Below are 56577 nucleotides of genomic sequence, written 5' to 3'. Positions count from 1 at the left end.
AACATGTCTAAAGAACTCACTGACCGTAGTCGGCAAAGCGTCCAACAGGCCCGGCAAGTATTGATCCTCAATCTGCTGGTCTATACCGGAATTTCTGCGGCTGAGATATTCATTGGCCAGCGGGCTCATTCCACAGCGCTGTTGGCAGACGGCCAAAACAATGTCACCGGTATTATCTCGGTGACCGCGCTAATCGTTGGCTTGACCTTTTCCATCAGACCCTCCGATGCCTATCATCTCGAAGGTCACTGGCAGTTTGAGAATCTGGCCGTTTTTCTATCCGGCTTGATTATGTTTCTGGTGGGCGTGGCTTGTGCTTGGGACGGTGGGACAAAAGTAGTCGCTCTGATCACTAATCACTACACCGGCCAGGTCCAGGGTGCGGCTGCGGTGATGGCCGCTATCTCTGCCGGTACGATGCTCACCCTGAGTCTCGTCAACCGTACTTTAAGCGGTCGGACAAAAAGTGCCTCGTTGGCCGCATCCGCTCGGGACTTTCTCAACGATGCGTTAACTTCCACGGGCACCATGCTGGCAATTATTGTCGCCTCCGTCTGGCATATATATTGGATCGACCCGTTGGCTGCGATTATCCTAGGCGGCTTTATCATTTACAATGGCAGTCGAATTTTAAGTGATAGCGCAGCAAAACTATCCAACGGCTTTAGCCCAGCGATTCGCCAAGCCATCACCGCCACCATTGAATCCGCTAATGAAGTCCAGGCAGTGACGTTTGTGGATGGCCGCTATTCCGGCAGTAATATCATCGTAGCCGCAGAAATTGTCCTTGCTGCCCAGACCACGGTCCCGGAAGCCTACCGCATTTGCCAACATGTGCAATTGTTGCTGCAGATTCAATTTCCGATTTTGTACTGCTGCATCCAGGTCAAACCAGCATCACCGCAACATACATTGCATCCATGACCGGGTTGTTGTTCAATGAGATGGAAATACACACACTGTGCAATTGGGAGGATGGCCATCATCGAAACAAATACAAAAATGCTGGAAACAGAGATCAAGTTGCAGAAGGCCTTTATCGCACTGGTTCATCAACGCGGATTTGATCATCTCAGCGTCCAACAACTCACGCAAACGGCCGCAATCAGCCGGGGCACATTTTATCTACACTATTTGGATAAATACGACCTGCTGGCCCACTATGAGAATAGTATCGTGACGGATATCGCAGACATTTTTCGGCGCTATCCCAAACCTGCCCAACATGCTCCGAAAGCAGCCGATGCGGAGAACAATGCCTTCTATCAGCTATTCAAATATCTTTACCGTCAGCGCGATTTAGCGGCACTGCTGCTGAATGAACCGGCCTCGCAAATGGGCACGAAGGTCAAGGAATTGATTAGTTCGGTACTCATCTCCGCCACACCTCAGTCTGCGGAGACCGTTCACGACTTCCCACCGGCTTTCGCCCAAGAAATTGTCACCAAGGGCATTATCGACTTAATCATCTTCTGGCTGCACCAGGAACCAGTGCTGTCGCCTAAAGCAGCTTATCGGATTTTCCAAACCAGTCGGGACCTCACACCGGCGCAATTAACAAATATTGTGGTCCGTTCCCACCAATCCCGTGCTTAATTGCTTCCATACGCGTGTGACCCGACCAATGCTTTATAATAGAGTCATGGAAATGGAGGGAAAATCATGGCCGACGAAAAGAAGAACAATCTCAAAATGGCGATTCCGCATGAAATCGCCGATGAATTAGACATGCGGGCCGGTGATGCCGTGAAGATTCGGGTCACGGATAATAATGTGGTGATTGAAAGTACCGCCGACGCAGAGGAAAAGCAGGATATGCGTATTCGCTGGTTTACTATCCCTGCTGTGGTGGCCACAGTACTGTTTTGGGGGTTCTTTCTCATTCGCCAGGAGTACTTGGTCCCTTTGACTGGCCGCCTGTCCATTAGCGGTTTAACCATCATCTTAGGGGTGGTCAGCGGCGTCGCGTCCTTCAGCACCTTCTATGTCCGCAACCACAAGATTGACCGCAATCGGGCGCTGAAGGGTCTCTATTGGCGTAATTTTCCTGTGATCCTGCTCTCCTTTGGGATCATCTTGGCCCTGTCGTTGCTGGCAATCTTCTGGTTCATGGGCATTATTTTCAAAGGCGCGGCCTTTGATATTTACACTGCTAGTTTGCTCTTTTTACTCTTCAACTTAATCATCAACTATTTCATAATCTATGCCGCGCTGCACATTAATTCAGAAATGATGGTGCGGCTGTTGACGACAGTGATTATCAGTGGTGTCGTGGCGTCCATGATTACTAACAGCGACAATCATTGGTGGGAAACAAACCTGAGTTTCCTCGGGACGAAGCATGCCAATTACAGTTGGCAATTCAATCTGACGTTGATGGTGTCGGCATTGTTAATGACTGGCTTGATCGATTACTTGTTCGTTTGGCTGCACCGCCGCTACCCTGCGGATCGGGGCCTGAACATTTTACGGATTCTGTTGACGACCATGGCTATCTGCTTATTCGGGGTGGGTGGTTTCGCCAATAACGGCGACGGCCTGCTGCATTTACTCCACGATATTGCCGCCTGGGGATTAGTGGCCGTCTTTGGCCTGACGGTGATTTTGATCCGCTGGCTGCTGCCCAAGGGGTCCCGTCAATTCCGCATCATTTCGGACGCCATTGCGGTATTGCTGATTATCGATTTTGTCCTATTCAAATATGTGGGTTACTTCTCACTGACGGCTTTCCAACTCGTCGCCTTTGACCTGGCCTTCTCCTGGATTCTGTTACTGCTCGGAACATTACGGCGCCTATCCCATCGAGCCAACGTTGCCGTGACCGTCACATTGGAAAATGATGACGATGCAACTGACTGATTATCTAGCAGCCATTGACCGCTTGGATCGCCACGCCGACTTCAATGGGGCGATGGTGGTCACGGATGCCCACCGGACTTTGTATACGTATGCGGGGGGCTTAGCCGACATCGAGAAGGAGATTCCCTTTACTCTGGATACCGTTACCGGGATCGGTTCGCTCACCAAGCAATTCATCGCCGTGGCGGTCATGCAGCAAGTCTCTGCTGGCCGGCTGGCGTTGACCGACCGTCTGGATCAGTATGTGCCTGAATACCGGTACGCCGCTAAAGTGACGCTTGGCGATCTGTTGACTATGGCCAGCGGCATTCCAGATTATCCTTCACTAATTCAAAACCAGCACCCCACCACGACCGCTGCGGAATCTGATCCGCAAAGCGTACGCCGGTTGGGTGCTGATTTGTCGTTAGCTGAATTAGTCGCACTGATCAATCCAATCCCCTTAGATTTTCACCCTGGTTCACAGGGCGCGTACAGCAATACCAATTACAATTTGCTCGGTATCGTGGTGAGTCGCGTACTGGGGCAGCCACTTGATCAAATTCTGACTGCGTATATCTGGCAGCCCTTGGGAATGACTGTCACGGAGCTGGGAACTCAAAATGCCACGGCCGTCAGTTATCTGCCGTGGCATGATGAGCTGCGTTATATTGGCAAAGGCAGCCACACCACTGCCGATAGCGGGCTGGTGACTTCAGCCAAAGACTACACTCTTTGGTTACAGGCTGTTTTGCAGCAAAGCGAAACGCTGCTGCCCCGCTCTGCCTGGCAAACTATTTTCACGATCACCCATAATTTCTACGGCATGGGCTGGTTTCAGCATCGGCAGTGGTTTTGGCATAGCGGCCTGATTCTGGGTTATCAAGCGGATGTCTTTTTGTCCTTTGACCTGAATCTGGCTGTATTTTGGTTGACGAATGTCCGATTTTTGACCACATCCGCCAAAGACTGGAATCGGCAGCAGCGGATTTGGCTGGATGCGTTAGAGTAATTTCACCCAGAATGAATCCATGGCACTGTGTTCAGCGGTCCCCAGCGGCTGTAACAATGGGTGAAAGCCGAATTCTTGATACACATGCATCGCAGCGTGGAGTTTATGGTGGGTTTCCAAATAGACACTCTCGTATTTGGCTTGCCAGGCAAACGCCAAGGCATGTTCAATCAATTGTTTACTGAGTCCTTGTCCCCGGGCGGACTCCGCGACATACACTTTTTGCAACTCAGCCACCTGCTTGGTGCCTTCATATTCAGCGATTCCCGCACCACCCAGGACCAGGCCATTGCGGACAGCCACAAAATACTCCCGTCCTGGTTTGGCCGCGTAATAATGACTGAGGTGGGGCAATTCCGGATCGAAATAAGCGGTCCCCGGAATTGCCAAACCCACCGCACTGAGCGAGTCGCGGACAATGGCGGCCATTTGGGCGTCGTCTGCAGGTGTAATGGGGCGAATTTCAATTTGATTATTTTCTGCCATAGTATCGCCTCTAATTGTCCCCTGGCGTCATTTTACCGTGATGAATCGTGTCCGCATCCAGGAACCAGTGATCAGCTGGATCACCCTTTAACGCCGTGAATGGCACCGGCTTTTCGCCCGCCTCTTCGACCTTCGTCAGCAAGTAATTGCGCAAGATCCAGGCATCTTCTAACGACCGTTGATGCAGGTTCAAGATCCGTTCCAATTTTTCTTCAGAAACACCCAAATCAGCACTGATCTCTTGTCGGCTTAGCCCAGCCAACTTCATGTTCTGACGGTATTCTTGTTTGGTCGCTTCTATTTCAGTTGGTGTTAAACTCATTGATCGGCCTCTTTCCGTTCTTTTTCACCATCATACCAGCAAGGCGCCAAAGATGCCCGTGACAACCCTGCCCTAAGAAGCACGCCAAGCGGGCAAAAATAGTCCCATCGCTGGGACTATCCTGTGTTCAGTTGCGACCAACCAATGCTTTTTGCCAAGCCGTCAGTACGCCGTCTGGTCGGGTATAGAGTACCTTGCCATCCACTTCGATGCTGCGCACAAACGGGAAGTACAGATAGTCATGGTTGACATCGCTCTTCGGCACATAACGAATGCTGTCTTCGCCAAAAGTGGCATCACTCAAGTCTTCAATCAATGACTGATATTTAATATAGGCGTCATCATAGTCATTAGGACTCTCAATCATCGGGACAAATTGTTCCCCGTGAAACAATGCGGTACTGGGCACTTCGTCGTTAGGCGCCGTGACAATATGATTCAAAGGCAAGATCAAATTGCCGGTATCTTTGTCCTTGCCGAAGACGAACTTCAACTGGGTCTTCAAATCCATTTGCCCCGCTGTGGCCAATTGAATCAATGCCCGGGCCGCAGTGTTCAGCGGATCGTTGGGCAGTGCCATTTGCTTGAGCCGGTCTTGGGCCAGTGCGATTGCCTTATTGCGCTTGGCTGCCGTGGTGATTTGTTTGAAAATGTCAGTCAGCTCATCATCGGGTACGACCTTAGTCAAACCGGCGCCTAATTCAGCCAGCCAATCAGGTTGGCTAGTGACTTTCACGGCAAATTGTTGGAAAGCCCGCGCCACGGCTTCGTTCTTGGTCGTTGGCGTAAAAACGGCAATTTGACCATGGATCAACCAATATTCCCACTGCTGCTTAGCCAGTCGGGCAAACTCACCGGTGTGGTCTACCCGTTTCTTTTTGTCTGGATCAAAACCGATATGGTCGACATAAATATCACCGGCGGTCACACCGTCATCTTGCCAAGCGGCATCCACATCCGTGGCGTAACATTGGACGACTTGAGCCACCAGCGACGTGACCCGGACATCTTCAATCGCAGCCGTGGCAGGCACGCCCTTTTTCAATACCAACAACTTCTGGGCCGGATAATAATAAGCCACGGCATACCGTTCAAAGGATGTCCCCGCGGGGGCCAAAACCACCTGGCATTCCCCCAACTGCAGATCCTTAGCTATTCCCTGGGGCCGTTCTGGCAGATTCAATACCGGTACGGCGCTGTGAAAATCACCTGTGCCATTTTTCAACCATTCAACAAATGCTGCATCTTGTTCTGCTTCTGTACTCATCGATCGTCGCCTCTACTTCCAGTATACCGCTTGGAGTATAGAAATGGGGTTGGGATAAAAGCCGGTTTGACGGCCGTGCCAATGCTGCGCAATCTCCGGTGGGATGGGCTGGCACTAGTATCTGCCCTAGACTTTTATCCCAGCCCCAACCGAGGAATACATTTCAATATTATGCTGGTAGCGGCGTCTTCTTGGCAAAGAGATTTTCCAAGGGCTCACCGACGAACTGAACATTCGTCCCGATAATCACCTGCACGTTGTGTTGATCCAGTGTATTTACGGCAATGGCGCCCGCATCTTTCAACGCTTGGGCATCAATCTTACTGGTATCCTTTAATTGCAGACGTAAGCGGGTGGTGCAATAGTCGACGTTATCAATATTCGCAGCACCGCCAATTGCCGCATAAATTTGCTTGGCTTCGGCGGCATTTTGATCGCCACCCACAGTGGCCGTGGCCGCCGCCGATTCAGCGGTCGTGCTGGCCCCTTCTCGGCCGGGTGTCTTCAAATCAAAGGTTTGGATCGCCCAGTTGAAGCCGAAGTAATAGATGACCGCCATCACAGCCCCCTGCACGATCAGCATATAAGGCATGTTAGCAATCGGCATCCGGGCGCTGAGAACATAATCGACCAGCCCAGCGCTAAAGGTAAAACCAGCCGTCCAATGCATCATCGCGGCAAAGGCCACGGAAAGGCCGGTGAACAGTGCGTGCAATAAGTAAAGCGGCCAAGCCGAAAACATAAATGAGAACTCAATCGGTTCAGTGACCCCCGTAAAGAATGAGGAGAAGGCCCCGGCCATCATCAAGCCCGCGGTTTTCTTCTTGTTTTCTGGTCGAGCATTGCGATAAATTGCATAGGCGCCGGCCGGCAAACCAAACATCATGATCGGGAAGAAACCAGCCATATACATGCCGGTCACACCCCGGACACCTTGGTTCGCCCAGAATTTACCCAAATCGTTGATGCCTGCCACATTAAACAGAAAGACGGAATTGAGTGCCTGATGCAAACCGGTAGGGATCAACAGCCGGTTGCAAAGAGCGTACAGACCCGCACCGAATGCGCCAAACCCAACAATTGTTTTACCAAAAATAACTAGACCGGAATAAATCACTGGCCATACGAACAGTAAGACGACAGAAATACCAAGCATGACGATAGAGGACAGAATTGGCACCAACCGCTTGCCGCTGAAGAACGCCAGTGCAGAAGGCAGCTCAGTCTTATAGAAGCGGTTGTACAACGCCGCAGCCACCAAACCGGCCATGATGCCAAAAAAGACATTCCCCGAAATCGAGGCGAAGGCTGGATTGACCTGGCTCTTCTTGATTCCCTCAAATGTGGCGACCGCAGCCGGATCGAGCACCTTAATAGGGACAAAATAAGCTACGACCCCTGCTAATGCAGCCGCCCCGTCATGTTCTTTGGACATGCCCACGGCCAGGCCAATGGCAAAGAGTAACGCCAAGATCCCAAGGATCGCAGTCCCACCGACCTGTAAAAACTGCGCAACAACTAACTTTTGGGGCAGCCAGTGGCCGATCCCGACTAACAGCGCAGCAGCCGGCAATACGGAAATTGGCAGCTGAATTGATTTTCCCATCTTCTGCAAATATGCTTTCACGATGGTTTACCTCCCAATACATTTCCCCATTCCTGGGGGTTTAGTTAAGAAAGCCGCGTCCGGATAAGGCATTGGTATGTTTTGAAAAATGGCTGAATGCAGATATATGTTAACAAATATTACATCAATTATCTGTATAGACCATTTAATGAATAAATGACATTGCAAGTTACCAATTGGCTTTTCTTAACCAACATCGATGATACACCAATATCAGATCGTTGCGTTTATTATTTTCAGAAAAAATACGTTTTCAACACAAAAAATATTATCTAATGTCAGGAACTCTGACATTGGTATATCCCAATTAAGGGATTTTGCAACAAAAAAAGCCGCCATCGTGGGGAGGACGATGACGGACTCAGGGGAAAAAGAAAAAACATGAAGAAAAAGTTTGGTTGTTGGCGTCTTGCAGGAATTCTGTTGGCCTCGTTCCTGTTGACATCTTGTATACTACGGGATGAGTGTGAAAAAAATGTGAAGGCCATGTGGCGCTTTTGTCAAGAGTTCCCACGCCATGCCAACAAACCCACTAGCCTGCGTCAATTTGCTTGATTGACATACTCGACAAGCGCCGCTGCCACACGGATACGACATAATTCAAGAAATCCACCTCAGAGATTAGGGGGATATTCAACGTATTGGCGGTTTTGAGTTTCTCCGTTGTGGGCGGTGAGAACAAGTCCCCATACATCGCCCCCACCACCACGTAATCGGTAATGCCGGACACCGTCTCCCGCGGGATGACCCCCACAAATACGGCTAGTTTCGCCAATTGCTCTTGCGTCATTGTTTCAAAATGCCCCGAGAACACAATTGTTTTATTCAGCAAATCCATGAAGACCATCCCTTTCAGAGAGCGAAGCACCCACGGCCCGGGTGTGCAACTCATTTAGTCAGAGGGCAGCATGAAGTGCGTGGTACAGCTTGCAAAACACACATCGCCGAGACAACACTTCGAACCTGATGGATATAGTGCCAATGCGGAGCAATCGGAGGTGAAATGGGGTTCAGCTGTGGAAACCACACCGCGCGCTCTTTGCGCGGATGTGGTTAGGCGTGTTTGAGACCGCGGTCTTTGCGGGCTCAAACCGCCGTCACAGCGTTCCAGCCCCATTTCACCGGAGATTACGCAGCTTTGGCACGGGCCATTAGGTAAAGATTTTATCCTACCCCGCCTTGATTGATCTACCTCAATTGTACCCCATAATACTTGTACCCGCCGGTGGGTATTTGTGTGTATTTCCCAGCATTGCCGTTAAAGACGCGTTTCGCTACACTAAAGGAAGAAAAGAGGTATGCCCATGTACCAGCAACAGCGTGTTCAAGCCATCATCGAATGGCTGCGAGAAGTCGGTCAATTGACCACCAAAGAAATCATGGCCAAATTCAACACATCCCGAGAAACCGCCCGGCGAGACATGATGGCCGTAGTCCAATTGGGCCAGGCCCAACGTACCCATGGCGGCATTGTGCAAACACAAAAAGTCTTGCCAGTCCTAGACTATCTGGAACGGCAGCACCAATTCCCTGTTGCCAAGAAATCCATGGCCGCCGCCGTATTGCCGTTAATTCAGCCAGGAATGACTGTATTCTTGGATACCAGCACCTCTGTCCGCGCAGTCGCCCAGCAGCTCCACCAGGCGGTCACCGTTTTCACGACCTCGCTGGACAATGCCTTCACCCTATCGACTAAACCCGATGTGGATTTGCATTTGTTAGGCGGTCGTTTTGAACAAAAGAATCGGGTCTTCTTTGCCCCAGCCAATTTACAGGCACTCCAATATTTAGAATTCGACTTGGCCATTATGGGGGCTGCCAGTTTAGAGGAAAAAGGCGCCTATGTGAAAGATGAAAACGATGCAGCATTAAAGCGTGCCGCCGTGGCTCATGCCCGACAAGTGGTCATCTTGGCCGAAAATCAAAAGTTCCAAAAGAAAACACCCTACCTGGTCGCCGCGTGGCCGGATGTGGATGTGTTGATCACCGACCAGACCCCTGCCAAAGAAGAACAGTTGCCCGACAATGTCGAAGTGATGGTGGCACCGCCGAAAGACTAACGCTTAGTCAATTTTCATCAGCTGGCACCTGGAGGCGTACAAATGCAGGAAGATAATGATGCTCGCTTTTTCCTATCCAACACCCAACAATTTTCTGTCCGTTCTTCTATTCTCTTAATTCACCGCCAATCACTTCTATTAGAAAATGATGCCCCCGAAGTTTATGTTCCCGGCGGTGCCATTCATTTCAACGAAACAGCCGAGCAAGCGATTCTGCGTGAGGCTCAAGAAGAACTGGGAATCGCACTGAGCGGTCCCGAATTCGCCGGCGTATTGGAATCTTTTTGGGACCGGGACACCATGCAGTTTCACCAGCTAACAATGGTATTCCGCCAGCGCGTTGACGACGTATTATTCAATCATTTACAACATTTGAATTATGACCACTTGGATGTTTCTGCTCAAGCCAAAATGGTGTGGTACCCATTAACAGAAGCCGCTCGAATTATTCAGCCAAGAAAAATGATTACTTTTACGGCGTTGGGGACACCCCTGCGTCACGAAGTAGAGCGAGATTAGACCATACCACACGATGAGCGGCCGTCGCCGCTTTTTATTGACAACTAAATACACATATTTACTTGCAATTACCCTCAAATACACATATACTATCCTTGAAAGCCGAAAGGGGCTTTCGTCAAACAAGCTGATCGATGCTTGCTTGCCTTCTTGCTTGAAAGGAGCGGTCCATGATGATGATGCAGTATCCGTTAGTACTTAGCGACATTGATGGCACCTTGGTGAACAATGAGGGGACCATCCCCGATAAAGTCGTTTCCGCTATTCAAGAATACAGTCAGGCAGGCGGCCATTTTGTACTGGCCTCTGCCCGGCCGCCGCTGGCAATGCTCGACTTGGCCCAATCACTGGGTCTCGCCGTCCCCATGGTCGCCCTTAATGGCAGTCTCATCGTTGAATACGTTCCTGAAGCAGGCGGGTATACCTGGCAAATCGTGTCCGAACAGCCACTGTATGCGCGCGTACCCATTCAGCTCTGGCAAATGATCGTCGAACATCAGCTGCCCGTGAGTATTAATGTGTATTCCGGTTTAGCCTGGTTGGCGAATCAGCACGATCAATGGAACGCGCAAGAGGCTGCGATTACCGGCACAAATCCGATTATCGTCCCCCTGGCGCAGCGCCTAGCTGCTGGTCTCACGACGCACAAGATTCTGTGCATGGCCGATCCTGCCGTCATCGATCAACTAAGCGCACTATTGGCCCAGCGCCCGGATTGGCATCTCAATGCATCACGGTCTAAACCCACTTATCTGGAAGTCAGCGACGCCAGCGTTTCTAAACAAAGCGCTCTGCACACTTTGGCCCGTCACTTTGACATTCCTGTCACCCAAACGATGGCCATTGGCGATGGCGAGAATGATCTGCCCATGCTCACCGCCGCCGGTTTAAGTATCGCCATGGGGAATTCCTTTACCAGTGTCAAAGAAAAAGCGACCCACATCGTGGCCACAAATGACCAGGGTGGTGTCGCCGAAGCGTTGCAAGATTATGCGATGACTGAAGAGGCCGTGACCATGTCCTGATTAGTTCCCTGAATTCGCAAGATCCCCCTAACTTTCCAGCAGATGTTCCGGTCTGCTGGAATTTTTTTGTCTCAAACTATATACTACCTTTTACGATTTTGATAGTATATAATATTAAATTAGGAGGTGGCAGGTAGTGAAGACTCAATGGGCAAATCTTCAAGCGCAACACACAACGTTTACTTATAAAACAGCCACTGACTTTGGTCTGGATATTAATGCACTCGAAAAAGCCACAAAAAATGGAGAAATCGAACGATTAGACAGAGGAATTTATGTGTTTCCAAATGTGTTAGAGGATCGTTATGCGACTTTTAGTCAACGTTTTTCTAAAGGTGTATTCTCCGGTCTTTCCGCTAGAGACTTGCATGACATGACAGAAGAAGCGCCGTTCCACTACGAAATGACATTTCCAAAGGGGTACAACAATCCCAACTTAGCAAGATTGGACATTCACACTCGTCATCAAGTTCAAAACCGTTTCGAGTTGGGCATCGAAACGGTCAAAACACCCTATGGAAATACCGCACGTGTCTATTCCCCCGAGCGAACAATGCTCGACACTTGGGAACGAGAAGATGTATCCGTGGAAGTGCGCAAATATGCCTATCATGCGTATTTAAAATTAGTGAGGCAGAACATGTATCGCTTGCAGCAGCTGATCGAGTTGCAACAGAAGCTTTACCCACATTCAAACTTCATCAAAACCTTGGAGGTTGATTTATGAGCCACGACCCGCTTATTCAACGTATTAACGCAGCTGCCAGAAAGTCAAAAGTACCACCAACACAATTTCAACGCATGTATTTCTTGGAACAATTTTTGATTCTTGTCGCTGCTTCGCCCTACCGAGATAACTTCATTTTCAAAGGTGGTATGGAAATTCAAAGCCTTATCGGTGTGGCCAATCGTGCTACCCAAGATATTGATAGTACGTTGGCAGGCCAATCACTCTCAAAAGCCAACATCCAAAAAATGATGCAAGAAATTTTCACCGACAAAGGGAGCGTCTCGTCTGTCACCTTCAACGTATCGTCTATCAAAGCTAAAATGGCGGATCACAATTATCCAGGTTTTCTGGTGAGTTTAGACGCCACTTTAAAGGGGAGTAACGCTCGTGCAAAGATCAAAATCGATCTATCAACCGGTGATTCAATTCACCCACATACAATTGAGCTGATTCATCACCATTTACTTGACCCGCAACAAACAACAAAGCTCCAAGCTTATCCGCTAGAACAAATCATGGCAGACAAACTTGAAGCTTTTCTTTACTTTGGGCCCATAAATTCGCGTGCTAAGGATTTTTATGACCTGTACATGTTCGCAACACTGTTGAAAAACGACTGGCAGGTCCAAACACTACAAACTGCCTTTACCAAAACAGTTTCAACAAAAGGACGCGTACCCACGACAGTCGTGCAAGATCCCTTAACAGCTCTTACTGTAATTCAAAGCAGTCCTGTCATCCATGACAATTGGCTTAGATACCAAAAAGACCATCCCTACGCTCAAGATATCTCCCTAGACAACGTTATGCGCACCATCGAAACTTTGTTTAACAGAATAAAATAAACTTGTGGAGAACACGTAATTACTATTGAATCCGCCGAAACGCCGGACGCAGCATGAAATAGAGAATCGGAACAATAATCGCTGTCGCTAGCGAGTTGATGGCCGTGGCCGGCAAACTCAAGAAAGCCGCGATGAGTGCCGGTTTGAAGGTCATCCCCACCATTAACCCCTCGACTACAGAAACCAGATACGACGTAATCAGTTTGGTGATTCCTGCCAGGATCCCCACCGTAATGATATGGCTGGGCCGATCATCATGGCGAAAGACACGCATGATCGTACTGACCACAATCGCCATCACGACGACTTCCAGTACCGTCAGCCAAGATGTCACCGCATACCCATTGAGCACATCGAAGCCACCCAAGCCAATGGCGGCAGCCGCCCCGCCCCAGACTCCGCCGAGGAAGAGGATCGCCAAAACCATCAAGGGGTTGCCAAAATGAATGAACGGCCGCCCCACCATTGCCGGAATCGGAATCCGTAATACCCAGATTCCAATGTAAATAATAGCGGCGAACAACGCTGTGAGAATAATTTTCAATAATTGCTTGTTTCTGCCCAACATAATTTTTTCCTCCTAGAATCGGTTCACGTAGGACCATAGTGTATCTGGCGTGACGCGGGCCGCCAGACGATAGGCTTTGTATAGAAGCCCTGGCGTGTATATTAATTGGCCGCGAATCACCAGGTTCAATGAGCGCCGGGTAACTGCCGGCAAATTTAAGGCGGGCAAATATTTGGTGATCCCGCCAAAAGCATTGGCTTGCGATGTGCGCATAATCCCCGGGGCTAAAGCCATCACGTGAATCCCTTGTGAGCGCAATTCTGCATGCAGACCTTCAGTGTAAGAAATCAGATAGGCCTTGCTGGCGCTGTACACGGACATATTTTGTACCGGTGCAAAACCGCCGATGGAAGTCACGTTGATAATGGCTGACCCACGGTCCATATAGGGCAAGGCTAAATGGACCAGCCGTGTCGGGGCGACGGCGTGCAGCGTAATTAATTCTTCTTGATTCACGAGAGACATTGTCGCCACTGGTCCGGTATGCATGGCCCCGGCATCATTGATCAATAACCACACGTGAGGATTCTCCCGTGCAAGCAGTCCCCGCAGTTTGCGAAACGAACTAGCCGTCGTTAAATCGTAAGGCAATATTCGAAACCGGTGCCCCGGCAATGTATGCGCCAAGTCAATCAGTCGTTGCTGACGTCGCGCAATCAACCAAATTTCATCCAACTCCGGCATCTTTTCTGCCACGGCCCGCACATATTCCCGGCCAAGCCCGGAGGAGGCACCAGTAATTATCGCGATATTCATCATTTCACCTCAAGAGAAATCATTGATTAATTCTGGCAATAACGTCCCAAAGTCAACATCGTGCAGTGGATTAGTTGGATCGGCCAGCCGATTTGTCGCATCAATGGCCTGCCCCACAAAACGCATGGCCACGCGAATGGCATCATCCACACACTTTCCCCGCATCAATCCGCCGGCTAACACACTGGCAAAGATATCGCCGGTACCAAAGTAATGACCGGGCAAGGTGTCGACTGCCCAGATTGTCGGTTCCTTAGCGGCCGCACCCGTCCACGCCACGCCAGTTTTTCCACCGGGTAATGTGATTCCCGTGATGATGACCGAGACATGGAATTCGGTCACCAACCTTTGCGTCAAACTCTGGACTGCTCTTTCGGTCATCGTTCCCACCGTCGGCCGTTGGCCCAATAGTAATTGGGCTTCCGTGATGTTCGGTGTCACGATACTGGCATGGGTGATGAGTTTTCGCATCTCTGCGACATAGTGGTCATCTAAACCGCGGTACAAATGCCCATTATCGGCCATCGCCGGATCGACCAGCCGCAAAGGTAACTGCTGCCAGCGGGGCAGCCATTCCTGCCACACGGTCAATGCATTCGGCCCCAAATACCCCAAATAAAGACCGCCGATGGCCAAGGGCAATGTTTGCCAGTGCGCCAGGATCGGGCCGATTTGATTGCTTAAATCCAAATATGTATTGTCCGGCACACCTGTATGTGTCGATAACAACGCTGTCGGAATGATTCTCGGGCGCAACTCTAATGCAGTCAAAATTGGAATGGCGGCCCCTAACGAAACCGTTCCAGCACCGCATAGATCTTGACTGACGATGATTGATTGTTCAGCCACTTGTGCCACCACCTTTGAACCCAATTGTACCAAATGTTTCAGCGGAAATAACACGACACGCTCTGTATCCGGTTCCAGTCATGCTAAACTAGAAGTAGTAACAAAAGAAAGGCAGGGAAAAACATTGGCATTAGCAGATTTTCCAAAAGACTTTTTATGGGGTGCTTCCACCTCCGCCTATCAATATGAGGGCGCCTATAACACCGATGGCAAAGGCTTGTCCGTGCAAGATGTCGCGACACCGCCAGCTGGCACCGCGGATTTCAAAATCACCAGTGACGGCTACCATCACTACCCGGAAGACATCAGCCTCTATGGCGAAATGGGCTTCAAGTCCTACCGCTTCTCCATTGCCTGGACCCGGATCTACCCCAACGGCGCCGGTGAAGTGAACCAAGCCGGTTTGGATTACTATCAAGATGTGTTGGATCAGTTGAAAGCCCAACATATCGAACCGGTAGCGACCCTTTTCCACTTCGACTTGCCTGCCGCATTGCAGAAGCAGGGCGGCTGGGCGAATCGTGCCACCATCGATGCATTCGTGCAATATGCTAAAACCGTGCTGAACCATTTCTCCCCACAAATCACGTATTATCAAACGATCAATGAACAAAATATGCTATTTGCTGGGATGCTCGCCGCCGCGCTCAAGGGCAAGATGACTCTCCAAGAAGTGGCCCAGGCCAACCACAACATGTTCGTGGCAGCAGCCAAGGTGATGATTTACGCCCATGAGCACCATCCAGAAATCAAAATCGGTCCCGCACCTAACTTAGTGGCTGTCTATCCATTGACGCCTCGACCGGAAGATGCACTGGCAGCCAACGTGTATGACTCCGTGCGCAATCTGTTGTTTGGTGATGTGACGATCTTGGGTCACTATAACCACGTGGCCTGGCACTTATTCGAACAATTCCACGCGACGCCAGAAATTGCAGCAGATGACATGGCAACCATCGCCGCCGCCCACCCCGACCTGTTGTATTTCAACTATTACAACACCGAAACCATTCGTGCGGCAGAACCCGGCAGCACTTTGCCCTTCAAGAAAGTGATCAATCCCTTCTTGGATCAAACCGAATTCGGCTGGGATCTCGATCCGGCCGGCTTCCGCCTCACCTTGCGTCAGCTGTATGATCGCTACAATTTACCGATGATCATTACCGAAAACGGTCTAGGCGCTCACGATACCCTGACAGCAGATGGCAAAGTCCACGATCCGTATCGGATCAAATACTTGAATGACCATATCTATCAGATGCGTCTGGCCATTGGTGAGGGCATTCCGGTGATTGGCTACCATGTGTGGTCAGCCATTGATCTGGTTTCGACCCACGAAGGTTTCACGAAACGGTACGGCTTTATTTACGTCGATCGCGGTGAAACCAATGATAGTGGGACGTTGAAACGGTATAAAAAGGACAGCTTTGACTGGTACAAGGACGTGATTGCCCATAATGGGGATGACGTGACGAAGCAGGTAGAAGATTAAGACATAATTCTGCAAATATCAAACGTATAAAAAACGACCCAAGATAAAGCCAAAGAAGAGAACCTTTTCCATGGCCTTATCCTGGGTTATTTAAATCATTGAACCAGCTATTCGAGAAAATAAGAAGGCTCAGTGCTTTGAGTTTTCCAAATTGATTTACGAAAGTGTGACCACCGATCAAAACTTTGACCAGCCCTAATACCTTACTTTCGTTGCCAGATAGTTATCATGATTGAGGGTGTGAGCATAGCGATGGCAGCGATTACTGCTTTCCATACTACATTTGAAATTGGCAATCGATAGCTTGCACTTACAATCAGCATAATATCAACACCAATCAGCAAATAGTTAACCAATTTGGAGAACTGTTTCGGATGTGCACTGTAGTAAAGAATTCCCAAAAATCCAATAGCAAAGGGACCAACAATATTCATTAGCGCAGTCATCATTGCATCTGTCAATTTACTCCCCCCCTTTGAGATAAAAACTGATTTGGCTTAATTAATCATGTTGAACGCCAAAGTAGTAATCCCAAACTTTCCATGGTGTAATCATCCAGATGCGATCGTTTTTATGCTTCATATTGTATTCCTTCAGAGCAGTTGCTTGGCTGGATGGGTTGTAAACTCCAAATTGAATAACACCCACAATAGAACCAATAAGCCAGCCAGCCGGGCCGCCAACTAAGCCAGCCGCAACACCCGAAGCAGTTAGGCTTGTACCGACAGCATTTAAATAATTAACCCGATTTTGAACCGCGGCATTAGAACGAAAGATCTCGTGAATGCCGTCCCAGCCGAGATAAACCTGATCATCTGGCAAGGAACGCGGCTCAATCGCCGGATAAGCTAGCTTATTGTCTTCGTCAATGATTAATCCATTTTCACGGACAAGTAAGTTTGCAGTTTTCACTGAAGCCGAAACCGCTGCATAATCCGCAGTAGTTGTAACGGAAGCATAAGCTTTATTCAGCACGTACTGGTTATTTACTACAGATACATAATGATCTGCTTGTTGTTGGTTGATTACAGGAGTAGTAATAGTGGAATTCTGAGATTCCTTGGATACCGTTGCGTTAGGGTCCTGCGTAGAAAATCCGTCCGTAGCGTTAGCTACTACCGGAGTAGCTGCTGCCAGAAATAACACCGAAATTCCAACAGATACCAATACTTTAAGCTTTAACATCGTCTCCGCTCCCTTTCAAAAGAGCAAAACTATTCGACCAAGTCATCGTTTTCCAAGCTCACCATATTATTGCTCCAATATCGTCAAAAAAGCAAAACATTTGCACTGTCAAAACTAACAAAAATGTAAGGCGGTATATACCAAAAATCAGCCGAAACAGATACGAGTTTGCACCCCTTGCTTCAACAACTTTCCCATCTCAGAAACACAGAATGTTCAGACGGACTTCATCACGGCAATATCAATCCCAATACACAAGTCAACAATTGCCTCCTGCAAAAGGGAGATATCATTTTGCCAATTCGCGGTGCCGGGAATCGGCCCTTCTTGATTCAAGAGTCCGCGCCATTCAAGAGTCCGCGCCCGATAAGATCCTTCTTTCGCAAAACATGGTCCATCCGCCCCAAGAAGAACAGAGTTGATGGCCGCTGGCTCTATCAGTATCTGCTCAGCCCATTCGGGGAAGCACAAATTGCCAATACCGTGTTGGGCTCATCTACTGCCTTGATCCCGATTAAGAGATTACAAGAAATTCCCGTGGTGACAACCATGTCACTGCCCGAACAACAGCAGACGATTACTGATTACGAGAGGGACCGTCAAGCAATCGCCGCCCAAATCTCGGCATTAAATAAAAAATTGGCCGAACTCGACAAAACGCTGTATCGAAACATCGGAATAACTGGACTGTATAAAGAAAAGCATTAATTGACCGGCAATAGCCAAAAAAGCTGGCCCACTCATTGAAGTGGCCAGCTTTTTCTCACCTATTATCCGTTCTGATATTGCCGCAACGATTTCTCCAGCCACTCACGATTTGCCTGATTGCCAAAGATATGCATGTTTTCCACCATGTTGTCATAATTACTCTGGCTCATTAGCACGACGCTTTTCTTTGCTTTGCGTGTCACCAGCACTGGCTCATGATTAGCTGCGTGATCCAAATAGGTTTTCAGATTTTTCCGAAGGTTGTAAAAAGTGGTCGTCTTCATGCTGCACAACTCCTTTCATGTGAGCGACGGAATCTTCGAGTTTTGCAGACTCAATTTCGCAGCCCCTTTTAAAGGCTGGATCTTTGAGCTTTTGCGCTAAAAAATCATCGAACGTGATGCTCTTGTTGGGCATGATGATTTCCCTTTCTTGATAACATTCATCCGAGCGACTGAAAATCTGCAGTTTTTTATTTTCATGCTTCAATTATGCATTAGTTTCCCCTGCTCGCCAATATATTTGCACGCCGGTGTTTTGGCCTTCAATCAATAGGTACAACAAGATTGCAGAACCCCGTTTAATTTCGGCAAAAAATATGTTGACTGATCAGTCAATAATTATTGACTCGCGGGTCAACGGGGTCTACACTATGCATCGAGGAGTTGAGGAAATTATGGCGACAAACATTATTGCACTCAATCATGTCAAAAAAAGCTTTGGCCGGACTCAGGCCTTGAAGGATGTCACCTTCACTCTGCCTGCTGGTCAAGTATTGGGGTTTTTAGGCCCGAATGGGGCGGGCAAATCCACCACCATTCGGATTCTGTTGGGGATGTTGAAGCGGGATGGCGGTGACGCCACCGTCTTTGGCGAAGATCCGTGGCACAATGATTTGGCGATCCACCCGCGGATTGCTTATATTCCAGGGGACGTGTATCTGTGGCCCAACCTGACTGGTGGTGAAATCATTGACTTGCTGCTGCGGTTGAATGGTCAAGACCACAACCCTAAGACAGATGCACTGATGAAGGCTTTCGAATTTGATCCCAAAAAGAAGGCCCGGGCCTATTCCAAGGGGAACCGGCAGAAGGTGGCGCTGATTGCCGCCCTGTCCCAGGACGCAGAACTCTACATCTTTGATGAACCTACTTCTGGGTTGGACCCGCTGAACGAGCTGACCTTCCAACAGGAAGTGCGGAAGCTGAAGAAGGCTGGCAAAACGGTGCTGTTGTCCAGTCATATCCTGTCCGAAGTGGAAAAGATGTGTGACGCTATCGTCATCATTCGGGATGGCGCCATCATTGAACAAGGCAACCTCGATCAGTTGCGCCATCTGTCGCGATTACGAATTCAAGTACAGACGGAGCAGCCGTTAAGTGCGCTGAAACAACAAACTGGGGTTTTTGACTGGCACGAAAACGACAGTCATCTCCAGGCTAACTTTGCGGTGGATCACGATGCTTTGACTGCCGTGATGAATGCCTTAACGCCGCTGGGTATCGTGGATCTGCAATCGACGCCGCCAACCTTGGAAGATTTGTTCCTGCACTATTACTCCGATCAGGGGGTGAGCAGTCATGTCACGCAGTGATCGGCACGTCAGCTTCCTGCTGCGAGCCAACTTGAAGCAGAATCTGAAATATTCCATTGTCTGGATCATTATTTTGGAAATGATGATGGCCAGCGGTGCCTTCAAGATGCAAACCATTATGGAATCCACTGGCAAGGGCGTACAGGATCTAATCAAGATGCTGAAAATGCCGGGGATGGCCGGTCTATTCGGTGCGATGCCTGACGGTGTGACTTTGAATTCGGCCACTGTTTTTGCTGGCATCATGATGGTCTTCATGGTAATTTTGGACGCCCTCTATGTGATGCCGCTGATGGTCCGAGATACCCGCGGCCAGGAAGAAAGCGGCCTGTTGGAAATGGTCCGGGCGCGGACAGTGGGCCGCACTGCCGCCGTGGCCGCCGCTCTCTGGGAATTGGTGATCGTCAATGCCATTCTGTTCGTCCTGTATATCGGGACCATCATCAGCCTGAATCTGAAAGGGGCCGACTTTAACGGCACGCTTTTATTCACCCTGGCCTTGATCGTAGGGAATCTTATGTTTGGTGCCTGCACCCTGTTGATCGCTCAATTGACCAGCACTGCTCGCAGCGCCAATATGATTGCTTACACCGTTCTGGTTGCGGCATACCTGGTGCGGACTGTGACAGATATTGAAAACACCGACTGGACTTGGCTGTCTCCCATTGGCTGGGCGCAAAAAACAAATGCGTATTCCGACAACAACTATTGGCCGCTGCTATTAATGCTGGGGGTCGCTATCCTCTTGGCGGGGATTACGTGGCAATTAACTAAAACTCGGGATCTGGGTACCGGCATCTTGCCCGAGCGCGCAGGCCGGGCCCACGCCGCGGGCTATCTGCGGTCCATTCCCGCTTTGTTGTTCCGCACCACCTGGGGTGTCGTCTTAGGGTGGCTGATCGGTGCCGTCGTTGCTGGCGGAATCTTTGGCGGGGTCTTGAACAGTGTCGGTGATATTGTCAAAACTAATCCGCTGTATCGCCAGATGATGAGCATTTCCCAAGTCAACGCCGCTAACAAGACCATGGTGCTGTCTTTCTTAGCCCTCTACATCTTGCTATTTGTCGCTTTCGGCGTCGTTGCTGGTGCCCAGGTCGTTTTTCGCCTCAAAGAGGATGAAGACAAAGGCTATTTGGGCATGATCCATGCCACGAAACAAACTCGGCTAACGATCAGTCTCAGTTATTATGTCATCGGTCTAATCGTTTCTCTACTCGTCTTCGTGATCGGTATCGTCATGGTCTACTACACGGGGAACGCGTCTTTGAAGGAACCATTGGCCCAAGAATATTTGACCCGGATGCTGGTTGCTGGCTTACCGGCAGTCTTCGCCCTAGTCAGTTTGGCCATTCTCCTAGTCGGCTGGGTACCGCGAATCAGCGCTGTATTCTGGGCTTATATGGGAATCGGTCTGCTGGTGCAAATGTTTGGTGCCCTGCTCAACCTACCCAAAGACAGCGGGAAGTTCTCCCCCTTTGGCTGGCTGAACCAGGCACCGCTTCACGCCATTACGACACCGTGGTTAAGCACCATGGTGATCATCACCATCGCCTTTCTTATCCTCGGAGTGATCGGCTATCGCCAGCGTGATGTCGAATGAAAGACGTCACAACAGATCCTCAAAAAGTCGAGCGGATTTTGCATACCGCCATGGTCATTTTTGGCCAGCAAGGGTTTATTAAAAGCAAAACGGATGATATTGCCGCTCAGGCCGGTGTGTCGAAGGGCCTGATCTTTCATTACTTCGGCAACAAACAGTCCCTGTACATCGACACTTACCATGCCGCCTTTGACCGGCTCTACACTTTGGTAGACCAGCAGGTCTGGACCGATGCCACGAGTTTAACGGATATGGTGACCCGGGCCACTCGCTACAAGATCAAGATGCAGCTGGAATATCCGGTAGAATTCCGCTTCTTAATGCAGGCCTATATCGATACGCCCCACTTCCCGCCGCGTTTGCAGAAAGAAATGCGAACGATGATGCAAAGGACCCAGGAGATCGGCAATGGTTATATTGCCGATATGATGAAAAAGATTCAGTTGCGGCCCGGTGTCCAGATGGCAGATGTGCTCGCCGTGGTCAATGCCGTCACCAGCAGCATCATGCTGCAGGCACAACACGCGATTGCCGCCAACCACTACACAAAGATTGAAGACTTGGAATCATTGATTGCCGATATTGATCGCCAACTCACAGTCGTGGAACACGGCTTCCTCCCTGATTGAAGGACAGTCACCGCACGGCGTCAGACCATTCATGCGAATGCGTCTGGCGCCGTTTGTTGTGCCATGCAATCTATGCATAGTACAGCATCTGATATAAGTATTAGACAGACATCAAACCAGCAACTAAGCTAGTTGGTGATGAGGAGTGATTAGGAATGATTAAAGATAAAGTTGTCGTGATTACGGGTGCATCCAGTGGGATCGGTGCAGCAACCGCCACTCTGTTGGCTAGCAAAGGGGCCAAAGTGGTTCTGGCCGCTCGTCGCGAAGACAAGCTGCAACAGCTGACTGACGCCATCAAGGCGCAGGGCGGTCAAGCCGTTTATCAAGTGACTGATGTGACTAAACCAGCGGATAACGCTGCCTTAGTTAAGAAAGCGCAAGATAGTTTCGGCCGCATTGATGTGATGTTCTTGAATGCCGGGTTAATGCCCAATTCACCATTATCAGCGCTGCAAACAGACCAATGGAATGCCATGGTGGATGTGAATATCAAAGGTGTGTTGAATGGGATCGCAGCAGCGTTACCCATTTTCAAGGCGCAAAAATCCGGCCACTTCATCGCCACATCATCGGTTGCAGGCCTGAAAGCTTATCCCGGCGGGGCGGTGTATGGCGCCACCAAATGGGCTGTGCGGGACCTAATGGAAGTGCTGCGCATGGAAAGTGCCCAAGATCATGCCAACATTCGCACCGCCACGATTTACCCAGCAGCGATCAAGACAGAACTGTTGGACACCATTACCGATCAATCCACCGCCAAAGGCATGCAACAATTGTATGACACGTACGAAATCGGTCCGGATCGAGTGGCTAATGTCGTCGCCTTCGCCATCGATCAACCTGAGGATACAAACGTTAACGAGTTTACGATCGGACCCACCAACCAGCCTTGGTAATCCCGAATGTATTGAAAAACCACCAATTGACCATATTCGGTCGGATTGGTGGTTTTTTGGCGGTACAGATGTTAATCGAAACGCCAATTGATCTTCGCTGTCACTTGTTGTAAGACGACATCGCTCTTTGGATCGGCCAATACCGCAACCGTGTAATTGGCCTCAGTATCGTCAACGGCCTTCTTATCCTGTTTCTGTTTATCCGTTGCCCCAAACGCACTGATCGTATCAATGCTTTCGCCGGGCTGCACAGTTTTACTGCGATTCGCAATCCGTTTGACGTCTTCCTCATGCCGGGGCGGATCCATGCCCACATAGGCGGCAAAGGTGGTCACCGGTTTGATTACCCGGTTAGTCTGACCGCCCATCTTGTGCATCGTTTGCACTTTGAAGACGGATTGAAAAGCTTTTACCGGATTCTGGGGTTTATTTGTCGTGTTTTTATACGTGAAATCAATTTTGAACCCATCCCAGCTTTGGGGATTGTCTTTATTCTTTTGATAACCGGATAGGTACGCCTCGCCGGTCGTAAACTCGCCCACGGCAGTCGTAAACCGATATGGGGTATCTAAATTTTGCTTAGGCAGACGGGTGAATTGATAAGTATTATCTTTAATCTTGGCCTGGACTGCCCTCTTCTGACTGGTCGCTTTCTTCTGACTGGTTTGACTGACAGCGGATTGGCTGCTCTTATTCTGCGGTTGACAAGCGCTCAACGAACCAACAGCCAAGAGACTGAGCAGCACTCCGGCCATGGTATGGATGATTTTCTTCAATTGGTATCGCTCCCTTCAACAAATCAAGCATACCAATAAATATAGAAAAATGATACTCGTAATCTGTAAAGTATCACATAAAATAAGCCGAATCTCCGGGATTTTGCTTGTTTCGCTGAATATTTGTCAAAATAAAAGTATACTGTCGGGCCATATTGGTCTGACCCAGTATTGTCTCAATACTAATGGCCTGCTCGCAAGTCTTGATGCCACCGGTCTCATCTCCGGCCACAAGGGCATACCACCCGCGGCAAAATAGCAGCCGATTCGCATTATTCAGATCGTGTTCTGTCTGCAGTATATTTTCCACTGCCGCGCATACCATCGTCCAAACCGTCTTTCAAGGGGTGGGCGCGACCATTATTGTGCTGCTCAACCACAACTATGTGTTATTCGGCCTGCTGAATGCGGCAACCTTTCTGCTCAGCGCCTGGTCCTTAATCCGCCAGCGCCAAATATTGCAAACGGCTGAGCCAGCCCAGTCTGCTCGCCCGTTCCAGCGGCTGCCATTGCGCCAAAGCATCCGTCAAACGCTGGCTTTCTTACATCATGATCGGTCCTTATTCATCCTGAGTATCTTCGCTTTCTTGATCAATTTGCTGACCGCGGCCAACGACGGTATGATGACCGTCACGCTGTTAAGTACCCCCCGCCTTTGGCTCAACAATTATGGTTACACGGTCGCCGTCTTGAATATGACACTGTCGATTGGGCTGATTGCGGGATCACTATTCGCCAATGACGGATTGCAGCGGCTGTCGATCATGAAACTGATGGCGTTGATCCTGGCCGCTGCCATGTCACTGGCCGTCGCTTTCCTGGGCCAGTGGAGCATTGGGCTGATCATCGCCAGCCTCTTCGCCACCGGCTATCTGTTGGGTAAAATTAATCCCCGTATCAGCACCCTGCTAATGATGCGTGTACCCGAGAAAGAAATTGCCGCTATGTCGGGCGTTGTCGGCATGGTCACGCTGATCGGCGCCCCCATCGGTCAAGTGGTTTTCCTCGGCATCGCCAATGGCGTTAGTCCAGCAGCCAGTTGGCTGGCGTTTGGTATCGCTGCATTCTGTCTATTGATTTTGACGGTGATGATGGTCAAAAAAATGCCAGCCAGCGACTAAAAGACGGTTTTAATTCCCATGAGCACGAGCAGCACCGCAATAAATAGTTTGAGATACTTCTGGGTGTGTGGATTTTGACTCAATTTATTCAAGAGTAATGGTGCTAGTAATGCCCCGATAATGGCGCCAATCATCAATCCACCACCAGCCGTCCAGTCAATTCGGCCACCGGAAAAGTGCAGCAAAGTTCCGACCGCTGTCATCCCGACCAGCACATAAGAAGATGTTGCGGCTGCACTAAACATATCCTGACCCATTAACAGTAAGCCCGCGAGAATGGGGCCGCCGCCGCTGAGACCAGCCACCCCCACCATCAGACCGCTGAGTACGCCATACAGGCTGGCTTTCATTCGACTGGGCGATACATTACGGGACCCCTTGTGCTGATTTTGTTGGAAAAATATCTGGATCCCTAGGACAAATAGAATAATTCCCACAATCCACTGATAAATTGTAGTGGGTATATATGGAGAAACCAACGATCCAACCACCACCGCCGGTAATGCCGCCAATAGCATTTGATTACCAAGTTTAACGTCAATCTTCCCTTGGCGAAAATATCCGATTGACCCAATGACCAAAGACGGCAGTGCCGTAATTAACGATGTCGCAGCTGCCCGTGCTGGCGTCAGATGAAAGACAGCGGTCAAAACGCCTAAATAGATAGCCGCGCCACCGCCACCCATACTAATGACAAATAAGCCCACGACAAAACCAATCACAATTAGCAAAAAGAGATTCACAGAAAAGTTCCTTTCAGCAGCGCATTTTTAATTTACAAGTTGTAATTATAGGTTACAATATGTATTAGTCAAGCTGAAGGGAGTTCTTTTTTTGCCACGTCAAATTCTATCTTCCAAAAAAATTATCCAGCAAGCGGTTATCTTGATTACTCATGATCAGACGCCCACTTTCTCGAATATTGCCCGGGAAATGGGGACCCGTTCCCAGGCACTGTATGTGTATTTTGCCAACCAGGATCAACTGCGCGGAGCCATCTTCCTGTGGGCACTGGGGACCCTCAGCGATACATTAAAAAACCAACTATTTGGTCTTTCTGGTCGTCCAGCCATCGAGCGTTTTGCCCAGGTCTGCCGCACTGTCGGTTTACAAAATATCCGTCTGGCCCGTTTTGTCCTCATGACGCCGCGCCATCTGCAAGACAACACGGCCCACCAGACCGTCACGGATTTAAACGGATTACTGATGCAGCTATGTGCCACTTATAGCGACAAAAAAAACGATCAGATTATCATCGCGCGTACACTGCGTAATCTGATCGTTGGCGAAATTGTGAATGTGGGGGCGGGCTGGTTCCATAATCCAACCGTCTCAGCAGCGGACAGCTTCAACCAAATGATAACCAATTATCTGGATACATTAAGCACTGGTTAAGGTGCCTGGGTTAATGTCCAGGTCAACTCGGATTGATACTTCCCTGTGAGCATAAACGCCGTTTGCGGCACATGCAGGCTGGTAGTGCTAGTTAAATTGGTTGCCAGATTGGTTTGCTGATTAGCTAATAGCGTCACGGCGGTGTCATTCGTAGGTACCGCCACATTCGGATACCCCGGGATGGCCATCGTCAAAGTGGGATTGGTGGGCAATGACATACCCGACAGATCATGAACAAAACCACTGGCACTGACGGACAAACTCCAATTCTGCCCTTGGACAGCGAGAAAACCGGTGTTGTTGCCGTCGTAGGTATTCTTACTGGTTTGCCCGGCCAGTGGTGCATAATTCAACGTCACTCCGCCAGTTTGATAGAAGTCAGCGACTTTGGGTGTGGTGGGCGTGCCACTGGCAAAATTTAAGAAACTTAGGTTAGGCACGGCAATCAGTTGGGACTGGTTGGCCGTGACCGTCAGCCGCGTATAATTTGAGCGCCAGGTGGTCGTACCCTCACTGTTGGTCAAAATAATGTTCAGTTGCAGATAATAATAATCATCCACTGTGGGCTTAGCCACGCTGGCCCAAGAAAACGTCGGCGAATTGAGAACTGCCGTTGTGGTGATTTTTTGGTGGGCAGAATTATAGACCGACCATTGGTAGCTTGGTGTGGCCCCACTGGGGAATACAATTCCCGTCAAAGCAGCCGGCAGATAGGAAAAAGCACGATTGGCTGTTGCCGCCTGGGGCACCAGGCCCCCGACGGTCACCTGGGTGCTGCCGTTGATGGTTCCTGGTACCACCGTATTGGTCGCCTTAACTGGAAAATTAACAGTCAACCCATTATCGTTGCGCATCAGACTATCAATGCTGCCTTGATTGTCCACGGTTGAACTGAAGCGAGTGGAAAGCGCCGTCGTGGTAGATAAACTGCCGACTTCAGTCGCTGGCGGCGTCCAAGTCACTGGCGACGTACTATCCGCAGGCGTCAAGTTGGCATGAATGGCAGTGCTTTCTCCCCAAAAAATCGTGGGCCGGTCCGGTTGGGGATTAATCGCCGTCGCATCCTTGGGTGCAGGTAAAACGGTCACCTTAATCATATTGCTGTACAAAATGGTGTTATTACTGTAATGCACACCAAACTGATAATAGTAAGTGCCTACTGGCAACGCTCCTAGATTGAGGGTCACATCTGCGTAAGGGGCTTGCTTATTGTAGGTCGCTGTCGCCGTTGCATCTGCCCACTGATTGTTCCGATAAACCCGCGCAGTCACACTCGTAATATCGTTGCTGCCAAAGATGCCCGCGACTCGCGGCCAATACGTGGATATTAATTTGGCTTGGATCGGTGTGCCTTGAACAGCATTCACATCACTGGGTTGGGCAGTGATGCCATTAGTAATGACCCAAAAGTTGAGGATCGGAACACGCCATGCATCTCCGGGACTGGACGGGGTTCTCTCGGGAGTCGGCGCTGTATCCGCTGCGACAACTGTCTGAGGTACCAATGATCCAGATCCGGCCGCCGCCACACCGCCGCCCAGCACACCAAGACTGAGGAGGACCAACAGCTTCAACAAAATCTTTTTCACTACTGCGACCTCCTCCGATCTCGTAATTGCCAGCTAGCTAATCCTGTCAGAATAATTAATTCTAAGCCCACAACGGCCAACAGCGGTGAGCGTTGTTCATCTAATTGGGGGATCTTGCCCTCATCTTCAGTCGTAATATGTGACTCCGGCAATGTTTCGTCACCCTTGGGGATCGATGTATCATCCACAATTACTGTAAATTGGGCCGTACTGTTGGCCGCTTGCACTGGTGTGGCCCGGTGAAACAAGCCCAGCCCAAAGACACCGACTAATAGCACGCCGATTTTAAGAGTCGTGTTTGTCCGTCGATTCATTTTGATGCCCCCTTCGTACGCCGAGAAGGTAGAGACCATAACCGATGATGAGTACTGCTAAAGCCAGCACAATCCACCATAACCATTTTTGCCAAGGTGATTGAGTGCCAGTTTGACGTTTTGCAAACTTATTGGCCTCTTGCTCACTGACCGTGAAGTTGCGTGTAAATTGCCATGTTTTATCAACTGCCTGCACTGTCATGTGCAGTGTGTACTGCCCCGCCGAAATACCCTTCTTCGCTGCCGAGATGGGTAAATCAAAGTTAGAATTAGGGGCCATGGAGCCGCCTGTCAGCTTGGCCGAATACATGGTTCCTTTTTCCCCGCGCTTCGTCACCCGAGCATTGATCGCCATTCCGCGAAAAAGCTGCGGGGCTTGGTTTTGCAACCGGGCCAAGATGGCCGGTTGTTTGTTGCTCAAACCCGGCCGCACTTGCCGCAACTTTAAATCAGGTGTGAGCGTTTGGGCCGGATCCTGACTTAGAATCACACCGAGGGCCATCGCAAACTGATTGCGTAGGGCAAACTGACCAGACGCAGCCTTGTCTTCGGTCACATCCAAAGCATAAATACTGCCGAGAATCTGCCCTTTGAACCCCGTAGTCGGCACAATGTATTCAAAGGTAACGACCTTGCTTTGTTCCGGATCCACCGTGATGGTCACCGGCTTAGAAAACAGTTGATTGAGCGGATGCTGCAAGGTGGCATCTGCTTTTTTTGTGCTCGGCGTGTAATTGATCTGACCGGCATCATTTGTAGTTGCTGATGTCGGTGTCAAACGAATCTTGCGGGTATCCGTTTTACTGGTATTTTGGACCTGAACACCCACTTTACCCCTTTGCCCAGGCGTGACCTTCAAGACGAAATAGCCTAAATTGTGATCTGTCTGATTATCCGGGTACAACGGGGCTAAATAAAACTCGGCCCCCTGCGCCGCGGCTTGCACAGTGTGCATTAATCCGAGCATCACCCCAATGGCATCAGCAAAAAAGCCAGCCACAGTACAGCCCAGCGTTTCTTAATTGCCATTCTGATTCTCGCTTTCCAATAAGTAACTGATGACAGCCGAAGCCGCCATCGTCAGTGTGTTGTGCTTAGGCACCGGCAATTAAAGTCCAAACAATATCAGATTGATAGACCGCATTCGCCGAAATGTTGGCGGATTGTGCAGGGATTGTCAAACTGGCATTCGTCGGTCCGCTGACAGTCCAAGTCGTCGCCCCTTTACCTTGCGTTGCACCGGCTGTCGCCACATTCAATGCCGTGGCACCAATATTAGTCCCAGCCAGATTCAACTGTTCATTTGGTGCAACCTGGTTAGCCCCGGTTGCTGACAAGCTCAGCGTGATGTTATTCAAGTCGGGATTATTAATCGCCTTGAAAACACCGCTAAACGCTGTGGATAGTGTCCAGCCACCGGTAGAACCACGTAAGTCATTCACGATCAGTTTACCTGCACTATTACCATCAAATGCCGTTTTATTCTTCGAAGTCGCCACATTGGCCGCCGCATTGACGCCATTATTGGCCAATGCTTGTGTGCCACCGTTCATCAAGGTGCTTAAGTTCGCTTGACCAAAGTTCAAATCTGGTACAGCTACCAGTTGGAGCGGGCCGCCTTGAACCGTAAACTCGGCCGTTGACTTCGCTGATGCACTCGCACCCGCTTCTGCCACAAATACATTTTGGCCATTTGTCACCGTTGTGTTGCCGCTCAAGTTATAATCTGCAGTCCCAGGTCCCGCGACTGCATTGGCAGTTGAAACCGGGAGCAATGCTGCTGCACCTAATAAAGCAGCAGTCAGAAACGTTATCCCTTTACGTTTCATAAGAAATAAACCCCTTCCCATATTGTGAAAACATTTTCTTCCAAACACTCTCATTTTACCGATAAGGGGGAATTTTAGCAACTTCACGCAAATAGCCCAAAAGACGAAAATTCGTCTTTTGGGCAGGAAGCGCGTTATTTTAAGGCGCCTGGGTTAATGTCCAGGTAAGTTGTGATTGATACCGACCAGCTAAGATCGAGCCGGTTTTGGGTATTTGCAGCCTGGTGTTGTTGTAAAAAGTATACGTAAGATCACCCGTTTGATTAGTGAACAATACGACCGGTGTTCCATTAGCCGGCACACTGACATTACTGCTGGGCAAGCCCAACGTAAGTGTTGGTGTCGTCGCCAATGCCACATTGGTTTCGTGGACAAAGGTACTTGCACTGACAGACAAACTCCACTTAGGGCCTTGGGTTTGTACTGCTAGAAAACCGGAGTTGTTACCATCGAAGGTATTCTTCCCTGTTTGTCCGGCCAGCGGAAAGTAACTGAGTGTTAATCCGGTTGGTTGAAGAAAGTCTCTGACGGTGGGCGCAACTGCCGCTCCGTTGACAAACTTGGCAAAACGTAAGTTGGGTACTGCAATCAAACGGACCTGGGGATCATTAACTTTTAAGGGCGCATAATTTGAACGCCAGACAGCGTCACCAGCACTCGTTTTTACCTTAATGTCAAGTTGAAGATAGTAATGATCCCTGACGGGAGGCTGCTTCACGTTGCCCCAAGAAAACTCTTTCTCATTTAATACCATACCGCTTGTGGAAGAAATTTTATTGTAATTGGCATCATATACAGTCCACTGATAAGACTGTGTTGAGCCTTCGGGAAACACAATGTCCTGATATGACTCAGGCGTATATGAGAAGCTGTGCCCTCGAATAGCTTCCGTCGGTAACAGCCCCCCCACGGTGACCGATGCATCTTTATGCACCTGGCTACCATCATGGTTCGTTGCGGTCACTGGAACAACCACTTTTAACCCAGAGGGATTCTTCATTAACGGTACAATACTGTTGTTATTGTCTTGTGTTGATTGGAATTGGGTGGAAGACCCCGTGGTCACAGCCAGACTACCGTACTGATTATTTGGTTGTGTCCAGGTCACATTGGCAGTACTCTCTCCGGGTATCAAGTTGGCGTGAATACCTGTGCTTTCCCCCCAAAATAAGGTTGGTCGATCCGGTTTGGGATCCATATCCGTGGCACTCACCGGCTCAGGTACAATTGTCACCCTAATCATCTGACTATACGCAGTGGTATTGTTACTATATTTCACAGCAAATTGCAGGTAATATGTCCCACTAGGCAATGCGGTACCTAAATCCACGCTAATATTTGCACTCGGCGTCGTTTTTGAAATATCGACTTTTGCTTCATTAAGATTACTCCAACCGCCATTCCTATAAATTCTTGTCTGAACGCCAGTCACATCATTATCATTGCTCCCAATCCATGGTTTCGGTTTATATGTCGATGTGAGTTTGATTATTTGCCCAGATGATCCCTGAACAAAATTGGCATCACCAGGTTGTGTCGTAATTCCATTCCAAATCCAATAACCCAAAATCCAGAGATTAATCGCAAACCCATTTCCGCTGGGCTTATTCTCTGCAACTGGTGCCGTAGTGGTTGCGACTATACTCGCCGATGCGACCATCGATACCGAACTAATTAGCAAAGAAGCATTTAGTGTTCCAATACTCAGGAGAATCAGAAGCTTCAACAGTATTTTTTTCACTGTTGCACCCTCCTTCCCCGTAGTCGCCAACTCAAAATTAGTGTGAGTAATACCAGTTCCACACCGATAATTATCAGCAGGGACGAGTGATCGTCATTCAACTGCGGCATCCGACCGGTTGTTGTCGTGGTGATGGTCGAACCAGGCAGTGTTTCACTGCCGTCTGGAATTGCCTTATCATCAACAATAACCGTGAACTGGGCGGTGCTTTCGGCAGCCCGCGTGTTTACCGAGGGGATGGTGCGGCATAGGATCAAGATGCATCCCAAAAGCACGCTGACTTTAAGTGCTATGCGCATCAGCTGTTTCATTTTTATGCCCCCTTCGCACACCGAGAAGGTACAATCCGTAACCGATGATGAGTACTGCTAGACCGATGGCAATCCACAAAAGCCATTTTTGCCAGGGCGGCTGTTGATTACCCGGGGTCTTTGCTGCAAACTTTGCCGCACTTTTTTCACTCACGGTAAAGTTACGATTGAACCGCCACGTCTTTCCTTTCGCCTGAACTGTCATGTGCAGCGTGTACTGGCCCGCTGAAAGGCCATCTTTTTCTGCAGAGATAGGCAGGTCAAAATTGGAGTTTGGCGCCATAGAGCCGTTCTTCAGTTTGTGTTGGTACTTAGTTGCTTGTTCTCCTTTTACGGTGACCCGAGTGTCAATGTTCATGCCGCGAAATAATTGCGGTGCCTGATTTTGTAATCGCGCTAAAATTGCTGGCTTTTGATTACTCAGACCTGGCCGGACCTGCTGTAATTTCAAATCTGGCATCAGCGTCTGTTCAGGATCTTGACTCAAAACGATTCCTAACGCCATGGCAAATTTGTTTTTGAGTGCAAATTGACCATCCGCATCTTTTTGTTCAGTAATATCTAGGGCATAGATACTCCCTAGGATTTGGCCTTTGAACCCTTCTTTAGGAAGAATATATTCAAAGGTCACTACCTTGCTTTTCTCTGGTTCCACCGTGACAGTCACCGGTTTGGAAAACAGCTGATTCAACGGGTGTTGCAAAGTTTCGTCTGCTTTTTTCTCACTCGGTGAATAGTTAATTTGTCCTGCATCGTTAGTGGTTGCTGGCGTTGGCGTCAATTGAATCTTACGGGTACTGGTTTTACTCGTGTTTTGGACCTGGACCCCGACCTTGCCCTTTTGCCCAGGTGTGACTTTCAATACAAAGTAGCCGAGATTTTGATCCGTTTGGTTTTCCGGATATAACGGCGCCATGTAAAAATCTGACCCTTGTGCCTTTTCCTCTGCCTGTACCGGGTTGCTTAAGCCGAGCATCAGCAATGGCACGAGCAGAAAAGCCATTAACATTATTTGCCAATTCTTTTTTGTGGCCATCCTGATCCTCGCTTTCCATCAAAAATTGATGACGACACTGGACCGCCGCCATCGGTTGTTACTATGCGCCTGCTACGAGAGTCCAAGTAATATCTGCTTGATAAACTGCATCATTAGGTACGTCCACACCTTGACCTGGCAATGTTAGGCTGGCATTTGTTGATCCAGTAATATTCCAAGTTGTCGACTCCTTACCCAAGCCTGAGGCCGCACTCGCTACTTGTTTACCAGTAGCGTCAATGTCAGTACCATTGAGTGCCACTGTGCCAGATACTTGGTTAGTTCCCGTTGCCGTCAAATTTAACTTGATGCCATTGAGCACTGGCGCATTTGCGGTTAACGATTTGAATTCATTAGCCAATGACGTTGACAACCGCCACCCTTCACCTGTTCCACGCAAGTCATTGACAATTAATTTACCAGCACTGTTCCCGTCAAATGCAGTGACATTCTTTGAGGTCGAATCAGTTTTCACCCCGTTATTATCTAATTCTTGCTTCCCGCCACTTAAGATCTTACCTACTGAAATCTGACCGAAGTTTAAATCAGGTACGGCAACAAGTTGTAACTCACCGGCTTGCACTGTAAACTCAGCTGTTGATTTCGCTTTTGCTGGCGTATCACCATCTGGAACGAAAACAGTCTGACCATCCGTAACAGTGGTATTCGCGCTCAAGTTAGGCCCCGTCGTGGACGTCCCCGGTCCAGTGACACCGTACACCGTCGTTGCCGGTAACAAAGCCCCCAACCCCACCAAGGCGGTCGCCGCCAATGTGACATACATGCGTTTCATGTAAAACCTCTCCTCTCGAATCCTTCTTTCAAGTGTTCTACTTCACAATTAAATTGTATCGAAACGCTCACGGAGCCGACAAGAAATTACCCACCCAAAAAGGCGAAAAAGCATATCAACTTTTTCGCCTTTTCCCATTGTTTTTTGTTATTTTTGAACTCAAAACGTAGTCTATTTACCGCTTGCTGACGACGATCTTGAAGCTTCCAGCGACACCGATCAGCAGGACTCCCGTCACGATAAAAATTATCCCAATCGGTATTTTATCTGCCAACGGACCATACCCCAGCATTGCAATGGGATAAATTCCTGTCGAGAGAATTTGCCACAACGAGAACACGCGGCCCATCATGTTCTGGTCGACCGTTTCCTGCAAATAGATGGTTTGCAGCGCCGTAATCAAAGGATACGCCACACCTGATAAAAACATGAACGTTAAATAGAGCAAAAATGGCTGGGACAGTCCCATTTCCGCGAAGCACAGGCCGCTTACCGCCATGCCGATGGCGATCATCGTGATCTTGTTGGCGAATTGCTTGCGCCAAGCAATCCACAGGCCGGTGATACTGGCACCCAGTGTCCACGCCCACTCGTTAAACGTCAGATGCCAAACTTCGGAACCAAATGTCCGATTCACGTACAGCGTCGATAGTTGTGACGACGGCGCAATCAAGATAAATGCACAGGCGGTCAAAATCATAAAGGGCAAAAGAATCTGGTTCGTTCGCACATACCGTAACCCGCCAATAATCTGGCTGCCCTTTTGCTCACCATCTTCGTGCACAGGTGTGGCCACTTGCAGGGACCACAGGAACATCACCGCCAATAGCGCACTCAACGCATCGACGATGAAAATCCAAATGATGCCGAGATCGGCGAGAATCCAGCCGGATAATAGTGGTGAAAGCAGCAGCATCACCGACATCACCACTTGGTTCAGCCCATTCATGCGGGTGATTGCCGCGTGGGGTACGAGTTGCGGCAATAAAGCATTAGCGGCTGGGGTTTCGATCCCAGTACCAAGTGCCCGTACCACGGCGATGGCCAATAACAGTCCCAGTTCGTGAACTTGAACGGTGTATAGGAACGCGAAGAATAGGGTCACCACTGTCACTGCGCCGGCTGCACCGATAATCAGCCATTTCCGGTTATACCGATCTGCCCAAACGCCGGCAAAGAGTGAAATCAAGATTGTCGGCAGCGTCGTGGCCAGACTCACGTAAGTCATCCAGGCCCCCGATGATGTCACCAGCGCAATGTGCCACAAGATGGCATAAAACACCGTGGACGAACCAAACACAAATAAATTTTGACTAATCAGATACGCTGCTGCCTGCCAATGCCAATCCCGTTTCACCATCATTTCAGAAAATCCCCCTGAAATAATTATACCGCTGAAAAGAATCCCGCCTCTAGGCCCATGACGCTGCCGCAAAAATCTGCTAAGGTGGGTTTTAGGATATGCGAAAGGAGCGCCTCCGCTTGAAAAAACTATTTGCGATGATCGTCATTTTCTTGGTGGTCATTATCATCGGTGCCGTGGTATTGATCACCCCCACCGCCATTTTGATGATGGTCATGCATATTTACGGTTTCAATGTCTGGCACTGGCAGATCATCGGCTTTTTGCTGGCCAGTGAAATCGTGGTGATGATCATCGATTTGGTCGCTCCGCACCTAGTCAATCCGGATGCGCCCCACGGAAAGATCATCAATACGATTTGGGAAGTGGTGGGGGCCATCCTGCTAACCTTTTTCGTGATGCTGCTATTCAACGATCTATGGTTTCACCTACCGTTGCCCGGCATCTTCACCTTCTGGCTGGCCACGGTTTACGGACTGACGATGATGGTCATTGACCGACTACTGCCGGATGAAGCTAAGAATCAATTAAATCGATGAAAAATCGGACTCGCCACTTTTGACGAGTCCGATTTTTACAGTTGCAAACCTTTATTGATCATCCGGCGTATGCCGGGTCGTACGGCCGTGGGGTTTGATCGCCACGATCTTCCCCGGGACGCCGCCCTGATCCAGCAACGTATGGGCCTCTTGCACGCCTGTAGCGTCGAAACTGACTTGTTTAGCCACACGTACTGTTAAGCCATAAGTCTCTGCCATGTGATTGTAATACATCAAGATGTCGTGGTCGCTGATTGGCTGTTTGCCACCGGCCGCGGCAATCGTGACATCTTCCACCGCGGGAATATTGCCGGTATCGCCCACCGTCGTGATGGTCCCACTTGGCTTGACCAGCCAGGCGGCCAGTTCGCCATTAGTCCCATTCGTTGCGGCATCCACCACGAGGTCAAACTGATGCGCCCAATCGGCATTGTGCTGCATCGGCCCATCGTAGAAGTACACATCATCCGGCAGCAGCCAGTGGATGAAATCCGCATGGCGCTGGCCAGCCACGGCTAACACCGACGCACCAGCATATTTTGCCAGTTGAACGGCTAATGAACCGACACTACCGCTGGCACCGATAACCGCGATTCGTTGACCTTTTTCCAAATGTCCCAACGAATGGACCAGCGCATAGGCCGTCACTCCGGCATTGGGCAGGGCGGCAGCATCCAGAAACGATAAGGCCTGACTCTTCGGGGCGACCTTGGCCAAAGAAGCGGTCACCACATCAGCATAGCCCCGTAACGGTCGATGGTTCATAACGATATCGCCAATTTTATACTCGGTGACCCCGTCTCCTAACGCGGTAATCTTTCCCACCACATCCTGACCGGGCACAATGGGGAAAGAGAGCGGGCGGTTATTCGCCTGTTCACCACGGCGTAGGCTGGCATCATAGGGATTGAAGCCAAACCCGATCACTTGAATGGCCACTTGCCCAGCTTTGGGCTGCGGTGCCGGTCGGTCAATGGCCGTGAAGACTTCTGGGCCGCCGAATTGGTTGAATCCGAATGCTTGCATACTACGCCTTCTTTTCTTCTGTGGGCTGCTGGAAATGACTCAGCCAGTTCTGCGCACCCTCGATTTCCGCCAAACTCAATGAGTGACCATTATCACTGGTATGTTCCACCACTGTGGCGCCCTGCGTATTGAGGGCCTTGGTCAGCGCCTTAAACTCGTCTTCCGACACAATGGAATCATCACGGCCGTAAGTCGCAAAAATTGGCACACCCTTTAATGGTTCTTCCGGCCGTTCCGGCAACGGATCGCTGACTGGCATCGGGTGGAAAAGCACCGCGGCGTGGAACACCGGGCCGCCCCGCAAGAGCAAATCGGCAGCAATGTTGGCGCCGTTGGAATAGCCGACCACAATCGGCGTAGCCAATGGCAATTCCAAATGACGCATGATCTGAATCAACGCGTTCAACAGCCACTTTTCACCGACAATAAGGTCTTGCTGGTCAAAGTGGCCATCGGCGGTCCGCTTGAAATAGCGGTTTTGGCCATTTTCCTGGACCCGGCCCCGAATCCCGATCAATGGGCTGTCTGGGAAAAGGTTCTCGCCAATGGAGCGCAGATCCTTCTCATCGCCGCCAGTACCATGCAGCAAAATGATCGGACTGAAATCCTTGCGTCCTGGTTTATAGTCGTAGAAAATATCGTCCCCTAATTGTGCCATGAGCTAACCCTCCTTACTCAAATCGGTATGCAGCGGATGCAAACCCGCCTCAATTTCGGCCCGCCGAGACTCTAAGAACGGCGGTAATTCCAAGTGGATACCGGCTTCCTCGTAAGTCTCGTCTTGTAAGAAGCCAGGACCATCCGTCGCAATTTCAAACAAAATCTGGGGGGCGGCCCGGAAGTATTCTGACTTGAAGTAGAAGCGATCGATGAACCCGGATTGCGGTAAATCGAAGGACTGCAGCCGATTGATCCAGAAGTCCAGCCGCCCGCGATCTGGTACCCGCCAAGCCGCATGATGGACATTGCCGTAGCCTTCAACCGCTAGCGGTAAATCTTCCCGGTGTTCCAGCACAATTTGGCCGCCATGACCGCCGTTATTGACTTCATATAGCGTGAATTGACCCTCTTCGGCCTTCTTCTCAAAGCCCATGACAGTGGTCAATAACAAGTTAAAATGGTCCTTGTTGTAGACAGTGACCCGCACTGGTCCCAAGCCGCGAATGGCAAATTCTTCCGGTACCGGGCTGTCTCGCCATGGTGTGCCCCCCGGCACCCCGTGGTTGTCTTCATCGGAGATCAATTGATATTGCTGGTCATCGAAGTCGTGGAACGGTAATACCTTGGCCCCAAACTGCGTCGTAATCGGCTCGTGGGCCACATCATTTTCCGTAAAACGCTTTTCCCAGTAATCCAAAGAAGCGTCGTTGGGGACCCGGAAAGATACCCGGGAAATCGTATTGGTTCCCTTAATGCCCTTGGGAATCCCTGGGAAGTCAAAGAAAGTCATATCAGTACCAGGCGCCCCCTTATCATCTGTAAAGTACAAATGGTAGGTGCGCACATCGTCTTGGTTAACGGTCTTCTTAATTAAATGCATCCCCAGCACTTTTGCAAAGAAATCAAAAATTCTTTGACCGTCGCTGGTGATGGCGGTCACGTGGTGGACCCCCAACAATGTGTTCTTCGGTTCCAAAGCGGTTTGACTCATGACAAATCCTCCCTCCAAAACGAGGCTGCGACAAAGCTTTGTGCTTCGGCACAACCTCACTGACGACGAAGTTCCCTATTCTTACCCTTTATTTCTAAAAATACCCCGACGTATTAGTCCTTGACAGGATCGTTGGCAATCTCTTTACCAGCGTTAGGACCAGCATCTAGAGAAACGATCCGGTCCACATCGATGATGACGGCGGCTAAGGGTTGGGGCAGTTTGGTGCCTTCCACAAACTTCTTAGCAGCCTCCATGTAAGGCCCATCGGTGTAAGTATGAGCGCGGCCTTCCACCCGGAAGCCCTTCAAACCAGGGGTGGGGTGAAAAGCAACGGCTGCTTTGCCCGTCTTTTGGATATTGTGCCACGCTTGCCGGCCGGTCTCTTCGTTATAGATCAAATGCTCGTCATCAAAAGCGCGCATTGTGCCTTTGGGACCGACTTGCGGATTGCCTTGTTCGTCGGCAGTGGCCAAAAAAGCCAGCGCCTTATCCATTAAGTCCTTCATTTCCGGGGTTAGTTTTGCCATAAAATAACACACCTTTCTTTGTCTAAATGATGGCTTGACGATTGTTGAACGATGTTATCGTTGGGTTATCGTCAGTCATCACCGATAGAATAACACGTTTTCAAGAACAGCGTATCACGTTTAGGGAAGAAAAACAGCTCTGGTGCTCAAAAAATAGTGAAAAAAATATGGGCCTGAGCGAAAGTTGTCGGTGATTGCCGTGCCAATGCTGCGCAAGCTGCGGTGGCAGGGGGCTGGAACGTGGTGACGGCGGTTTGAGCCCGCTGAGGAGCGCGGTCTCAAACACGCCTAACGTCATCAGTGGCCAAGACCGGGCCACTGTGACGTTTCCACCACTGAGCCCCCTGCCACCTTCGCTTGCTCCGCATTGACACTACATACATCAGGATTCAGACTTTTCGGCAAACCCATTCCATACATAGCATATTTTAAAGTTAACTTTTTTGATTGGCTAATACTTGTTGTAAGATGCCGACCAAATGCTTCGCGGCTGTTTTGTGGCCTTCTAGATCGGGGTGGCTGCCGTCGCTGGTGGTGATGTTCCAGCCGGCGGTTTCGACAACTTGGAGGCGGTCGCCGCGGTGAGCAATATGGCGGATAGGTTCACGGAGGGCTTGATTGAACGGTACCATTAATAGAATGGCGGTGTCATAATCGTAGACACCCCGTAGCTGTGCGGCAAAGCGGACATAGGCGGAGACAAATTCTTCCACCGGATAGGCTTGATCATTGGTTCCTAAGTTCACGATGACCGCATCCTGGCCAGTGTTGACGGCCCAAGGGGTACGGTCGTCGATGTGGCCAAAGAAGTCCTTGGCGGCCGGGACGCCGCCCTTGCCGGGTTGCAAAATCCCGGCAGCACTGTAAGCGATGCGAGTTTCTTCCGCACCCAGCTTTTCTGCCGCCACAGCAGGATAGGCCGCTTCCGCGCGATAATCTTTGCTCGGGGAATGACCCATGACCCAGCAACCAGCAGTAATGGAATCACCAATAAAGGTTAATTTCGGCCCTGCTGGCGCAATCGGTGTTAACGTCCCGCCATCCGGCAAAGTCACTCCGGAGAACGCAAAACCTGCAGCCGCATCAGCGTTCCACACAGGGTCATCGTCCGTGTTTCCCGACATCACCACGGTGACCTGATGGGGCTGGGGCGATACTGCCAGCATGATGGGCAGGTGGGCCAAGTCAAAATGCACGAAGCGACCATCGTCGATGCGAATCGCCACTTGCGGCGGAATTAACTGACTGGTGGGTAAAAAGTGGAGAATTGCCCGGCTGGCGCCATCAAGTTGGAAGCTGAGGGCCGCTCCCAAATTGGTGGTATACATCACAAAATGGGGCCCAATGTGACGGGCTTGCCAGCGACCGGTGAAATGAACACCAGGGAAAATGCCGTTTGCTGCTGCTTTTTGCCAACTCATCAAAATGGGACCCCTTTCTGTGCTACCACTGTTCGTGATTCCAAGCGCGACCGTCGATTTCGCCGCCAGTTTGCGTGATTCGCCGAGCTTGTTCCTCCGCCAGTGCGGCCAGCTCGGTCAGTATTGCGCGAGCCGTATAATCCTTTTCACCCGCAGCGGCCTGAGCAATCTGCTTAGCTAATGGATCTGTCGTCATCTCAGCAACCACTTCCTACTCTATTCTACCGTTTTGTTCTTCGTCTTGACGCATTTGTTCTAGGGTGTCGTGTAAATCCGCCAATTCGTCTTGTTGCGATTGCAAAGCTGCCGCCCACGCGGCATATTCGGGATGCTGACCCGCATTCTGCGTAAGCCATTGCTGGAACCAGGCCACCCGATCAGAAAAGTGCGCCCGGGCTGGCAACGACAAATATTGGGCGTAAGTCACCAACAAGTGCTGCCGCTCCCGTTCAGTCATATAGGCAAATTGTGCGATGGGAAAAATCGGCAGCATCGTCATTTGGGCCGCCTGGGCTAGAGCATCCAATGGGCGCATCAATTCGCTAAGTGAAAAATGCTCCCGGCCGCCTAACCGATACGAATCCGGCGCCTGACTGAATGTCACCACGAGCCCCAGTTCTTTGCTAGCCAAAGGCGGCTGTTCGCCTGCCCGGCCATAAACAAATGGGGTCGTCCAAACCGTGTCAAGCCACTGTTTGAACACCCCAGGCATACTATACCAATATAATGGAAATTGAAAAATCAGCCGATCATACCGGCGCATTTCACCCTGTAACCGGGCAATTTGCGTCGATGTATCCACCGGCTGAGTCGTGACGTCCCACCATGTCGTATCCGTCAAAGTAGTGGCCACTTCTTTGAGAAAAGTTTGCGTGCCCGAATGGACCAGATCAGGATGGCCCACCAAAATTAATGTTTTGGGCATCAGCGATACTGATTCAAGAACGCCGCAGTCTGATTAAAGGCCAGCACCGCATTCTTGGACCGTAACTGGAATTGATATTCATGATAGACCGCCTGATTCGGTCCAAAGAATAACGTGGAGACGGGCACATTGTGTTCTTTCAACACACTGGCCAGTTTCTGGGCATGGCCTTCAAAGGAGCCTGTGTTGCCATCTGTTAAGAAGGTCGGTGGGAAGTCATCGGTGACCTGATCTGTGGTCGATGACTCCTGCGCTTGTTTGGTGTTCACCCAGTCACGGGTGCCCATGTACGCCCACCCCAACTGATTGACCATGAATTGCAGCGCTTTGTTTTGAATCGTCGCCAATGTCTTCATATCGTATGGGCCGCAATACAATACCGCCGCAATGATCTGCTTCGGTGCCAGTTGCGGCGTCAAATTCATTTCCTTGGCCAGCTTCGGATTAGTTTGCACCGCAATATACTGCGACGCCATCTGGGCACCAGCCGAATCACCACCGATGATAATCCGATTCATATCCAGCTGGGGATATTCCGCCTGATGATCCTTAAAGTATTGAATGGCTTCCCCAAGTTGAATGATTTGATCCGGATATTGGGCATTGGGAGCCACTTCGTAGTTGACTGCGACCATGTTGTAGCCCTGGGTCGCCGTCATCTTGTATGCCCAATCCCGAACCGCCTCCTTGCTGCCGGAGACAAAAGCGCCGCCGTGCAACCAGAAAATCACTGGCTGTTTACCCTGATTTTTATCTGGGGTATACAGATCCAGTGTGTTATTCGTGAATTTAGATGGATACGTAATATTGGCGGTACGGTGCACTTGGACTTCATATTGGTCCCAACCCTTGGGAGATGGACCAACTTTCGCCAACTGCGGCATCTGGGCAATCATCGAGGCAAACAGCTTCGGCGACGTATTGAACGAAATTACAATACCAGTGATAAAAGCCAGCAAAACAAAACCGATCCATTTACCGACACCCTGCAGAACCCGCAGCACTTTCTTCATCCGCACCCACTCCCTTCCGGTTCCAATATCGTACAAAACAATTGTACCGGTGGGCCTAGGAAAACGCAATCAAATTGCTTAGACGTTACGAAAATGTTATATCTTTCTCCGTCCCAATGCCGTTGCTATGCGGAAAGCAACGAAACGCGAGAATGCTCTGGCCTTCACAGCACAATGGACTAGACCACTATGCCAGCTTTTTCTTATTCAGCACCGCCACTGCACCGCCGAGCAAACATCCCGTCGCTACCACAGCGATAGCCATGCCCGGGGCAAGTTTGGCCAAGTCTTTGGTCCCTTGCACCAGTGCCATATTGTCGCCGATCAGCGACACTGGATTGTAATTCTGCGCATCTTTGAACAGGTTCACCAGATAAAGGACGGCCATCACCAGAATGGTGAACAGTAAACCGCCATAACTATTGCGGGCCAAGGTGGAGCCGAACAGAATCACAGCCAAGAAGAATAGACCGAACAACAACAGCGGGAGAAAACCGGCCACCACATGGGGGCTACGGCTATCGGGGAAAAAGTATACCGTGTACCCCCAAGTCACGAAAAATGCACTGCTTACCACGACGACCCATTCCACGACAAGACAGAGATATTTGGCCGCCACAACTGCCCACCGAGACAGACCCTTCGTGACCAGATTGATTAAGGTCCCCCTGCTCAGCTCTTGGCTCATTGTGCCGCCAAACATGATGGCGACCACAAAGATGCCAATTTGAGCGATGTTTTTATAAAACTGAGTCCAGGAATCCACCGATGTCGGCTTAGGCAGTTTAATGCCCAGGCTGTCACCGAAACTCATTTTCATAATCTCCGGCGTCAGCTTAGCGATAAATGGACTCATCAGCGCAAAAATCAAGAACACGACTGCTAGGATCATGAAGCGATACGTCCGCCATGATTCCAGCAATTCTTTTTTGAAGAAAAACCATACATCTTTCATTTCTTAATCACCGCCAAAAAGATTTGTTCCAACGTCGGATCCACTTTATGCAGCGCCGTGGGCGTCAGGTCGGCTTGCACTAAGGCCCGCAAAACCTGCTGCGCCGCCGCGGTATAATCGCCCTGGTAGGTCAGTGTCACCGTCGTCTCCGTCACTGTCACCTGATCGCCAAAAGTCGGCCGCAGCACCGTCGCACACTGCTGGGCAGCGGCTGGTGCCGCAAAACTGATGGCGATTTGGGACTGACCATATTGCTGGTGCAAATTGGTCAACGTGTCACAAGCCTGCAGCCGCCCGTCGTGGAGAATTCCTACCCGATCACTGATCCGTTCTACGTCACTGAGAATATGCGTCGAAAAAAGCACGGTGACTTTGCCCCGTAAAGACGCCAACAATTCCAGAAACTCGTTGCGGCCGGCAGGGTCTAACGCACTGGTGGGCTCATCACAGATTAGCAGCTGAGGATCGTTCAATAATGCCTGGGCAATGCCAAGACGTTGCTTCATTCCTCGGGAAAAGCCGCGAATCCGATGTTTATTATCCGGCAACCCGACCAGTTGCAGCATCTCAGTAATCTTGGCCGCTCGATTGGGAATCCCGGTGATTTCAGCACATAAGTTAAGATACTCGCGGGGGGTCATATAACTGTAGAAGGCCGGTACGTCTGGTAAATACCCGGTGATCCGGTTGGTCTTGGTGGCGCCAAAAGTGACCGGTACATCCCCCACTTCGATCTGCCCATTGTCAATTTTTTCCAATCCCAAAATTAAGCGCATGGTCGTGGTTTTACCCGCGCCATTTTCACCCACAAAGCCAAAAATCGAACCAGTGGGAATGCTAAAATCCACGTCCTGCAACACTTGTTGGCTGCCAAAGCGCTTCTGGACATGGTGCAGCGTTAAAATATCAGTCATTAGTTATCTTCGCCTCGACCAAATACGAAATACACAATCGGTCCGATGATTTGAATGAAGACCACGATGATGATCCACATCACTTTATTGCCAAACCGGTAGTGGGGGTGGCGTAATACGTGGACCAGTGCCGTGACCATCAAGGCCAGTTCCAATATAATCAGCGGGATAAAAATCGGTAAATATTTTATTAATACTTGTACATTATTGTTCATGATTAGCCTCCATTTGTTGTCGAATCGCAGTCATCCGCGGGTCGCCCTGGTATGGTGCAAACATCGGCCCGTGCAGTACATAATCTCGTAAACCAGCCTGCACCTTTTTGGGATCTCGGGGCAGTTGGGTGCCAATATCCAGGTGTTCCAGCCAATCGCCAATTTGATCAAAATAATCATCCCCGTACAGTTGCACCGGAAATGGCGTCGCAGTGAAAATGGCCGCGTAATCGCTCAGTACCGTGAATAGCAGATCGGCCTGGTGCTGCTGGGCAAAGCCTGTCGCCGCGGAAAGCAGAAAGTTCATCATGGCGACTGGGTTAAGCTGGGCGAAATGGAACACTTGAGCCAGTCCCTGCGCTCGCCGATAGGTTTCCGCAAACTTTGCTGGATCGTCCACTAATAGCTGCAGGTAATTACTGAACTGGCTCATCATGATGGATAAGTATTGGGCCAGCGCGCTTTGATACACAGCCCTAGCCTTCGTGGTCTGATTTTGCTGCTGATAGGCCGTCGCAATCAGGCTCTCTGCGGGTAAAAAGACCGGTGTGCGGGTGCCAAGGAGGGCCAGTACTTGCTCCGGTTTGTTCTGTATCAGCAATGTGTAGCCTTCCATATTTTTAGCCTGGGCCACCAATGCGGAGTCCTGGGCATTTTCCCGCACATGGACAAATAGCTTTTGGGCTTCTGGCACATAAGTTTTCAATTCGTCATCACTCGACTTTCCCGGCAGCAAATCGAAATGATTGATCAACAGCATACCCATTTGTTGAATGAACGGATAGCAGGCATAGTACCGCCGCACAAAGCTGCGAATTCTTTGCAAGACGACCGCGCCTGACTCGGTTTCAAAGGAATCTTTCAGCGACGCATAAATGTTTTGAATTTCTTTGGTCGACAGTTGCGGTTCGTAATCGAGCAGATCATCGATCCGTAAATCAAAGTACGCAGCCAGAGCCGGTAATAGGGTGATGTCTGGATAAGTTTGGCCAGTCTCCCACTTGGAGACAGCCGCTTTGGAAACACCGATGAAATCTGCTAATTGCTGTTGGGTGATGCCGCGCTCTTTGCGCTGGGTGACCAGCACGGGGCCAATGTTCACTCGCATGTCGTTTTCCTTCTCTCTACATTGCTAATTCTAAGCGGTCGGTGGGGGAAAGTATATGGAGTGGTTGTCAACTAATCGAGAGAAAAATCAACCAGAGGTATACAAAAAAGATGGGCTAAAAGCTTGTGGTGATGGGGCCGTGCCAAAGCTGCGCAATCCGCGGTGAAATGTGAGCATCTGAACAACAACAGGTCGCTTTGGGGAATATAATATAAGGGGACATTCTGATTGTTCTTAAAGTCATTGTTAGGTGGAACTTTGGAGTGTGTTTAGCATGAATAGAAAAAGCGCCCGTGCTGTACTGCTATCTGTAATATTGATTGTATATCTTTACGCATTGCTGCTCTTGGGTGGTGGGTATACGACAATGCGGGGAAAGATTATTCTGCTGATTTTCTTGTTGCCCGTATTCGTTTTGATCATGCTCTACATTAGGGGATCGGCATGGACGAAGTCGTATTCTCTATATCTCACATCGGCTACGATTGCCATTCTGGCGTATGGGGTGATTCGTGATGCCGATCAAGATCTTGGATTTATATTCTTGTTTATCGCTGGTATCTCCTTGGTAGTTGGAATTGTGGATACGCACAAACAAATTGTGCGGAAGAGAAATCGTCATGTTTAAGACAAGTTTTAGTCGGTGGCCAGTCTGATGGTCGGATGCCGATCCATTAGCGGAGACAAAAAGCCAGACAAATTACGCATTTTTGAGGGAATACAAACCCCGCCAACCCTTTGAAAATACAGAGTTGGCGGGGCTTCTTGATGTTCAGTGGCAAAGACCGGGTTGAACCGTCAATTATGCCGTAACTGTTCGTTAGGATAGATGACGACTTTGAGTGATTCGCCCTTGTCTGTGCGGGTCTTTTCTAATGCATCCTTGGTCTGACTTAGTGGGTAGAAGTCGGTGAGCAGGTTCTCGGCGAGGCCCATGTGCTTTTCTAGGATCTCCAGGCCCAGCGGATACGTATTAGCGTAACGGAAGATACCAAAGACTTGGGTTTCGTGATCGGTCATGAACGGAATATCCAGAGGGACAGCATCGGTGGTGGGGACACCGATGTAAGCCAATTTGCCGCCGCGTTTGAGCGTGCGTAACGCGGCTTGTTCCGCCTTCGGATTACCGGATGCTTCCAAAACAAAGTCTACACCCTCGCCGTTCGTCATTTCGGCAATGACCTTGCGGGGATCTTCTTTTAAAGCATTGATCACCCGATCGGCGCCCATCTTTTTGGCTGTTTGCAACCGCAAATCTTGGGTGTCACTGACAATGATCTGGTGTGCGCCAAAGGTTCGGGCGGCTAAAATAGCCAGCAGACCGACAGGGCCGCCGCCGGAAATGAAGACCGAGGAGCCAGGCTTGATACCCAATAGTTGCGCCGCATGGATGCTCACCGAGAACGGTTCGTTCAACGTGGCGATTTCATAGCTCATATCGTCTGGAATCGGGAACAAGAAATCTTGGGGATAAACAATTAGCTCGGACAGATCACCATTGACCGGCGGAGTCGCCATAAACTGCATATTCGGACACAGGTTGTACCGCCCACTACGGCAATAACTGCAGTGGCCGCAGGGAACACCCGGTTCGATGGCGACCCGATCACCGCGCTTCAAGTTTTGCACATCATCACCAGTGGCGACCACAATACCAGAGCTTTCATGACCCAAAATCAATGGCTTCTTCACGACAAAATCGCCAATGTGACCGGTGTCATAATAGTGAACATCCGAGCCGCAAATACCGACGGCGACAATCTTGACCAAGACATCGGTGGGCTTCATGGCGGGTAAAGGCGTTTGCTCTAAAGAAATATCAAACACTTTGTTAAGTACCGCGCTGCGGGTTGTCTTGGGTAAATTGTCCTTTTGAATATCCGGTAAAGCGACTTCTGTTTTTTGTTCCATCATCATTAAAACCTCCAAAATGGTTGCTAATTGCGTATCGTTTTGAGTAAACGATTGCTCATTCGATTACCCAAATGATGCCATGTTAGGTTTGCTTTGTCAATACTTTTGATTTGCATGCCTTGAGTCTGTGACCTGGCAGCAGACTTCTTGCGGCCGCGATCAGCAAGTGGCCCGCTTGCGTAATTATTACGCATATCGGTATAATGGCATTAACAATCTGATTACGTGGAGGGAATTCTATTGAGCGTCACCATTAAGGACATTGCCGCCGCTGTCGGTCTTTCCACTGCATCCGTCTCCCGCATTCTTAACGGTCGGGGACGCTACAGCGCAGCTTCGGCCAAGCGTGTGCAGGCTGCGGCCGCTGAGCTTGGTTATTTCAAAAATCGCTCTGCAGCGGACCTGGCCAGTCCCCAACAGCGGCGTACTATTGGCGTGATCAACTATCTGGCCGCCACGAATGCTAACGACCAAGTGATCCAAGGTATTTTAGCGGAAGCTCGGGAAAGGGACGTAGAAGTCACCATCATGTATGCCCAGCGCGACAATCAGGCTTCGATTACGCGAGTGGTCAAAAGCATGATTGAGCGGCAGGTTTTTGCTGTGCTGTTCCTCTCTGTTCGGCCAGATCAAACCGTTGTGGACACCCTGCGGCAAGCCCGTATTTATCCGCAAGAAGTCGCCAGCGCCAGCGATTTAAATATTTCATCTGTCTCTTCCGACGACTTTCAGATTGGCTACCAAGCCACTGATCTGTTGCTGCGCCGGGGTTATCGCAGAATTGCCTTTGTCGGCGCCGATCCGCAAAAAGATATTATTGGTCGTTACCGGTACGCGGGTTATACGGCGGCATTGCAAGCCTATGATGTCACGCCAGCCAAGGAGTGGTTATTTATTGGTGATGGTCAATATAGCTACCATTCAGGGTTGGCAGCCGTCACTGACTTTTCTGAACATCCCCAGACCGCCGTCGATGCTGTCTTTGCCACCAGTGATGACACAGCCTTGGGCATCGTGAACGGGTTATATGATTTGGGCCGGCCTTTTTCACCTGGCAGCCTCGCCGTGATTGGCGTGGACGGCAGCAGTACCTGCACCCGGGCGCGGCCGCAATTGAGCAGTATGACCCAAAGTTTTGATCTCATTGGCCGCACCGCCGTGGCCGAAGCTGTCCATGCAGGGGACCAGGTGGATCAAATCAAGCGCATCGAGATCCCTTTTACCATTGAAGAACGTCAGACCACCCCGACTAAAAAATAACGGACACACAAATAGGCCCCAGAAATCTTGTGCTGTGATTTCTGGGGCATGTTTGTGCCTGTCCGCTAAACCTTAGTGGTCGCCACCAGTGCTTCATGCTGCTTAATATGCTGCAAATAATTCTTGTTCCGCGCCAACAGCAGCAGGAACAACGCTTCGATGGCACTCATGGCAGCGACTCGGGAAAAGAAATACTCCGACTGTAGAATTTTTTGCCGCACCGCGGTCATGATGTACCAATCGGCCTGGAGCGCAATGGGGGAATCCGACCGGTTCGTGAGGGCGATGATCGCAATTCCTTTTTCCTTAGCGACAGCAATTTGTTTCAACAAATTACGTGTTTCCCCAGAGTTGGAAATAACCAGCAGCACTGCGCCCACCGGCAAATTCATTGTCTGCCCGATGGCGGTTTCCCAGGATTGATCGGCCACCGCCAAAATACCTAATTGATTGAATTTATAAACCGCATCCGCCGCCACTGGAAAGGTGTCCCCCTCTGCCGCCACTTGGATCATACTGGCAGCCGCCAATACCCCCAAAATGGAATCAATTGTGGCCGCTGCGGTGTGCTTCAGAGTCCCAGTAATTTCCGCCACCTTATTATCCGTAATCGCCTGCAGCGACTTTTGCAAATCGTGGGGGTCAATACTGCGGTAATAACTGTCCTGATTTTCTGCCACCTTAGCCAGTTCAATTTTCAACTCATGGAAACCGGCCAAACCAAGGTTCCGGCAAAAACGAGACACCGACGCATCACTCACCGTCGCCGCTTTGGCCAATTCAGAAATCGTCATATTCACCGGCACCGCCGGATCAGCCAGAATGACTGCCGTGATTTTACGGTCTGTGACCGACATCTGGGGCTGTTTGCTGTAAAGCACATCAATAATGTTGTCATGCATGTCGAATCCCGCCGCCTTAAATTATTTTCGTAGATTTGAAAAACGTGAAAACCATTCTCCCCCAATCTACCCCGGCGACCATTGAAAATCAAATTCAAAAACAGTTCTTGACTAAAATTAATTTCAGGATTATGGTTTGTGTGAAAATAAATTTCTAGGATAACAAAAGAGAGCAGATGATTTTCTTGTCCCCAGTCACAAAGCAAGCCTTGCAGTATATCCAGCCGCATATGACAGTGAGTTTGGGCGGCGGCCGTCATATGCAGTCCTTGGCCGACGCCATCGCTGCCGCAGTGATTACCGATTTACGCATTACCAGCCCCTCGGAATTGACCCGCGCCTATTGTCGAGAGCGGCATTTACCCACAATTGCCCAACCCAATCACATTGACGTGGCTTTCGACGGCTGTGACAGTGCCGATGCCGATCTGAATCTGCTCAAGAGCAACGGCGGCATCCACACACAGGAAAAAGTATATGCCCAACTGGCTCAAAGCTACATCATTCTGGCCCCCAGCACCCGTGTCCAGCACCAGTTAGATCCCCAAGTGCCGCTGTGCCTGGAAGTCGTCCCCGCCTGTGCGGCACTGGTCGGCCAGTTCGCTGCCGGCTTGGGGTTAAAGGTCCAGCAGCGTGTGGCGGCAAATTATGCCGGGTACGTCTACACCAGTCAGGGTAATGTCCTGCTGGATTGCCACGCCGCGGATTGGACTAACATTGCGCAGATTGCAGATCAATTGAGTCGTTTTAACGGTGTCGTCAGCACTTCCTATTTTGCCAATTTAACATCTTGCATCTTGGCCGAAGCCGCCGATGGTACCGTCACGGTGATTAAGAAAGGTGATTTGAAATGAAAAAATATAATTGGGGTATGATCGGCACCGGCTGGATTGCCCACGAAATGGCCGATGCGTTGAACAAAGTGAATGGCGAAATCTACGGGGTCGCTGACGTCAACGCGGAAATGCTGAACAAATTTGCCGCTGAAAAGCATGTGCAACATACCTACACTGATGCAGACGCGATGATCGCTGATCCCAACATCGACATCATTTACATTGCGACTCCCCACACGTACCACTATCCCTATATCAAAAAAGCCCTGAATGCTGGTAAACACGTCTTTGCCGAAAAGGCGATCACGGTCAATGCTAAACAATTCGACGAAGTCCAAAAAATGGCCCACGACAAGGGATTGATCCTCACCGAGGGACTGACATTAATGCATATGCCGCTGTATCAAAAGGTCCATGACCTGATTGCCGCAGGCGGGTTGGGTGATATTCACCTGGTTCAAGTCAATTTTGGCAGCTTGAAAGACTACGATCCCAAAAATCGTTTCTTCAACAAAGCCCTGGCCGGCGGTGCGCTCTTAGATATTGGCGGTTACGCCACCGCCTTTGCCCGCTCCTTCCTCGCTAGTCAACCGAATGTGACACTGACCACTGTGAAATTCTTTGAAACCGGCGTCGACGAACAATCTGGAATTATTCTCAAGAATCCCCAGGAACAAATGGCGGTCATGGCCTTATCATTGCGCGCCAAACAACCGAAGCGCGGCGTTATTGCTGGCACAAAGGGCTACATTGAAATTGACAATTATCCCCGGGCGACGGAAGCCAAAGTGACCTATACCGCTGATGCCCATGAATCCACTACCGCCTTGCTGCAAGCCGGCAATGCCGACGACGCGCTGGTGTATGAAGTCCAAGACATGCAGCGCTACATTGCTGCCGGGCACGACGATGGTCAGTTGCAGTTATCCCATGATGTCAGTCATATTATGGATAACGTGCGCAACGCTTGGGGAATGAAGTTTCCGTTTGATTGATCGGCCTCTAAAATCAAGCACGCGCACGACGCCAATAAAAAGACAGTGCCATCAAGCTTAATCCCATGCAGTAGATCGCGCCGGATATGAGTTGCCCTTCTTTGATCGACTTAATAAAGACGATTAACACGACGGCTAATGCAATCAACAGGTCTACTTTGGAATAAGGTTTTGGATTTTTATGAATACCAATAAACATTAACAACACAGCCAGCACCAATAAAATTTTGGCCAACACACCCGATAATATTAGACCTACAATCAGCGCCAGTATTCCGCAGTAGTACAGAATTGTATACAAAAGAATCATCCTTTCTCGCCTGGTATGGCTTATCCCATGGCGCCAGAGAAACTGGGGGCCCTCAAAAATCGAAGATACTGGTACCTTTCGACAAATTTTGGCCGATCAATCAGCTTGCCATAGAATATGTATTCACACCGAGGTCGAAGAAAGTCGATTGGCGCATAGGAACGCGCTGGTTCATTTGCCAGAGTGAATGAATCCACACTTTGCTAACTTTGAAGACTTTAGCGGTATATGGTAACGCTATTATTTAGATCTATTGTGCGTCAATACTCTTACGATAATGTAAGTTCAAAAAACAGAGCCGAATCAGCGGTATCATTGTGCGCCTATGAACAGCAAAAGCAGCAGAGGCGAATCCTCTGCTGCTTTTGCTTGTCTATTTCCTGTTCTGTGTCCGTTTTGCGCGTATCAATTCAGCTTTCATGTGCAGCCAGGACCAGACTCGACGTTGATCTTGTCGTGTACCTACATCAATCCCGTTGATCAGATAATCCAACCATTCAAGTACCAAATCGGCCATGATTGACACCCCGCTTTGTTAGGGAAAAACCAGCTATTTTCAATATTTATTGTACGCTGAAATGTGAGCGAAAGCTCTTTCTTTGGCTTAGAAATAAGCCTGAATAAATAGGTACGCCGCCAGTCCAAATGCCGCAAAAGCGATCAATGTCCGCATCAATTTCACCGGGACATGCCGAACCACAATGGGGCCGCAATAACCGCCGATCAAGAATCCTAATCCCAAGGGCACCACCACTAGCCAGTCTACTTTTCCTTGAAATGCGTAAATGACTGTCGCGACAGCGTTGGCCATAAAGGCCATGACATTCTTGAATGCATTCAATACTGCGAACCGTTGGGGCAGGCTCAACGTTAGAATTGCTAAAATGATCACCCCGCCAGCCGCACCAAAGTAGCCGGTGTACGCACCGACGAGGAAGAGACCAATGACTTTCAAAACCAGGCCAAACTTGTTTTGGTCCCGCAATCTGGGAATATCTTTCCGGTCTGCTTGCCGCCCGCTGACCAGCAGTAAGATACCCGCTGAAAGAATAAAGAAGGGAACGACATGTTCAAAAGTGGACGCCGGTTCGATTAGTAAAAGAATTGAGCCCAAGATACCGCCGGCCAGCGTAATGGCCGTCAGTCCCGTCACTAGTTTGCCTTCCCCCTTTAGTTCCCGGCTGGAGGAAGTCGTGGCGCCAATTCCAGAAAGCACTAAGCCGGCGGTATTGGTCACGTTGGCCACCACTGGCGGAATGCCAATCAGCAGCAGTGCAGGATAAGAAACGAGGGATGCCAAGCCGGCAATGGAGGCCAACAGACCGCCCATAATACCCGCCCCAATCAGGTACACAAAGATCCAAAATGTCATAACGATTTCCTATCTAGGTGCAATTTTCTTTTCTTGGTCAGTTTCCACCCGAAAACAATGATGTGTCAAGATAAAGTCAAATAAAGGTCCCGCCACTGAAATGTCGCAGGACCCTGTCATAGATTAATCTGAGACGGTTTTAACCGCAAAACGCTGGTTGATATCTTTCAACAACGCTACCGCATTGTCGTGAATCTGGCCAGAATCATCACCACTCAACACATTCGTCGCCGAAGATTCGTACACTGGCGCCTGGCCCACCCCGCTGGCCTGGCCAAAGCCATAATTCACGCCTTTGACAGCGCGGGATTCATATTGGCCGGTTTGCTGATTGAGGAAAAATTGGCCGTTATCCCCATGGGCAGTGACAAAATCTTCTTTTTGATCGAATCGATTGTGCTTCAGAAACTGCAGACTGGCATCGTGAGCAAACGGCTGAATTGCCGTGATCAACTGATCCCCGATCCGCGGCAGAGGCATTTCGCTATCCTCCACAAAAACCGGTTGCTGCTTTTCTTCTGCCGTTGGTTCCTGCAAGTTCTCAAAATCCTTCTTTGGGTAGTACCGCCACTGCGCACCCACCGTCGTCAACCCGCCTGGCTGCACAACATGGATATCCTGCCCCGTCAAATCAGTCACTTGCCGAAACGTATGCTGCTGCGTCACATGTACGGTGATGACCGTATAAATATCATGGGCATCAGAATCACTTCGCGTACTCGGCTGCCACTGCGTCACGACGCCGCTAATCAAAATGGCCTTGTTAATGCCAGAAGCCAGCTCATTCACCTTAGCCGGATTAGCCACCGCCAAATCACTAATGCCACCAATATAAGACTTGGCTGCCTGCTTAATCGTTCCCGCCTGCTTCTCCCCATCCCGCTCAGCCTGCGCAACGATTTTCCCAAGATTCTCTTTCTGAGCATCAACCTTCGCTTCTTTAACAGAAGAAGTTTCTGCCTCTGCCTTTCCCGCCTGAGCAGCCGGCCGCGAAGCACATCCACTCGCCAATATAATCAGAAAAGGTACCGCGACCAGTAACTTCAATTTTTTCAAGTTCTGCATACTGTTTTCCTCCCATTTACTTCTGTTTGGTTGGCCCCGATACCATTCGAATCACGCTCAGCCGAGTGCCAATGCGGAGCATTGGCACGGCAATATCCACACCGACCATATCATATTGATCAATCCCAAACAATCAAAAAAGGCGCAGGATAATTTTCCCACGCCTTTTCCATCATGAAATCCTAGTTATCAGAACTCAACAACAATTCATCATCCGTCATCTGCTCCTGACTCGCCTTATTAAACAACTCCAACAAGTCCGGCACAGTCAAATGCTTCTTCTCATCCCCGGCCACATCCACGACAATTCGCCCATGATCCAACATCCACAAGCGATTCCCATACTTAATCGCATCCTGCATATTATGGGTGATCATCAACGCAGTCAAGTCCTCTTCCTGCACCAACTGCTGCGTCAATTGCAGCACAGTCGCGCTGGTTTTAGGATCAAGCGCCGCCGTATGCTCATCCAGCAGTAATAGTTCCGGCTTTTGCAATGTCGCCATCAGCAATGTAATGGCTTGGCGCTGGCCGCCGGAAAGCAACCCAATTTCAGTATCCAGCCGCTCTTCCAGCCCCAAGTTCAACCGCTTCAAGGCTTCCTTAAACCGCGGCCGAGATGAACGCGGTGTACCGATGCGGAACAGCGAATGGTGCTCGCCCCGCTTCAGGGCCAAGGCCATATTTTCAGCCACGGACAACCGTTGGGCCGTGCCCATCTTCGGGTCCTGGAAGACTCGGGCAATCCAGCGCGCACGGGTGGTGACAGAATCATAGGTAATATCCTTGCCTTCCAGCACGACCTGGCCGGTATCCACCGGCAATGTCCCGGCAATGGAGTTCAACAGGGTCGATTTACCAGCCCCGTTACCCCCGATAATGGTCACAAACTCGCCCTCGGTAACAGTCAGATTGATTCCCTGGAGCGCATGGGTTTCATTGATCGTGCCCCGTTCAAAGTATTGATGCAAATCACGAATCGTTAAAACTGCCTCGCTCATTTTTTATCCTCCTGACTGTTCCGCACCAGTTCTGCGATATGCTGCTTGTTCAACCGCCGCCGTTGGCCTTGGCGCACCAGTTTCTGCGCTAACGGTAACGCCAGCAAGACCGTCAACAAGACTGCGTAGAATAGCCGCAAGTCGTTGGGGTCTACGCCCAGCCACAGGACGAAGGCGATGATCAACCGGTAAACGACCGCCCCAACAATGATGGTGATGAGCCGTTTGCCAAAGGAGAGATTGTGCACCAACACTTCCCCAATAATGATGGCAGCCAAAGCAATGACGATGGTACCGACCCCCATGGAAATATCTGCGTAACCGTTCGATTGGGCCATCAACGCCCCAGCCAGGGCAATCAGCCCGTTGGAGATCATGTAGATCACGATCTGCATATTGGCGACGTGCACCCCGTTCGCGGCACTCATGTCAGGGTTGTCCCCCACCGCCCGGGCAGCCAAGCCCATTTCCGTATTGAAGAACAACACCAGCAGCACCATGATCACCACGACGATCAATGACCCCACGATGATCACCTGGGTGTTACTACTGAATTGGTCAAAGGCACTGAAGACGGTTTGTTGACCGAGTAAAGTAATGTTGGCTTTGCCCATGATGCGCAAGTTAATAGAATACAGTCCGGTCAGGGTCAAAATCCCGGTCAGCAGTGCCGGAATCTTTAACCGGGTGTACAGCAGGCCGGAAATCAAACCTGCCAGCATCCCGCCGAACATCCCCACCAGGGTAGCCAGCCACGGATTGGCGTGGTTCGCGATCAGGCTGGCCGCAAACGCCGCACCTAAAGGAAAGGCGCCTTCCGCGGTCATATCGGCGATGTCCAAAATCCGGAAAGTGAGGTAGACCCCAATGGCCATGATTGACCAAATCAGCCCTTGCGAAAGACTCGATAACAGAATATCCATGATGAAAAGTAATTCCTGCTTTCAAAAATGTCCTCAAATGTATACACATCCGGTCTATGGTGGTACTTCAGATTTAGGCCCGTGGAGGACAGTGTTTAGTCGATTTCGTTAACGCCGATATTCCCCCAACTGAACAAGTCAGCTGGGACAGTGACCGACTGGAGAATCATCTCTGAACGGTTGCCCGTTCTGGCGGAAGCCCCGCCGCATACGTAATTAAATTCTGCACTGCATTATCATCTCGATCAACGACGAAGCTGCACTCATAACAACGGTAAGTGCGGTGCTGGTGATAAATGCTGTCGCCCTGCAAAGTCATCTTGCCGCCATAGCTGTCTGTGGTTTTGACATACCCGCACCGCGAACAGCGTTGGGTCGACGGAAAGAAACGATCAGCGATCACCACCTGGCGATGCTGCCAAG

At 50.0% G+C, this 56577-nt stretch carries 64 protein-coding genes and 1 pseudogene; 22 read left to right on the top strand and 43 right to left on the bottom strand.

The features are described 5' to 3' along the window. Positions 1 to 3: 3 nt before the first annotated feature. The 4 genes from FD09_RS12275 to FD09_RS12260 all read left to right on the top strand — a co-directional run bounded on the left by FD09_RS12275 (position 4) and on the right by FD09_RS12260 (position 3850). A complete protein-coding gene (locus tag FD09_RS12275) occupies positions 4 to 924 on the top strand; it encodes a cation diffusion facilitator family transporter (protein WP_235812289.1) in 921 nt (306 codons plus the stop codon). A 51-nt stretch (positions 925 to 975) separates the two neighbouring features. Next, positions 976 to 1596 (top strand): TetR/AcrR family transcriptional regulator, encoded by a 621-nt coding sequence (locus FD09_RS12270; protein ID WP_235812288.1) that lies wholly within the window; start codon positions 976 to 978, stop codon positions 1594 to 1596. A gap of 66 nt (positions 1597 to 1662) precedes the next feature. Next, positions 1663 to 2859 (top strand): AbrB/MazE/SpoVT family DNA-binding domain-containing protein, encoded by a 1197-nt coding sequence (locus FD09_RS12265; protein WP_057821810.1) that lies wholly within the window; start codon positions 1663 to 1665, stop codon positions 2857 to 2859. Beyond that, entirely contained in the window at positions 2837 to 3850 is a 1014-nt protein-coding gene (locus FD09_RS12260; RefSeq protein ID WP_083487895.1) for a serine hydrolase domain-containing protein, read from the top strand. Before FD09_RS12265 ends, FD09_RS12260 begins: the two co-directional genes overlap by 23 nt. Here FD09_RS12260 and FD09_RS12255 read toward each other — a convergent pair. The 5 genes and pseudogenes from FD09_RS12255 to FD09_RS12235 form a co-directional block, all read right to left on the bottom strand. After that, positions 3842 to 4336: a GNAT family N-acetyltransferase gene (locus tag FD09_RS12255; protein ID WP_057821807.1), complete on the bottom strand. Its 495-nt coding sequence runs from the start codon at positions 4334 to 4336 to the stop codon at positions 3842 to 3844. The two genes, FD09_RS12260 and FD09_RS12255, sit on opposite strands and share 9 nt — an antisense overlap. Before the next feature lie 10 nt (positions 4337 to 4346). Beyond that, entirely contained in the window at positions 4347 to 4658 is a 312-nt protein-coding gene (locus FD09_RS12250) for a DUF2316 family protein (RefSeq protein WP_057821805.1), read from the bottom strand. A 127-nt stretch (positions 4659 to 4785) separates the two neighbouring features. Then, complete coding sequence (locus FD09_RS12245; RefSeq protein WP_057821803.1) at positions 4786 to 5925, bottom strand: hypothetical protein; 1140 nt, start codon at positions 5923 to 5925, stop codon at positions 4786 to 4788. 178 nt (positions 5926 to 6103) lie between these two features. Then, positions 6104 to 7552 (bottom strand): annotated as a pseudogene (gene nagE / locus FD09_RS12240) (N-acetylglucosamine-specific PTS transporter subunit IIBC); the annotation flags it as partial. Positions 7553 to 8084: 532 nt separating this feature from the next. Beyond that, on the bottom strand, positions 8085 to 8342 hold the full coding sequence (locus FD09_RS12235) for a BRCT domain-containing protein (protein ID WP_157053802.1): 258 nt from the start codon (positions 8340 to 8342) through the stop codon (positions 8085 to 8087). 514 nt (positions 8343 to 8856) lie between these two features. On the opposite strand from FD09_RS12235, the gene FD09_RS12230 reads away from it, so the two are divergent. The 5 genes from FD09_RS12230 (at position 8857) to FD09_RS12210 (ending at position 12731) form a co-directional block, all read left to right on the top strand. Beyond that, positions 8857 to 9612: a DeoR/GlpR family DNA-binding transcription regulator gene (locus FD09_RS12230; RefSeq protein WP_162261516.1), complete on the top strand. Its 756-nt coding sequence runs from the start codon at positions 8857 to 8859 to the stop codon at positions 9610 to 9612. A gap of 42 nt (positions 9613 to 9654) precedes the next feature. Further along, complete coding sequence (locus tag FD09_RS12225) at positions 9655 to 10131, top strand: NUDIX domain-containing protein (protein ID WP_057821796.1); 477 nt, start codon at positions 9655 to 9657, stop codon at positions 10129 to 10131. Between the two features lie 170 nt (positions 10132 to 10301). Further along, positions 10302 to 11156 carry a Cof-type HAD-IIB family hydrolase gene (locus FD09_RS12220; RefSeq protein WP_083487894.1) on the top strand — a complete coding sequence of 285 codons (855 nt, stop codon included), beginning with the start codon at positions 10302 to 10304 and terminating at the stop codon, positions 11154 to 11156. Positions 11157 to 11292: 136 nt separating this feature from the next. After that, positions 11293 to 11883 (top strand): type IV toxin-antitoxin system AbiEi family antitoxin domain-containing protein, encoded by a 591-nt coding sequence (locus FD09_RS12215; RefSeq protein ID WP_057821792.1) that lies wholly within the window; start codon positions 11293 to 11295, stop codon positions 11881 to 11883. After that, positions 11880 to 12731 carry a nucleotidyl transferase AbiEii/AbiGii toxin family protein gene (locus FD09_RS12210; protein WP_057821790.1) on the top strand — a complete coding sequence of 284 codons (852 nt, stop codon included), beginning with the start codon at positions 11880 to 11882 and terminating at the stop codon, positions 12729 to 12731. Before FD09_RS12215 ends, FD09_RS12210 begins: the two co-directional genes overlap by 4 nt. 22 nt (positions 12732 to 12753) lie before the next feature. On the opposite strand, the gene FD09_RS12205 is transcribed toward FD09_RS12210, so the two are convergent. From FD09_RS12205 to FD09_RS12195, 3 genes are read right to left on the bottom strand one after another with little or no spacing between them, the layout of a single operon-like run. Next, entirely contained in the window at positions 12754 to 13299 is a 546-nt protein-coding gene (locus FD09_RS12205) for an ECF transporter S component (RefSeq protein WP_057821788.1), read from the bottom strand. Positions 13300 to 13311: 12 nt separating this feature from the next. Beyond that, positions 13312 to 14055, bottom strand: a complete 744-nt coding sequence (locus FD09_RS12200; RefSeq protein ID WP_057821786.1) for an SDR family NAD(P)-dependent oxidoreductase — start codon at positions 14053 to 14055, stop codon at positions 13312 to 13314. Between the two features lie 9 nt (positions 14056 to 14064). After that, positions 14065 to 14904, bottom strand: coding sequence for a PfkB family carbohydrate kinase (locus FD09_RS12195; protein WP_157053801.1), 840 nt, complete (start codon positions 14902 to 14904; stop codon positions 14065 to 14067). A 124-nt stretch (positions 14905 to 15028) separates the two neighbouring features. On the opposite strand from FD09_RS12195, the gene FD09_RS12190 reads away from it, so the two are divergent. Further along, complete coding sequence (locus FD09_RS12190) at positions 15029 to 16396, top strand: glycoside hydrolase family 1 protein (protein WP_057821782.1); 1368 nt, start codon at positions 15029 to 15031, stop codon at positions 16394 to 16396. 203 nt (positions 16397 to 16599) lie between these two features. Here FD09_RS12190 and FD09_RS12185 read toward each other — a convergent pair whose 3' ends face one another. Then, positions 16600 to 16857 carry a hypothetical protein gene (locus FD09_RS12185; RefSeq protein ID WP_057821781.1) on the bottom strand — a complete coding sequence of 86 codons (258 nt, stop codon included), beginning with the start codon at positions 16855 to 16857 and terminating at the stop codon, positions 16600 to 16602. Between the two features lie 40 nt (positions 16858 to 16897). After that, a complete protein-coding gene (locus FD09_RS12180) occupies positions 16898 to 17581 on the bottom strand; it encodes a hypothetical protein (RefSeq protein ID WP_057821779.1) in 684 nt (227 codons plus the stop codon). A gap of 294 nt (positions 17582 to 17875) precedes the next feature. Here FD09_RS12180 and FD09_RS12175 point away from each other — a divergent pair, with 294 nt between their 5' ends. Continuing rightward, positions 17876 to 18289, top strand: a complete 414-nt coding sequence (locus FD09_RS12175) for a restriction endonuclease subunit S domain-containing protein (protein ID WP_057821777.1) — start codon at positions 17876 to 17878, stop codon at positions 18287 to 18289. 62 nt (positions 18290 to 18351) lie between these two features. Here FD09_RS12175 and FD09_RS12170 read toward each other — a convergent pair whose 3' ends face one another. Continuing rightward, the gene (locus tag FD09_RS12170) at positions 18352 to 18573 is read right to left on the bottom strand and encodes a type II toxin-antitoxin system Phd/YefM family antitoxin (RefSeq protein WP_057821775.1); all 222 of its coding nucleotides are present in this window, start codon (positions 18571 to 18573) and stop codon (positions 18352 to 18354) included. After that, complete coding sequence (locus FD09_RS16495; protein WP_162261513.1) at positions 18509 to 18778, bottom strand: hypothetical protein; 270 nt, start codon at positions 18776 to 18778, stop codon at positions 18509 to 18511. The genes FD09_RS12170 and FD09_RS16495 overlap by 65 nt, the downstream gene beginning before the upstream one ends. Positions 18779 to 18965: 187 nt before the next feature. Between FD09_RS16495 and FD09_RS12165 the strand changes: the two genes are divergently transcribed. From FD09_RS12165 to FD09_RS12150, 4 genes are all read left to right on the top strand, one after another. Continuing rightward, positions 18966 to 19883: an ABC transporter ATP-binding protein gene (locus tag FD09_RS12165; protein ID WP_057821773.1), complete on the top strand. Its 918-nt coding sequence runs from the start codon at positions 18966 to 18968 to the stop codon at positions 19881 to 19883. Continuing rightward, complete coding sequence (locus FD09_RS12160; protein ID WP_057821771.1) at positions 19870 to 21483, top strand: ABC transporter permease; 1614 nt, start codon at positions 19870 to 19872, stop codon at positions 21481 to 21483. The genes FD09_RS12165 and FD09_RS12160 overlap by 14 nt, the downstream gene beginning before the upstream one ends. Continuing rightward, positions 21480 to 22112: a TetR/AcrR family transcriptional regulator gene (locus FD09_RS12155; RefSeq protein WP_057821769.1), complete on the top strand. Its 633-nt coding sequence runs from the start codon at positions 21480 to 21482 to the stop codon at positions 22110 to 22112. The genes FD09_RS12160 and FD09_RS12155 overlap by 4 nt, the downstream gene beginning before the upstream one ends. Positions 22113 to 22267: 155 nt before the next feature. After that, positions 22268 to 23011: an SDR family oxidoreductase gene (locus tag FD09_RS12150; protein WP_057821768.1), complete on the top strand. Its 744-nt coding sequence runs from the start codon at positions 22268 to 22270 to the stop codon at positions 23009 to 23011. A 71-nt stretch (positions 23012 to 23082) separates the two neighbouring features. Here the strand turns inward: FD09_RS12150 and FD09_RS12145 are convergent, their stop codons facing one another. After that, positions 23083 to 23787: a hypothetical protein gene (locus FD09_RS12145; RefSeq protein WP_057821766.1), complete on the bottom strand. Its 705-nt coding sequence runs from the start codon at positions 23785 to 23787 to the stop codon at positions 23083 to 23085. A gap of 185 nt (positions 23788 to 23972) precedes the next feature. Between FD09_RS12145 and FD09_RS12135 the strand changes: the two genes are divergently transcribed. Next, complete coding sequence (locus FD09_RS12135) at positions 23973 to 24908, top strand: MFS transporter (protein ID WP_162261515.1); 936 nt, start codon at positions 23973 to 23975, stop codon at positions 24906 to 24908. On the opposite strand, the gene FD09_RS12130 is transcribed toward FD09_RS12135, so the two are convergent. Next, positions 24905 to 25651, bottom strand: coding sequence for a sulfite exporter TauE/SafE family protein (locus tag FD09_RS12130; RefSeq protein WP_057821758.1), 747 nt, complete (start codon positions 25649 to 25651; stop codon positions 24905 to 24907). The two genes, FD09_RS12135 and FD09_RS12130, sit on opposite strands and share 4 nt — an antisense overlap. Positions 25652 to 25742: 91 nt before the next feature. Between FD09_RS12130 and FD09_RS12125 the strand changes: the two genes are divergently transcribed. Then, a complete protein-coding gene (locus FD09_RS12125) occupies positions 25743 to 26303 on the top strand; it encodes a TetR/AcrR family transcriptional regulator (RefSeq protein WP_057821756.1) in 561 nt (186 codons plus the stop codon). Here the strand turns inward: FD09_RS12125 and FD09_RS12120 are convergent. From FD09_RS12120 to FD09_RS12080, 9 genes are all read right to left on the bottom strand, one after another. Beyond that, entirely contained in the window at positions 26300 to 27892 is a 1593-nt protein-coding gene (locus FD09_RS12120) for a hypothetical protein (protein ID WP_057821754.1), read from the bottom strand. The genes FD09_RS12125 and FD09_RS12120 overlap by 4 nt on opposite strands. Next, on the bottom strand, positions 27892 to 28206 hold the full coding sequence (locus FD09_RS12115; protein WP_057821752.1) for a hypothetical protein: 315 nt from the start codon (positions 28204 to 28206) through the stop codon (positions 27892 to 27894). The genes FD09_RS12120 and FD09_RS12115 overlap by 1 nt, the downstream gene beginning before the upstream one ends. Further along, the gene (locus FD09_RS12110) at positions 28178 to 29173 is read right to left on the bottom strand and encodes a WxLIP family cell surface protein (RefSeq protein ID WP_162261514.1); all 996 of its coding nucleotides are present in this window, start codon (positions 29171 to 29173) and stop codon (positions 28178 to 28180) included. The genes FD09_RS12115 and FD09_RS12110 overlap by 29 nt, the downstream gene beginning before the upstream one ends. 127 nt (positions 29174 to 29300) lie before the next feature. Next, positions 29301 to 30035, bottom strand: coding sequence for a WxL domain-containing protein (locus FD09_RS12105; RefSeq protein ID WP_057821749.1), 735 nt, complete (start codon positions 30033 to 30035; stop codon positions 29301 to 29303). 139 nt (positions 30036 to 30174) lie between these two features. Further along, a complete protein-coding gene (locus FD09_RS12100; RefSeq protein WP_057821747.1) occupies positions 30175 to 31776 on the bottom strand; it encodes a hypothetical protein in 1602 nt (533 codons plus the stop codon). Next, positions 31773 to 32087 carry a hypothetical protein gene (locus FD09_RS12095; RefSeq protein WP_057821744.1) on the bottom strand — a complete coding sequence of 105 codons (315 nt, stop codon included), beginning with the start codon at positions 32085 to 32087 and terminating at the stop codon, positions 31773 to 31775. The genes FD09_RS12100 and FD09_RS12095 overlap by 4 nt, the downstream gene beginning before the upstream one ends. Further along, positions 32059 to 33123: a WxLIP family cell surface protein gene (locus tag FD09_RS12090; RefSeq protein WP_057821742.1), complete on the bottom strand. Its 1065-nt coding sequence runs from the start codon at positions 33121 to 33123 to the stop codon at positions 32059 to 32061. Before FD09_RS12090 ends, FD09_RS12095 begins: the two co-directional genes overlap by 29 nt. Positions 33124 to 33184: 61 nt before the next feature. Then, positions 33185 to 33916, bottom strand: coding sequence for a WxL domain-containing protein (locus tag FD09_RS12085; RefSeq protein WP_057821740.1), 732 nt, complete (start codon positions 33914 to 33916; stop codon positions 33185 to 33187). Positions 33917 to 34091: 175 nt separating this feature from the next. After that, positions 34092 to 35279, bottom strand: a complete 1188-nt coding sequence (locus FD09_RS12080; protein ID WP_420806861.1) for an MFS transporter — start codon at positions 35277 to 35279, stop codon at positions 34092 to 34094. 119 nt (positions 35280 to 35398) lie between these two features. Here FD09_RS12080 and FD09_RS12075 point away from each other — a divergent pair, with 119 nt between their 5' ends. Further along, positions 35399 to 35818, top strand: coding sequence for a hypothetical protein (locus tag FD09_RS12075; RefSeq protein ID WP_157053800.1), 420 nt, complete (start codon positions 35399 to 35401; stop codon positions 35816 to 35818). Positions 35819 to 35869: 51 nt separating this feature from the next. Here the strand turns inward: FD09_RS12075 and FD09_RS12070 are convergent, their stop codons facing one another. The 12 genes from FD09_RS12070 to FD09_RS12020 form a co-directional block, all read right to left on the bottom strand. Next, positions 35870 to 36844, bottom strand: coding sequence for an NADP-dependent oxidoreductase (locus tag FD09_RS12070; RefSeq protein ID WP_057821737.1), 975 nt, complete (start codon positions 36842 to 36844; stop codon positions 35870 to 35872). Position 36845: 1 nt separating this feature from the next. After that, the gene (locus FD09_RS12065) at positions 36846 to 37502 is read right to left on the bottom strand and encodes an alpha/beta hydrolase (protein WP_057821734.1); all 657 of its coding nucleotides are present in this window, start codon (positions 37500 to 37502) and stop codon (positions 36846 to 36848) included. Between the two features lie 3 nt (positions 37503 to 37505). Further along, positions 37506 to 38495 (bottom strand): ring-cleaving dioxygenase, encoded by a 990-nt coding sequence (locus FD09_RS12060; RefSeq protein WP_057821732.1) that lies wholly within the window; start codon positions 38493 to 38495, stop codon positions 37506 to 37508. Between the two features lie 113 nt (positions 38496 to 38608). After that, positions 38609 to 39025 (bottom strand): pyridoxamine 5'-phosphate oxidase family protein, encoded by a 417-nt coding sequence (locus FD09_RS12055; protein ID WP_057821730.1) that lies wholly within the window; start codon positions 39023 to 39025, stop codon positions 38609 to 38611. 434 nt (positions 39026 to 39459) lie between these two features. Next, entirely contained in the window at positions 39460 to 40446 is a 987-nt protein-coding gene (locus FD09_RS12050; RefSeq protein ID WP_057821728.1) for a GDSL-type esterase/lipase family protein, read from the bottom strand. A gap of 22 nt (positions 40447 to 40468) precedes the next feature. Further along, positions 40469 to 40642, bottom strand: a complete 174-nt coding sequence (locus tag FD09_RS16575; protein ID WP_164480545.1) for a hypothetical protein — start codon at positions 40640 to 40642, stop codon at positions 40469 to 40471. Between the two features lie 15 nt (positions 40643 to 40657). Beyond that, the gene (locus FD09_RS12045; protein WP_057821726.1) at positions 40658 to 41371 is read right to left on the bottom strand and encodes an NAD(P)H-dependent oxidoreductase; all 714 of its coding nucleotides are present in this window, start codon (positions 41369 to 41371) and stop codon (positions 40658 to 40660) included. Beyond that, positions 41371 to 42384, bottom strand: coding sequence for an alpha/beta hydrolase (locus tag FD09_RS12040; protein WP_057821723.1), 1014 nt, complete (start codon positions 42382 to 42384; stop codon positions 41371 to 41373). Before FD09_RS12040 ends, FD09_RS12045 begins: the two co-directional genes overlap by 1 nt. A 187-nt stretch (positions 42385 to 42571) precedes the next feature. Further along, positions 42572 to 43339 carry an ABC transporter permease gene (locus tag FD09_RS12035; RefSeq protein WP_057821721.1) on the bottom strand — a complete coding sequence of 256 codons (768 nt, stop codon included), beginning with the start codon at positions 43337 to 43339 and terminating at the stop codon, positions 42572 to 42574. Then, entirely contained in the window at positions 43336 to 44253 is a 918-nt protein-coding gene (locus tag FD09_RS12030) for an ABC transporter ATP-binding protein (RefSeq protein WP_057821719.1), read from the bottom strand. The genes FD09_RS12035 and FD09_RS12030 overlap by 4 nt, the downstream gene beginning before the upstream one ends. Then, a complete protein-coding gene (locus FD09_RS12025) occupies positions 44253 to 44468 on the bottom strand; it encodes a PLDc N-terminal domain-containing protein (RefSeq protein ID WP_057821716.1) in 216 nt (71 codons plus the stop codon). The genes FD09_RS12030 and FD09_RS12025 overlap by 1 nt, the downstream gene beginning before the upstream one ends. Further along, positions 44458 to 45576, bottom strand: coding sequence for a helix-turn-helix domain-containing protein (locus FD09_RS12020; RefSeq protein ID WP_057821714.1), 1119 nt, complete (start codon positions 45574 to 45576; stop codon positions 44458 to 44460). The genes FD09_RS12025 and FD09_RS12020 overlap by 11 nt, the downstream gene beginning before the upstream one ends. A 274-nt stretch (positions 45577 to 45850) precedes the next feature. Here FD09_RS12020 and FD09_RS12015 point away from each other — a divergent pair, with 274 nt between their 5' ends. Further along, complete coding sequence (locus FD09_RS12015) at positions 45851 to 46204, top strand: hypothetical protein (RefSeq protein ID WP_057821712.1); 354 nt, start codon at positions 45851 to 45853, stop codon at positions 46202 to 46204. Positions 46205 to 46374: 170 nt separating this feature from the next. Here FD09_RS12015 and FD09_RS12010 read toward each other — a convergent pair whose 3' ends face one another. Further along, the gene (locus FD09_RS12010) at positions 46375 to 47490 is read right to left on the bottom strand and encodes an NAD(P)-dependent alcohol dehydrogenase (protein WP_235812287.1); all 1116 of its coding nucleotides are present in this window, start codon (positions 47488 to 47490) and stop codon (positions 46375 to 46377) included. 240 nt (positions 47491 to 47730) lie between these two features. Between FD09_RS12010 and FD09_RS12005 the strand changes: the two genes are divergently transcribed. Then, complete coding sequence (locus tag FD09_RS12005; protein WP_057821710.1) at positions 47731 to 48750, top strand: LacI family DNA-binding transcriptional regulator; 1020 nt, start codon at positions 47731 to 47733, stop codon at positions 48748 to 48750. Between the two features lie 65 nt (positions 48751 to 48815). On the opposite strand, the gene FD09_RS12000 is transcribed toward FD09_RS12005, so the two are convergent. Then, complete coding sequence (locus FD09_RS12000; RefSeq protein WP_057821708.1) at positions 48816 to 49652, bottom strand: MurR/RpiR family transcriptional regulator; 837 nt, start codon at positions 49650 to 49652, stop codon at positions 48816 to 48818. Between the two features lie 176 nt (positions 49653 to 49828). On the opposite strand from FD09_RS12000, the gene FD09_RS11995 reads away from it, so the two are divergent. Next, on the top strand, positions 49829 to 50506 hold the full coding sequence (locus FD09_RS11995) for a ribose-5-phosphate isomerase A (RefSeq protein ID WP_057821706.1): 678 nt from the start codon (positions 49829 to 49831) through the stop codon (positions 50504 to 50506). Beyond that, complete coding sequence (locus FD09_RS11990) at positions 50503 to 51483, top strand: Gfo/Idh/MocA family protein (protein WP_057821705.1); 981 nt, start codon at positions 50503 to 50505, stop codon at positions 51481 to 51483. The genes FD09_RS11995 and FD09_RS11990 overlap by 4 nt, the downstream gene beginning before the upstream one ends. A gap of 13 nt (positions 51484 to 51496) precedes the next feature. On the opposite strand, the gene FD09_RS11985 is transcribed toward FD09_RS11990, so the two are convergent. The 6 genes from FD09_RS11985 to FD09_RS11960 form a co-directional block, all read right to left on the bottom strand. After that, the gene (locus FD09_RS11985) at positions 51497 to 51784 is read right to left on the bottom strand and encodes a hypothetical protein (RefSeq protein ID WP_157053798.1); all 288 of its coding nucleotides are present in this window, start codon (positions 51782 to 51784) and stop codon (positions 51497 to 51499) included. 613 nt (positions 51785 to 52397) lie between these two features. Further along, positions 52398 to 53165 (bottom strand): sulfite exporter TauE/SafE family protein, encoded by a 768-nt coding sequence (locus tag FD09_RS11980; protein WP_057821701.1) that lies wholly within the window; start codon positions 53163 to 53165, stop codon positions 52398 to 52400. A 123-nt stretch (positions 53166 to 53288) separates the two neighbouring features. Beyond that, the gene (locus FD09_RS11975; RefSeq protein ID WP_057821699.1) at positions 53289 to 54230 is read right to left on the bottom strand and encodes a hypothetical protein; all 942 of its coding nucleotides are present in this window, start codon (positions 54228 to 54230) and stop codon (positions 53289 to 53291) included. 182 nt (positions 54231 to 54412) lie between these two features. After that, a complete protein-coding gene (locus FD09_RS11970; RefSeq protein WP_057821697.1) occupies positions 54413 to 55231 on the bottom strand; it encodes an ABC transporter ATP-binding protein in 819 nt (272 codons plus the stop codon). After that, a complete protein-coding gene (locus tag FD09_RS11965; RefSeq protein WP_057821694.1) occupies positions 55228 to 56154 on the bottom strand; it encodes an ABC transporter permease in 927 nt (308 codons plus the stop codon). Before FD09_RS11965 ends, FD09_RS11970 begins: the two co-directional genes overlap by 4 nt. A 166-nt stretch (positions 56155 to 56320) precedes the next feature. Further along, the coding region (locus tag FD09_RS11960; protein WP_157053797.1) for a zinc ribbon domain-containing protein at positions 56321 to 56577 on the bottom strand (257 nt) is incomplete at its 5' end.

It is taken from the genome of Schleiferilactobacillus perolens DSM 12744, assembly GCF_001435585.1.
GTDB lineage: Bacteria > Bacillota > Bacilli > Lactobacillales > Lactobacillaceae > Schleiferilactobacillus > Schleiferilactobacillus perolens.
Note: the sequence above shows the minus strand (reverse complement) of the source record. Positions and strands in the feature narration are given on the sequence as shown.

Bases quoted from the DNA above. Each gene is read 5' to 3' on its own strand.
- FD09_RS12275 (WP_235812289.1), top strand. From the start codon at position 4: ATGTCTAAAGAACTCACTGACCGTAGTCGGCAAAGCGTCCAACAGGCC.
- FD09_RS12270 (WP_235812288.1), top strand. From the start codon at position 976: ATGGCCATCATCGAAACAAATACAAAAATGCTGGAAACAGAGATCAAG.
- FD09_RS12265 (WP_057821810.1), top strand. From the start codon at position 1,663: ATGGCCGACGAAAAGAAGAACAATCTCAAAATGGCGATTCCGCATGAA.
- FD09_RS12260 (WP_083487895.1), top strand. From the start codon at position 2,837: ATGATGACGATGCAACTGACTGATTATCTAGCAGCCATTGACCGCTTG.
- FD09_RS12255 (WP_057821807.1), bottom strand. From the start codon at position 4,336: ATGGCAGAAAATAATCAAATTGAAATTCGCCCCATTACACCTGCAGAC.
- FD09_RS12250 (WP_057821805.1), bottom strand. From the start codon at position 4,658: ATGAGTTTAACACCAACTGAAATAGAAGCGACCAAACAAGAATACCGT.
- FD09_RS12245 (WP_057821803.1), bottom strand. From the start codon at position 5,925: ATGAGTACAGAAGCAGAACAAGATGCAGCATTTGTTGAATGGTTGAAA.
- FD09_RS12235 (WP_157053802.1), bottom strand. From the start codon at position 8,342: ATGACGCAAGAGCAATTGGCGAAACTAGCCGTATTTGTGGGGGTCATC.
- FD09_RS12230 (WP_162261516.1), top strand. From the start codon at position 8,857: ATGTACCAGCAACAGCGTGTTCAAGCCATCATCGAATGGCTGCGAGAA.
- FD09_RS12225 (WP_057821796.1), top strand. From the start codon at position 9,655: ATGCAGGAAGATAATGATGCTCGCTTTTTCCTATCCAACACCCAACAA.
- FD09_RS12220 (WP_083487894.1), top strand. From the start codon at position 10,302: ATGATGATGATGCAGTATCCGTTAGTACTTAGCGACATTGATGGCACC.
- FD09_RS12210 (WP_057821790.1), top strand. From the start codon at position 11,880: ATGAGCCACGACCCGCTTATTCAACGTATTAACGCAGCTGCCAGAAAG.
- FD09_RS12205 (WP_057821788.1), bottom strand. From the start codon at position 13,299: ATGTTGGGCAGAAACAAGCAATTATTGAAAATTATTCTCACAGCGTTG.
- FD09_RS12200 (WP_057821786.1), bottom strand. From the start codon at position 14,055: ATGAATATCGCGATAATTACTGGTGCCTCCTCCGGGCTTGGCCGGGAA.
- FD09_RS12180 (WP_057821779.1), bottom strand. From the start codon at position 17,581: ATGTTAAAGCTTAAAGTATTGGTATCTGTTGGAATTTCGGTGTTATTT.
- FD09_RS12170 (WP_057821775.1), bottom strand. From the start codon at position 18,573: ATGAAGACGACCACTTTTTACAACCTTCGGAAAAATCTGAAAACCTAT.
- FD09_RS12165 (WP_057821773.1), top strand. From the start codon at position 18,966: ATGGCGACAAACATTATTGCACTCAATCATGTCAAAAAAAGCTTTGGC.
- FD09_RS12160 (WP_057821771.1), top strand. From the start codon at position 19,870: ATGTCACGCAGTGATCGGCACGTCAGCTTCCTGCTGCGAGCCAACTTG.
- FD09_RS12155 (WP_057821769.1), top strand. From the start codon at position 21,480: ATGAAAGACGTCACAACAGATCCTCAAAAAGTCGAGCGGATTTTGCAT.
- FD09_RS12150 (WP_057821768.1), top strand. From the start codon at position 22,268: ATGATTAAAGATAAAGTTGTCGTGATTACGGGTGCATCCAGTGGGATC.
- FD09_RS12135 (WP_162261515.1), top strand. From the start codon at position 23,973: ATGGCCTGCTCGCAAGTCTTGATGCCACCGGTCTCATCTCCGGCCACA.
- FD09_RS12115 (WP_057821752.1), bottom strand. From the start codon at position 28,206: ATGAATCGACGGACAAACACGACTCTTAAAATCGGCGTGCTATTAGTC.
- FD09_RS12110 (WP_162261514.1), bottom strand. From the start codon at position 29,173: ATGCTCGGATTAATGCACACTGTGCAAGCCGCGGCGCAGGGGGCCGAG.
- FD09_RS12105 (WP_057821749.1), bottom strand. From the start codon at position 30,035: ATGAAACGTAAAGGGATAACGTTTCTGACTGCTGCTTTATTAGGTGCA.
- FD09_RS12095 (WP_057821744.1), bottom strand. From the start codon at position 32,087: ATGAAACAGCTGATGCGCATAGCACTTAAAGTCAGCGTGCTTTTGGGA.
- FD09_RS12090 (WP_057821742.1), bottom strand. From the start codon at position 33,123: ATGGCCACAAAAAAGAATTGGCAAATAATGTTAATGGCTTTTCTGCTC.
- FD09_RS12085 (WP_057821740.1), bottom strand. From the start codon at position 33,916: ATGAAACGCATGTATGTCACATTGGCGGCGACCGCCTTGGTGGGGTTG.
- FD09_RS12080 (WP_420806861.1), bottom strand. From the start codon at position 35,279: ATGATGGTGAAACGGGATTGGCATTGGCAGGCAGCAGCGTATCTGATT.
- FD09_RS12070 (WP_057821737.1), bottom strand. From the start codon at position 36,844: ATGCAAGCATTCGGATTCAACCAATTCGGCGGCCCAGAAGTCTTCACG.
- FD09_RS12065 (WP_057821734.1), bottom strand. From the start codon at position 37,502: ATGGCACAATTAGGGGACGATATTTTCTACGACTATAAACCAGGACGC.
- FD09_RS12060 (WP_057821732.1), bottom strand. From the start codon at position 38,495: ATGAGTCAAACCGCTTTGGAACCGAAGAACACATTGTTGGGGGTCCAC.
- FD09_RS12055 (WP_057821730.1), bottom strand. From the start codon at position 39,025: ATGGCAAAACTAACCCCGGAAATGAAGGACTTAATGGATAAGGCGCTG.
- FD09_RS12050 (WP_057821728.1), bottom strand. From the start codon at position 40,446: ATGAGTTGGCAAAAAGCAGCAGCAAACGGCATTTTCCCTGGTGTTCAT.
- FD09_RS16575 (WP_164480545.1), bottom strand. From the start codon at position 40,642: ATGACGACAGATCCATTAGCTAAGCAGATTGCTCAGGCCGCTGCGGGT.
- FD09_RS12045 (WP_057821726.1), bottom strand. From the start codon at position 41,371: ATGCCCAAAACATTAATTTTGGTGGGCCATCCTGATCTGGTCCATTCG.
- FD09_RS12040 (WP_057821723.1), bottom strand. From the start codon at position 42,384: ATGAAGAAAGTGCTGCGGGTTCTGCAGGGTGTCGGTAAATGGATCGGT.
- FD09_RS12035 (WP_057821721.1), bottom strand. From the start codon at position 43,339: ATGAAAGATGTATGGTTTTTCTTCAAAAAAGAATTGCTGGAATCATGG.
- FD09_RS12030 (WP_057821719.1), bottom strand. From the start codon at position 44,253: ATGACTGATATTTTAACGCTGCACCATGTCCAGAAGCGCTTTGGCAGC.
- FD09_RS12025 (WP_057821716.1), bottom strand. From the start codon at position 44,468: ATGAACAATAATGTACAAGTATTAATAAAATATTTACCGATTTTTATC.
- FD09_RS12020 (WP_057821714.1), bottom strand. From the start codon at position 45,576: ATGCGAGTGAACATTGGCCCCGTGCTGGTCACCCAGCGCAAAGAGCGC.
- FD09_RS12015 (WP_057821712.1), top strand. From the start codon at position 45,851: ATGAATAGAAAAAGCGCCCGTGCTGTACTGCTATCTGTAATATTGATT.
- FD09_RS12010 (WP_235812287.1), bottom strand. From the start codon at position 47,490: ATGATGGAACAAAAAACAGAAGTCGCTTTACCGGATATTCAAAAGGAC.
- FD09_RS12000 (WP_057821708.1), bottom strand. From the start codon at position 49,652: ATGCATGACAACATTATTGATGTGCTTTACAGCAAACAGCCCCAGATG.
- FD09_RS11995 (WP_057821706.1), top strand. From the start codon at position 49,829: ATGATTTTCTTGTCCCCAGTCACAAAGCAAGCCTTGCAGTATATCCAG.
- FD09_RS11990 (WP_057821705.1), top strand. From the start codon at position 50,503: ATGAAAAAATATAATTGGGGTATGATCGGCACCGGCTGGATTGCCCAC.
- FD09_RS11980 (WP_057821701.1), bottom strand. From the start codon at position 53,165: ATGACATTTTGGATCTTTGTGTACCTGATTGGGGCGGGTATTATGGGC.
- FD09_RS11975 (WP_057821699.1), bottom strand. From the start codon at position 54,230: ATGCAGAACTTGAAAAAATTGAAGTTACTGGTCGCGGTACCTTTTCTG.
- FD09_RS11970 (WP_057821697.1), bottom strand. From the start codon at position 55,231: ATGAGCGAGGCAGTTTTAACGATTCGTGATTTGCATCAATACTTTGAA.
- FD09_RS11965 (WP_057821694.1), bottom strand. From the start codon at position 56,154: ATGGATATTCTGTTATCGAGTCTTTCGCAAGGGCTGATTTGGTCAATC.